This window comes from Aureimonas sp. OT7, assembly GCF_014844055.1.
Lineage (GTDB): Bacteria > Pseudomonadota > Alphaproteobacteria > Rhizobiales > Rhizobiaceae > Aureimonas > Aureimonas altamirensis_A.
Map to the genome: position 1 here is coordinate 2,800,376 of NZ_CP062167.1, position 57,036 is coordinate 2,857,411.

General features: G+C 65.0%; 52 protein-coding genes and 1 riboswitch (2 of these 53 only partly in view). Of the genes, 29 read left to right on the forward strand and 23 right to left on the reverse strand.

All coding sequences use genetic code 11. The features are described from left to right. Positions 1-289, forward strand: partial view of an Rrf2 family transcriptional regulator gene (locus IGS74_RS13385; RefSeq protein ID WP_192386765.1) — the 3' portion only. The gene continues 167 nt to the left of window position 1, outside the view; 289 of the gene's 456 nt are visible here — the last part of the coding sequence; its start codon lies beyond the left edge, outside the window; its stop codon occupies positions 287-289. Here the strand turns inward: IGS74_RS13385 and IGS74_RS13390 are convergent. Then, positions 286-1,092 (reverse strand): WecB/TagA/CpsF family glycosyltransferase, encoded by an 807-nt coding sequence (locus IGS74_RS13390; RefSeq protein WP_192386767.1) that lies wholly within the window; start codon positions 1,090-1,092, stop codon positions 286-288. The two genes, IGS74_RS13385 and IGS74_RS13390, sit on opposite strands and share 4 nt — an antisense overlap. A gap of 174 nt (positions 1,093-1,266) precedes the next feature. Between IGS74_RS13390 and IGS74_RS13395 the strand changes: the two genes are divergently transcribed. Both IGS74_RS13395 and IGS74_RS13400 read left to right on the forward strand, forming a co-directional pair. Next, positions 1,267-2,208 carry a DUF5996 family protein gene (locus tag IGS74_RS13395; protein WP_192386769.1) on the forward strand — a complete coding sequence of 314 codons (942 nt, stop codon included), beginning with the start codon at positions 1,267-1,269 and terminating at the stop codon, positions 2,206-2,208. Positions 2,209-2,214: 6 nt separating this feature from the next. Then, entirely contained in the window at positions 2,215-2,793 is a 579-nt protein-coding gene (locus IGS74_RS13400; RefSeq protein WP_192386771.1) for an NADPH-dependent FMN reductase, read from the forward strand. A 45-nt stretch (positions 2,794-2,838) separates the two neighbouring features. Here IGS74_RS13400 and IGS74_RS13405 read toward each other — a convergent pair whose 3' ends face one another. Next, positions 2,839-3,813, reverse strand: a complete 975-nt coding sequence (locus tag IGS74_RS13405) for a quinone oxidoreductase (protein WP_192386772.1) — start codon at positions 3,811-3,813, stop codon at positions 2,839-2,841. Further along, complete coding sequence (gene pcsA, locus IGS74_RS13410) at positions 3,810-4,541, reverse strand: phosphatidylcholine synthase (RefSeq protein ID WP_192391794.1); 732 nt, start codon at positions 4,539-4,541, stop codon at positions 3,810-3,812. Before pcsA ends, IGS74_RS13405 begins: the two co-directional genes overlap by 4 nt. 203 nt (positions 4,542-4,744) lie before the next feature. On the opposite strand from pcsA, the gene IGS74_RS13415 reads away from it, so the two are divergent. Together IGS74_RS13415 and hspQ are read left to right on the forward strand one after the other, a co-directional pair. Beyond that, positions 4,745-5,938 (forward strand): UbiH/UbiF family hydroxylase, encoded by a 1,194-nt coding sequence (locus IGS74_RS13415; RefSeq protein WP_192386774.1) that lies wholly within the window; start codon positions 4,745-4,747, stop codon positions 5,936-5,938. Between the two features lie 36 nt (positions 5,939-5,974). Then, positions 5,975-6,316 (forward strand): heat shock protein HspQ, encoded by a 342-nt coding sequence (hspQ, locus tag IGS74_RS13420; RefSeq protein ID WP_039193573.1) that lies wholly within the window; start codon positions 5,975-5,977, stop codon positions 6,314-6,316. Positions 6,317-6,387: 71 nt separating this feature from the next. Here hspQ and IGS74_RS13425 read toward each other — a convergent pair whose 3' ends face one another. Beyond that, positions 6,388-7,002, reverse strand: coding sequence for an invasion associated locus B family protein (locus tag IGS74_RS13425; RefSeq protein WP_192386776.1), 615 nt, complete (start codon positions 7,000-7,002; stop codon positions 6,388-6,390). A 217-nt stretch (positions 7,003-7,219) separates the two neighbouring features. Here IGS74_RS13425 and IGS74_RS13430 point away from each other — a divergent pair, with 217 nt between their 5' ends. Next, positions 7,220-9,058: an extracellular solute-binding protein gene (locus IGS74_RS13430; RefSeq protein ID WP_246722554.1), complete on the forward strand. Its 1,839-nt coding sequence runs from the start codon at positions 7,220-7,222 to the stop codon at positions 9,056-9,058. Here IGS74_RS13430 and IGS74_RS13435 read toward each other — a convergent pair. The 8 genes from IGS74_RS13435 to IGS74_RS13470 all read right to left on the reverse strand — a co-directional run bounded on the left by IGS74_RS13435 (position 9,009) and on the right by IGS74_RS13470 (position 16,474). After that, on the reverse strand, positions 9,009-9,371 hold the full coding sequence (locus tag IGS74_RS13435) for a TfoX/Sxy family protein (RefSeq protein WP_192386778.1): 363 nt from the start codon (positions 9,369-9,371) through the stop codon (positions 9,009-9,011). The two genes, IGS74_RS13430 and IGS74_RS13435, sit on opposite strands and share 50 nt — an antisense overlap. Before the next feature lie 6 nt (positions 9,372-9,377). Then, entirely contained in the window at positions 9,378-9,758 is a 381-nt protein-coding gene (gene sufA, locus IGS74_RS13440; RefSeq protein WP_192386780.1) for a Fe-S cluster assembly scaffold SufA, read from the reverse strand. Positions 9,759-9,829: 71 nt separating this feature from the next. Continuing rightward, positions 9,830-10,210 (reverse strand): SUF system Fe-S cluster assembly protein, encoded by a 381-nt coding sequence (locus IGS74_RS13445; RefSeq protein ID WP_246723151.1) that lies wholly within the window; start codon positions 10,208-10,210, stop codon positions 9,830-9,832. A 23-nt stretch (positions 10,211-10,233) separates the two neighbouring features. Then, positions 10,234-11,463, reverse strand: coding sequence for a cysteine desulfurase (locus tag IGS74_RS13450; protein WP_192391796.1), 1,230 nt, complete (start codon positions 11,461-11,463; stop codon positions 10,234-10,236). A 78-nt stretch (positions 11,464-11,541) separates the two neighbouring features. Next, positions 11,542-12,768, reverse strand: coding sequence for a Fe-S cluster assembly protein SufD (gene sufD, locus IGS74_RS13455; RefSeq protein WP_192386784.1), 1,227 nt, complete (start codon positions 12,766-12,768; stop codon positions 11,542-11,544). A gap of 2 nt (positions 12,769-12,770) precedes the next feature. Further along, positions 12,771-13,526 carry a Fe-S cluster assembly ATPase SufC gene (gene sufC, locus IGS74_RS13460; RefSeq protein WP_192386786.1) on the reverse strand — a complete coding sequence of 252 codons (756 nt, stop codon included), beginning with the start codon at positions 13,524-13,526 and terminating at the stop codon, positions 12,771-12,773. Positions 13,527-13,609: 83 nt separating this feature from the next. After that, on the reverse strand, positions 13,610-15,136 hold the full coding sequence (sufB, locus tag IGS74_RS13465) for a Fe-S cluster assembly protein SufB (protein WP_192386788.1): 1,527 nt from the start codon (positions 15,134-15,136) through the stop codon (positions 13,610-13,612). A gap of 147 nt (positions 15,137-15,283) precedes the next feature. Continuing rightward, positions 15,284-16,474 carry a cysteine desulfurase family protein gene (locus IGS74_RS13470; protein WP_192386790.1) on the reverse strand — a complete coding sequence of 397 codons (1,191 nt, stop codon included), beginning with the start codon at positions 16,472-16,474 and terminating at the stop codon, positions 15,284-15,286. 202 nt (positions 16,475-16,676) lie between these two features. Between IGS74_RS13470 and IGS74_RS13475 the strand changes: the two genes are divergently transcribed. Continuing rightward, positions 16,677-17,351 carry an alpha/beta hydrolase gene (locus IGS74_RS13475; protein ID WP_192386792.1) on the forward strand — a complete coding sequence of 225 codons (675 nt, stop codon included), beginning with the start codon at positions 16,677-16,679 and terminating at the stop codon, positions 17,349-17,351. Between the two features lie 50 nt (positions 17,352-17,401). After that, positions 17,402-18,649: a tyrosine--tRNA ligase gene (gene tyrS / locus IGS74_RS13480; RefSeq protein ID WP_192386794.1), complete on the forward strand. Its 1,248-nt coding sequence runs from the start codon at positions 17,402-17,404 to the stop codon at positions 18,647-18,649. Here the strand turns inward: tyrS and IGS74_RS13485 are convergent. Next, positions 18,640-21,996 carry an AsmA-like C-terminal region-containing protein gene (locus IGS74_RS13485; RefSeq protein WP_192386796.1) on the reverse strand — a complete coding sequence of 1,119 codons (3,357 nt, stop codon included), beginning with the start codon at positions 21,994-21,996 and terminating at the stop codon, positions 18,640-18,642. The two genes, tyrS and IGS74_RS13485, sit on opposite strands and share 10 nt — an antisense overlap. Positions 21,997-22,195: 199 nt before the next feature. On the opposite strand from IGS74_RS13485, the gene IGS74_RS13490 reads away from it, so the two are divergent. Continuing rightward, positions 22,196-22,672: a peroxiredoxin gene (locus tag IGS74_RS13490; protein WP_039193537.1), complete on the forward strand. Its 477-nt coding sequence runs from the start codon at positions 22,196-22,198 to the stop codon at positions 22,670-22,672. Between the two features lie 57 nt (positions 22,673-22,729). Here the strand turns inward: IGS74_RS13490 and prfB are convergent. The 3 genes from prfB to IGS74_RS13505 all read right to left on the reverse strand — a co-directional run bounded on the left by prfB (position 22,730) and on the right by IGS74_RS13505 (position 27,735). Beyond that, positions 22,730-23,858, reverse strand: a protein-coding gene (gene prfB / locus IGS74_RS13495; protein ID WP_192386798.1) for a peptide chain release factor 2 whose coding sequence is annotated in 2 segments (ribosomal slippage) — positions 22,730-23,788 and positions 23,790-23,858 — 1,128 coding nt in all. Because the reading frame shifts where the segments join, the coding sequence is not laid out codon by codon here. A gap of 93 nt (positions 23,859-23,951) precedes the next feature. Then, positions 23,952-26,363: a penicillin-binding protein 1A gene (locus IGS74_RS13500; protein ID WP_192386800.1), complete on the reverse strand. Its 2,412-nt coding sequence runs from the start codon at positions 26,361-26,363 to the stop codon at positions 23,952-23,954. A gap of 214 nt (positions 26,364-26,577) precedes the next feature. Beyond that, positions 26,578-27,735 (reverse strand): N-acetylmuramoyl-L-alanine amidase, encoded by a 1,158-nt coding sequence (locus IGS74_RS13505; RefSeq protein WP_192386802.1) that lies wholly within the window; start codon positions 27,733-27,735, stop codon positions 26,578-26,580. 495 nt (positions 27,736-28,230) lie between these two features. Between IGS74_RS13505 and IGS74_RS13510 the strand changes: the two genes are divergently transcribed. Beyond that, positions 28,231-30,936 carry a ribonuclease E/G gene (locus IGS74_RS13510; protein WP_192386804.1) on the forward strand — a complete coding sequence of 902 codons (2,706 nt, stop codon included), beginning with the start codon at positions 28,231-28,233 and terminating at the stop codon, positions 30,934-30,936. Positions 30,937-31,012: 76 nt separating this feature from the next. On the opposite strand, the gene IGS74_RS13515 is transcribed toward IGS74_RS13510, so the two are convergent. Then, complete coding sequence (locus IGS74_RS13515; RefSeq protein WP_192386806.1) at positions 31,013-32,185, reverse strand: aminotransferase class I/II-fold pyridoxal phosphate-dependent enzyme; 1,173 nt, start codon at positions 32,183-32,185, stop codon at positions 31,013-31,015. A 108-nt stretch (positions 32,186-32,293) separates the two neighbouring features. Between IGS74_RS13515 and IGS74_RS13520 the strand changes: the two genes are divergently transcribed. The 5 genes from IGS74_RS13520 to aat all read left to right on the forward strand — a co-directional run bounded on the left by IGS74_RS13520 (position 32,294) and on the right by aat (position 37,058). Then, a complete protein-coding gene (locus tag IGS74_RS13520; RefSeq protein WP_192386808.1) occupies positions 32,294-33,664 on the forward strand; it encodes a M48 family metalloprotease in 1,371 nt (456 codons plus the stop codon). 47 nt (positions 33,665-33,711) lie between these two features. Beyond that, positions 33,712-34,470 carry a DsbA family protein gene (locus tag IGS74_RS13525; protein WP_246722555.1) on the forward strand — a complete coding sequence of 253 codons (759 nt, stop codon included), beginning with the start codon at positions 33,712-33,714 and terminating at the stop codon, positions 34,468-34,470. 80 nt (positions 34,471-34,550) lie between these two features. Then, positions 34,551-35,039: an acetyl-CoA carboxylase biotin carboxyl carrier protein gene (gene accB, locus IGS74_RS13530; protein ID WP_192386812.1), complete on the forward strand. Its 489-nt coding sequence runs from the start codon at positions 34,551-34,553 to the stop codon at positions 35,037-35,039. Between the two features lie 7 nt (positions 35,040-35,046). Further along, positions 35,047-36,399, forward strand: a complete 1,353-nt coding sequence (gene accC / locus IGS74_RS13535; RefSeq protein WP_192386814.1) for an acetyl-CoA carboxylase biotin carboxylase subunit — start codon at positions 35,047-35,049, stop codon at positions 36,397-36,399. Positions 36,400-36,425: 26 nt separating this feature from the next. Then, the gene (aat, locus tag IGS74_RS13540; protein ID WP_192386816.1) at positions 36,426-37,058 is read left to right on the forward strand and encodes a leucyl/phenylalanyl-tRNA--protein transferase; all 633 of its coding nucleotides are present in this window, start codon (positions 36,426-36,428) and stop codon (positions 37,056-37,058) included. 20 nt (positions 37,059-37,078) lie between these two features. On the opposite strand, the gene IGS74_RS13545 is transcribed toward aat, so the two are convergent. Beyond that, entirely contained in the window at positions 37,079-37,366 is a 288-nt protein-coding gene (locus tag IGS74_RS13545; RefSeq protein ID WP_281413066.1) for an outer membrane beta-barrel protein, read from the reverse strand. A 97-nt stretch (positions 37,367-37,463) separates the two neighbouring features. Beyond that, positions 37,464-38,114 (reverse strand): outer membrane protein, encoded by a 651-nt coding sequence (locus tag IGS74_RS13550; RefSeq protein WP_192386820.1) that lies wholly within the window; start codon positions 38,112-38,114, stop codon positions 37,464-37,466. A 196-nt stretch (positions 38,115-38,310) separates the two neighbouring features. Between IGS74_RS13550 and uvrC the strand changes: the two genes are divergently transcribed. From uvrC to IGS74_RS13580, 7 genes are all read left to right on the forward strand, one after another. Beyond that, positions 38,311-40,332 (forward strand): excinuclease ABC subunit UvrC, encoded by a 2,022-nt coding sequence (gene uvrC / locus IGS74_RS13555; RefSeq protein WP_192386822.1) that lies wholly within the window; start codon positions 38,311-38,313, stop codon positions 40,330-40,332. Between the two features lie 72 nt (positions 40,333-40,404). Next, entirely contained in the window at positions 40,405-40,986 is a 582-nt protein-coding gene (pgsA, locus tag IGS74_RS13560) for a CDP-diacylglycerol--glycerol-3-phosphate 3-phosphatidyltransferase (RefSeq protein ID WP_039193508.1), read from the forward strand. 15 nt (positions 40,987-41,001) lie between these two features. Further along, positions 41,002-41,253: a molybdopterin converting factor subunit 1 gene (moaD, locus tag IGS74_RS13565; protein WP_192386824.1), complete on the forward strand. Its 252-nt coding sequence runs from the start codon at positions 41,002-41,004 to the stop codon at positions 41,251-41,253. Position 41,254: 1 nt separating this feature from the next. Further along, the gene (locus tag IGS74_RS13570; RefSeq protein WP_192386826.1) at positions 41,255-41,710 is read left to right on the forward strand and encodes a molybdenum cofactor biosynthesis protein MoaE; all 456 of its coding nucleotides are present in this window, start codon (positions 41,255-41,257) and stop codon (positions 41,708-41,710) included. 40 nt (positions 41,711-41,750) lie between these two features. Then, positions 41,751-41,946: riboswitch (cobalamin riboswitch) on the forward strand. Positions 41,947-41,978: 32 nt separating this feature from the next. Next, entirely contained in the window at positions 41,979-43,013 is a 1,035-nt protein-coding gene (locus IGS74_RS20295) for an ABC transporter substrate-binding protein (protein WP_246722556.1), read from the forward strand. A 38-nt stretch (positions 43,014-43,051) separates the two neighbouring features. Next, entirely contained in the window at positions 43,052-44,050 is a 999-nt protein-coding gene (locus tag IGS74_RS20300) for an iron ABC transporter permease (RefSeq protein WP_246723152.1), read from the forward strand. Next, a complete protein-coding gene (locus tag IGS74_RS13580; protein ID WP_192386828.1) occupies positions 44,047-44,811 on the forward strand; it encodes an ABC transporter ATP-binding protein in 765 nt (254 codons plus the stop codon). The genes IGS74_RS20300 and IGS74_RS13580 overlap by 4 nt, the downstream gene beginning before the upstream one ends. 58 nt (positions 44,812-44,869) lie before the next feature. On the opposite strand, the gene ndk is transcribed toward IGS74_RS13580, so the two are convergent. Together ndk and IGS74_RS13590 are read right to left on the reverse strand one after the other, a co-directional pair. Continuing rightward, entirely contained in the window at positions 44,870-45,292 is a 423-nt protein-coding gene (ndk, locus tag IGS74_RS13585) for a nucleoside-diphosphate kinase (RefSeq protein ID WP_039193500.1), read from the reverse strand. 101 nt (positions 45,293-45,393) lie between these two features. Next, positions 45,394-46,083, reverse strand: a complete 690-nt coding sequence (locus IGS74_RS13590; RefSeq protein ID WP_192386830.1) for a glutathione S-transferase family protein — start codon at positions 46,081-46,083, stop codon at positions 45,394-45,396. Between the two features lie 80 nt (positions 46,084-46,163). Between IGS74_RS13590 and IGS74_RS13595 the strand changes: the two genes are divergently transcribed. Both IGS74_RS13595 and IGS74_RS13600 read left to right on the forward strand, forming a co-directional pair. After that, entirely contained in the window at positions 46,164-48,062 is a 1,899-nt protein-coding gene (locus IGS74_RS13595) for an ABC-F family ATP-binding cassette domain-containing protein (protein ID WP_192386832.1), read from the forward strand. Further along, the gene (locus IGS74_RS13600; RefSeq protein ID WP_192386834.1) at positions 48,040-48,528 is read left to right on the forward strand and encodes a hypothetical protein; all 489 of its coding nucleotides are present in this window, start codon (positions 48,040-48,042) and stop codon (positions 48,526-48,528) included. Before IGS74_RS13595 ends, IGS74_RS13600 begins: the two co-directional genes overlap by 23 nt. Here the strand turns inward: IGS74_RS13600 and IGS74_RS13605 are convergent. Together IGS74_RS13605 and IGS74_RS13610 are read right to left on the reverse strand one after the other, a co-directional pair. Continuing rightward, complete coding sequence (locus IGS74_RS13605) at positions 48,515-48,967, reverse strand: DNA polymerase III subunit chi (protein WP_192386836.1); 453 nt, start codon at positions 48,965-48,967, stop codon at positions 48,515-48,517. The genes IGS74_RS13600 and IGS74_RS13605 overlap by 14 nt on opposite strands. 10 nt (positions 48,968-48,977) lie before the next feature. Beyond that, positions 48,978-50,474 (reverse strand): leucyl aminopeptidase, encoded by a 1,497-nt coding sequence (locus IGS74_RS13610; protein ID WP_192386838.1) that lies wholly within the window; start codon positions 50,472-50,474, stop codon positions 48,978-48,980. Between the two features lie 249 nt (positions 50,475-50,723). On the opposite strand from IGS74_RS13610, the gene IGS74_RS13615 reads away from it, so the two are divergent. The 5 genes from IGS74_RS13615 to pdxA form a co-directional block, all read left to right on the forward strand. Further along, positions 50,724-51,914 carry an LptF/LptG family permease gene (locus tag IGS74_RS13615; protein ID WP_192386840.1) on the forward strand — a complete coding sequence of 397 codons (1,191 nt, stop codon included), beginning with the start codon at positions 50,724-50,726 and terminating at the stop codon, positions 51,912-51,914. After that, a complete protein-coding gene (lptG, locus tag IGS74_RS13620; protein WP_039193464.1) occupies positions 51,911-52,993 on the forward strand; it encodes an LPS export ABC transporter permease LptG in 1,083 nt (360 codons plus the stop codon). The genes IGS74_RS13615 and lptG overlap by 4 nt, the downstream gene beginning before the upstream one ends. Before the next feature lie 52 nt (positions 52,994-53,045). Then, positions 53,046-55,445 (forward strand): LPS-assembly protein LptD, encoded by a 2,400-nt coding sequence (locus IGS74_RS13625; protein ID WP_246722558.1) that lies wholly within the window; start codon positions 53,046-53,048, stop codon positions 55,443-55,445. 122 nt (positions 55,446-55,567) lie between these two features. Beyond that, a complete protein-coding gene (locus tag IGS74_RS13630; protein WP_192386845.1) occupies positions 55,568-56,497 on the forward strand; it encodes a peptidylprolyl isomerase in 930 nt (309 codons plus the stop codon). Beyond that, positions 56,494-57,036, forward strand: partial view of a 4-hydroxythreonine-4-phosphate dehydrogenase PdxA gene (pdxA, locus tag IGS74_RS13635; RefSeq protein ID WP_192386847.1) — the 5' portion only. 498 nt of this gene lie beyond the right edge of the window; 543 of the gene's 1,041 nt are visible here — the first part of the coding sequence; the start codon lies at positions 56,494-56,496; its stop codon lies beyond the right edge, outside the window. Before IGS74_RS13630 ends, pdxA begins: the two co-directional genes overlap by 4 nt.

Consider the following 57,036-nt stretch of genomic DNA (forward strand, 5'->3'; position numbering starts at 1 on the left):
GCGCAAGGGGCGTGGGGGCGGCTACCGCCTGTCCCGCCCGGCAGGAGAAATTCGCGTCGGGCACGTGTTGCGCGTCCTGGATGGCCCGCTGGCTCCGCTACCATGCGCCAGCCGCACCGCCTATCGCCGATGCGACGACTGCAGCAGCGAAGAGACATGCCGCGTAAGGGCGCTGATGCTGGAAGTGCGGAACGCCATCTCCGCCGTTCTGGACAATCGCAGCCTGGCGGAAATGCAGCACGTCGCGCCGGCGCACGACATCGAGGAAGCGGTCGCCGCCCTCGGTTAGCTCCGGCCGCGCATCGCGCGCCGTGCGTCGGCCGCATATTGGCGGGCCGCCAGGCGGAAGATGCCGGGCCCCCGCACCAGATACCGCCGCCACATGCGGCTGGGGTCGGATGCCAGGCGATGCAGCCACTCCAGCCCGGCCCGCTGCATGGCACGGGGCGCCCGCTTCTGCTTTCCCGTCAGAAAGTCGATACTGGCCCCGACGCACAGGGCGAACCCGCCTTGGCGCCCGCTGCGCGCCAGATCGCGGGCGAACACCTCCTGCTTGGGGAACGACAGGCAGATGAACAGGATGTCCCATTCCGCCTCCGCCGCTTGCTGCACGGCCGACCGCCAACCCGGGGTGTCGCGCACCAGGCGGTCGGCGCACGGAACGTGAACGAGCCTTCGGTCGGGGAAGCGCGCCCGCAGACGCCGGAACGCCGCCTCGGAGGGTCCGATGACGGCCATTCGGATATCGGGGCTGATCGTGCGCTGCAGAAGATCGAATGTCAGGTCTGATCCCGGGGTCGGGATCAGGCGTCGTCCGCTGGGCCGCGCGAGCGCCGACAGGATGCGGCTGTCGCATATCTGCAGGCGCGCGCCGTCATAGGCTTCACGCAGGCATCGATCCCCCCCGTCGTGATAGCTGACGACATGGTCGACATTGGGGGTGACCGCATAGGCGAAATCGCCGATCGCGAGGCTACGCCCGATCGCGGTGCGTATGCCCTCGATGTCGCCGTCCACGAAACGCATGCCGAGGAAAGGCACCACGGAAGCCATCGACAAGATCAGGCACGCGTCCAGCAACAGATAGTTCACGCTCGCATATCCCTATAAGCCGGCACGATTTACGGCGTTTGCAATGCAGCGCAAAACGCTCCGCAAGCAAACTCACATTTGAGTTGGGCGCGGTCCGCCTTTCGGATGATGCTTCATCCTCTCGCGTCCTGCCCTAGTTCCAATCCGGAAGCGAAAGTCGTTCCTGGAGGCGAGATGACCGAACTTTGGCCGGAAATTCCGTTTGGGCCGTGGCAGGACAGTTGCCGCCACCTGCACCTGGTCAGCCAGATCGTCGGCAAGTATCGTCTGTCGCATACGCCCTGGCTCAACCATTCCTGGCACGCGACGCTGTATGTGACGGCACGTGGATTGACCACCTCGATCGTGCCCGACGGTCCGGGCGGCATCGAGGTGGAAATCGACCTGATCGAGCATCGGGTCATCGCGCGCTCGACGGCCGGCGGCATCGCGGCAACGCCACTCAGGCCCGGTTCGATCGCGGGGTTCAGAAGCCGTTTCGTCGAGATCATCGAGCAGGTTGGCGGTACGCCGAGGTTCAGCGATACGCCGAACGAAATCCCGGACGCCGTACCGTTCTCGGCCGATACGCAGGAGCGCCCCTACGATGCGGAAGCGGTCAACGCTTTTTTCCGGGCCTGCGTGCAGGTCGACCGCGTGTTCAAGCAGTTCCGTACCGGCTTCATCGGAAAGGTGAGCCCCGTGCATCTTTTCTGGGGCAGCTTCGACATGGCCGTCACGCGGTTCTCGGGCGACAGGGCTCCACGTCATCCCGGCGGAGTTCCGGCTTTGCCCGATGACGTCACGGCTGAGGCCTACAGCCATCAGGTGTCGTCCGCCGGTTTCTGGCCGGGCGGCGGCGGGATCGACTATCCTGCCTTCTATTCCTACGCCTACCCCGGGCCCGACGGCTTCGCCGAGGCCATCGTCGAGCCTGCGGAAGCGCGTTTCGACCAAAGCCTCGGCGAGTTCATCCTGCCTTATGATGCCGTGCGCACCGCCCCCGATCCGGACAAGGCCCTGCTGGCATTCCTGCAGACAAGCTACGATGCCGCCGCTATTCTGGGGCAATGGGACAGGGCAAGCCTGGAATGCGCGCCCGGCCGTCCGCTGGAAGCGCGCACGGTGGAGACTTGAGACGTCATGACCAGAATTCTCGCCATATCCGGCAGCCTGCGGAAGGGTTCCTTCAACACGGCGCTGATGCATGCAGCGGTGGACCAGGCGCCGCAGGGCGTACGCGTAGAGGCGGCGACGCTGCACGGCATCCCGCTTTACGACGGCGATCTGGAATCGGCTGACGGCATTCCGCAGGCGGTTGCCGCCCTGAAGGGCAGAATCCGGCATGCCGATGGCGTGCTCCTGATAACGCCCGAGTACAACAACTCGCTACCGGGCGTCTTCAAGAACGCGATCGACTGGACGACGCGCCCCTCATCCGACATTCCGCTTCTGTATCGCGGGCGGCCAATGGCTGTCATCGGTGCGTCGATGGGCGGGTTCGGCACCATCCTCAGCCAGAACGCCTGGTTGCCGGTGTTGCGCACCTTGGGTGCGAGGCCCTTCTTCGAAGGGCGTCTGCTGGTGTCGCGGGCGCAAGGCGTTTTCGACGCAGATGGAAAGCTTGTCGACGACAAGGTCCGCGCGCAACTGGCCGATTTTATCGGCGCCTTCGCAGAGTTCGCCCGCACCTCCGCCAGGAAGGACGTTCGCGTTGCCTGAGGGCCGGGCGGCATGGCGGCGAGCCGTTCCCGCCGCCATGCATAATCAGATGCGGATCACCGAAAGCCCGCTCGTGCGGCGGTTCTCCAGGTCATCATGGGCGCGCGCCGCCTCGGCGACCGGATAGACCTGATTGATCGTTATCTTGACCGCGCCGGAACCGATGACCTTGAACAAAGCGCGGGCGCTGGCCTCCAGTTCTTCGCGGGTGGACGTATAGCCGAACAGGCTGGGGCGGGTGGCGAAGAGCGAACCCTTCTGGTTCAGCAGCGCCAGATCGAAGTTCTCGATAACGCCGGACGACTGCCCGAACGATACGAAAAGGCCCTGCCGCTTCAGGCAATCGAGGCTTGCGGGAAACGTGTCCCTGCCGACGGAATCGTACACGACGTCGCATTTGCGACCGCGCGTGATGTCCTTAACTGCGTCCACGAAATTCTCTTCGCGGTAATTGATGACATAATCGCAGCCATTCGCCCGGGCGATGGCGCATTTTTCTTCGGAGCCCGCCGTTCCGATGACGGTGGCGCCGAGCTGCTTGGCCCATTGCGTGGCAATGACGCCGACACCGCCGGCCGCCGCGTGGAACAGCAGCACCGTATCGGGCCCCACCTTGAACGTGCGGCGCAGCAGATACTCCGCCGTCATGCCCTTCAGCATCACCGCGGCTGCGGTTTCCTCGTCTATGCCGTCCGGCAGGTGCACCGCCTGGGCGGCCGGCACCAGCGCCTCTTCCGCATAGGTGCCCTCGCCACCGGCATAGGCGACGCGATCGCCCTCCTTGAACGAGGTGACGCCCTCGCCCACGGCAACCACCGTGCCCGCTCCTTCCTTGCCGGGAACGAACGGAAAGCGCGGCGCCTTGTAGGTGCCGTTGCGGAAATAGACATCGATGAAGTTCAGGCCCGCCGCCTTCTGGCGGATACGCAATTGTCCGGGGCCGGGGGCGCCTACGGAATGCTCTTTCCAGACGAGCTTTTCCGGGCCCCCGATTTCGTCAACGACAATGGCTTTCGTCAAACCAACTGTTCCTTCTGGTCTGGGTCTGCGCCGCTCCCGTCCATGAACTGGACGATCGCGCCGATGGAAACAAGGTATAAGCTGGTCAGAACGATCCCGCCCTTCACGAAAGCGGGCGCATCGAAATCGGTGAACAACGCCCACAGGCCCAGCACGGACCACACGGCGAAGACGCCCAGATTGACGATGCGATATCGCTTTACACGTACGGGATGCAGGAACTTGACCGGCGCGAAGGTCGTGACGGCGCAGAACAGCACGACGATGAATGCGACGATGGCCGGCGGCTGCACGGCGAACAGGGTGAAGACCACCATGTTCCAGGTGACGGGAAAGCCGCGGAAGAAGTTGTCCCTCGTCTTCATGCGCGTATCGGCATAGTAGATGGCGCTGGTGATGACGATCAGCGCCGCCGCGACGAACGACCAGGCATGGCCGATCAGGCCCGACTGATACAGGGCAAAGGCCGGAATCAGCACGTAGGTGGCATAGTCGATGATCGAGTCCAGCATGTCGCCCGACCAGTCGGGCAGCACGCGCTTGATATCGATGCTGCGCGCCAGCGGACCGTCGATTCCGTCCACCAGCAAAGCCAGCCCCAGCCAGGCAAACATCGCCACCCAGCGCTCCTCCGCGGCGGCGATGATGGACAGGAATGCCCAGAAGGCCCCGCTGGCTGTCAGCAGGTGCACGGAGAATGCGCGCCATTTTTCGTATGTCGTCACCACGTTGCCGGACCGAGCCTCGCTGTTGTCTGTGCCGCCATCGGGGCAGCCTCTGGCGTGAACGTTCACGGGTCGCACCTTGTAGTGCAAGGCGCAAGCGTTTGAAAACGCCTGCGCGCATATTTCCCGTGGCGCTTTGGCTCTATCGCAACAGGGGTCGGTATGCGCTACATCGCCATTGCATGGAAGAAGCGATCGGAGTCGGCATGAGACGAGACGTCGCAGTGATCGGGGGTGGCCTTGCCGGCCTGTCGGTTGCGTTGGCCTTTGCGGACGAGGGATTCGACGTCGCGCTGGCGGCCCCATTGCCTGCGTCCGACGGGCGCAGCACCGCCCTATTCGGCCGATCCATCGCCTTTCTGGAACGGCATGGGCTTGCACAGGCCGTGCGTGAACGCGGCGCCCCCCTGGCCGTGCTTCGAATCATCGACGACACGGGCCGTCTGCTGCGATCCCCACCGGTGGAGTTTCGCGCTGCCGAAATCGGGCTCGACGCCTTCGGCATCAATGTGCTGAATGCCGACCTGAACGCGCTTCTGACGGAGCGCCTGCGTCAGCACCCCCGCGTCACATGGCAGGAAAGCCTGCTCCAGTCGATGGAAAGCGGCACGGACACCGTCAGCGTCACCCTTGAAAATGGGGTACGGGTGCAAGCCGGCCTTGTCGTCGGGGCCGACGGCCGCAACTCGCCCGTGCGCACCTATGCCGGCATCGGCATACGACGCTGGTCCTATCCGCAGACGGCGATCGTCCTCAATTTCGGCCATGCGCGCCCACATGGCGACATCTCGACCGAGTTTCACAGGCGGTCGGGGCCCTTCACCCAGGTTCCCCTGCCCGGCCGGCGGTCTTCCCTCGTCTGGGTGGAGCGGCCCGAGACCGCGCAGGCGCTGCGCTCGATGTCCATCGAAACACTCTCGACCATGGTGGAAGAGCGCCTGCACTCCACGCTCGGCGCGGTATCGGTGGAAAGCGGCCTTCAGGCCTTCCCGCTTTCGGGTGCGCAAGCTTTGCGTTTTGCCGCACCGCGCATCGCGCTCGTCGGCGAGGCGGCGCACGTCTTTCCGCCCATCGGGGCCCAGGGACTCAACCTTGGCATGCGCGATGCGGAAGATATCGTGAAGGCCGCGACGCGGCATCGCGACGATGTCGGCGGCGCGGCCATGCTGGCCAGCTACGAGGCAAGCCGCAAGGCAGACGTAACGCTGCGCACGATGGGGGTGGACCTGCTCAATCGTTCCCTCCTGGCCGACATGCTGCCTGCCCAGGTCGCACGGTCGGCCGGGCTCGGAATGCTCTCGGCGCTCAGCCCGCTGCGCCGTTTCGCCATGCGGGAGGGCGTCGTTCCCGGTGCCGGCATCTCGGGCCTGCCGCGTTCGTTGCTTGGTGCGCGCGAGTAGCTTGTACCCGCTGCCGGGCCGCGCTATCGGTCGCACATGGCACCAGCACAGCCGATACAGAAAGCGCGATTCCATCTCGGACAGATCGTCCGCCACCGGATGTTCCCGTTTCGTGGCGTGATCTTCGACGTGGATCCGGTCTTCGACAATACCGAGGAATGGTATCTGTCCATCCCGGAAGAGGCCCGCCCGCGCAAGGACCAGCCCTTCTACCACCTCTTCGCCGAGAACTCGGAAAGCGATTACATCGCCTATGTCTCGGAGCAGAACCTGGAGTTGGACGAGAGCGGGACGCCCGTCAACCATCCGCAACTGGCGGAGATGTTCGACGGCCCCATCGATGGCGAGTATCGATTGAAATCCGCCCATCGCAACTGAGCATCATACAGCCATTAAAAAGGGCGCTCCGCGTTGCCGCGAAGCGCCCCGATCATTCAGGCGTCGGCGCGTTACTGCGCGTTACCGCCTTCGATGGCCTGGTTCTGCGCATCCTCGAACCGCTTGCGGCGAGCTTCCGCCTGGCTCTGGAGGGCTTCGTTCAGCTGCTGCTGGCGCTGCTCCAGCTCGGGCTGCTCGCGCGCGGGGCCATCATAGGCCTGCGTGAAGCCCTGCAACGTCACATTGATCGGGTTGGGCTGGCGCTGGAAGTTGGTCGACGTGACCTTGAGCGTTCCGCCGCGCTTCATGGAATTGACCATGGCGTCGGACAGCTCGACCTCGGCGATGCATCGATCGGGGAAGCAGACCGAATAGTTCAGCGTCTGCGCCGCGTTGGTGTCGATCTGAAGCTGCACGCCGGCAGGAATGACCCTGCCCGTTGGCACGACGGCCTGGAGCACTTTCTGGTTCACCTGGCCCGATACGTTGATCAGGTTGACGGCGGTGATCAGCTGGCGCGTATCGGCGATCATCGTGTACTGCGTGTTGCAGATCTGGTTTTCGCCCTGCGGCGTGCAGACCTTGAACCACTCGGCCGGAACGGACTGCGCCATGGCGCCGGTCGACGGCAGGGCCGCGCCCAGCACAGCGAAGCCGGTGGCAAGGGCAAGGCGGTGAAAGTTCATGAAGCGGGTTTTCAAAGCCAGTCTTCCTCTCGGCAATTCTGTCGTCCCGGCACCTGGACGTTCCCTTAACGGGTAAGCCCGTGTTTCGCAAATGAGGCCGTTTAAAGACCCATGATGCGTTGAAACGCTGCGATAGCTCCAACCGTCGCGGTAGGCAAGCGGCTGATATTCCGATAATTTCACGAGCATCGATTTCCAGGGGACTGCTTATATGCCAATGGCCTCGAAAGCCTTGCACGCCGCTGCCCTGGCGGCCTGCCTTCTTCTTTCGCTCGTCGGCACCGCCACCGCCGGGACGGCCTCGTCGCATGCCATTGCAATGCATGGCGAACCCGCCCTCGCCGACGGCTTCTCCGCCTTTCCGTTCGTGCGGCAGGATGCCCCGAAAGGTGGGCGCATGGTGTATGGCGTGGTGGGCGACTTCGACAATCTGAACCCCGTCACGGTGCGCGGTGCGCTGACCACGGCGCGCGGCATTTTCGCCGATACCGAGTTCGGCAACCTGGTGATCGAGCCGCTGATGCTTCGTTCGCCGGACGAGCCGTTCACGCTCTATGGCCTGATCGCCGAATCGGTCGAGACGGATGCCGAGCGCAGCTTCGTCGAATTCACCCTCAACCCGCAGGCAAAATTCAGCGATGGCCGGCCGGTGCGCGTCGCGGATGTGCTCTTTACCGTCGATATGCTCAAGCAGCAGGGCGTGGTACGCCCGCAATATACCAGCTGGTTGTCGCGCGTTTCGCGCATCGACACGGTGGGCGAGCGGGGTATCCGCTTCACTTTCAACGAAAAGGCCGAACGCGAGCTTCCGTTGCTTCTGGCGGGGTTGCCGGTGCTGCCCGAACACGGCTTTGCGCGCGACGGCTTCGGCAGCACGACCCTGAAGCCCATCATCGGCTCCGGCCCCTATACGATCGCGTCGGTGCAGCCGGGCCAGCGCATCGTCTACAAGCGCAATCCGGATTATTGGGCGGCGGACCTGCCGGCAAAACGCGGCATGGATAATTACGACGAGATCGTCGTCGAGTATTTTCGCGATTCGAACTCCCAGTTCGAAGCCTTCAAGAAGGGGCTCTTCTACCTTTATCCCGACGCGAACCCGCGCCACTGGCGCACCGCCTACAATTTCCCGGCGGTGCACGACGGATCGGTGGTGCGCGAAGTCTTCGAAACGGGCCGGCCCGCCGTACTGAACGCCATGTTCTTCAATACCCGCCGACAGGCCTTCGAAAATCCGCGTGTGCGGCAGGCCCTGTCCATGCTGTTCGATTTCGAATGGGCGAACGCCAACCTGTATTACGGCGCCTATGAGCGAACATCCGGCTTCTTCGACAATACGACCCTTTCGAGCCTGGGGCGCCCCGCAAGCGAGGGCGAACGCGCCTTCCTGGCGCATTACCCGGGCCGTGTCGCCGACGCGATCCTTGCGGGAGAATGGCGACAGCCCGTTACCGATGGATCGGGCAGCGACCGGCGCATCCTCCGCGAGGCGCTGAGCCTTCTGGAGGCGGAAGGCTACCGCTTCGACGGCGGCCGCCTCGTGGATGCCACGGGCAGGCGCCTTACCTTCGAGATCCTGGTGCAGACACTCGAGCAGCAACGCGCGGCGCTTGGCTACCAGCGCACGCTGGCGCGCATCGGGGTCGACGTCGGTGTGCGGCAGGCCGACGACGCGCAGTACCAGTTGCGCAAGCAAAGCTTCGACTACGATGTCCTGTTCTCGGCCTTCAACGGGACACTGTCACCCGGCGCGGAGCAGGTGGGCCGGTGGGGCAGCGCCGCCCGCGACGCACAGGGCTCCTTCAACTATTCCGGCGTCGCCGACCCGGCGGTCGACGCGGCCATCGATGCCATCGTCCAGGCCCGGACCCGTCAGGAGTACACCGACGCCGTCCGTGCTTACGACCGTATCCTCATTTCAGGGTTCTATGTGGTGCCGCTCTATTATCTGACGGATCAGTGGTTGGCCCGCTGGAGCTTCATCCACCACCCGGACAGGACGCCGCTTACCGGTTACTACCTGCCGTCCTTCTGGCGCGAGAGCGACGGGAGCTGACGGTGCGGTGCCCCGCCGCGCGGGCCACTTCAACCCATTGGGCTGCGATCTCCGGGTCGTCGAAGGCCTCGGGAGGGCAGGAGTAATAGGGCATGCGCACGGGCTTGCGCCCGGCCGCCTCATAGACGAAGGGTGTCGACCCCGCCGCGACATAGGCCGCCTCCGCCACCTTGTCGGATTTCAGGAACAGTATGTCGAAGGCGACGAGGGCGATGATGACCTCCCCGTCATAAATACCCTGTCCACCGAACAGCTTGCGGATGCGAAGATCGGCGATGGAGCAGAACAGCTCCTCGATATCGCCGCGGTCCAACCTGGATCAGGCTCCGGCCTGCTCCAGCAGGGAGCGGTCCGCCGGCCGCAGTTCCACGGATTCGCCGCAGCCGCAGGCCGAAGTCTGGTTGGGATTGTTGAAGACGAAACCGGTGCGCAGCACCGACACTTCGAAATCCATCACCGTGCCGAGCAGAAACAGCACGGCCTCGGGCGAAACGAAAACGCGCGCGCCGTCCTTTTCAACGATATCCTCGCCGGCGGCCGGGCCATCGGCGAACTCGATCGTATATTCCATGCCTGCACAGCCGCCGCGCTTGACGCCGATCCGCAGCCCGGCGCCATCCACGCCGCCGCGCGTCTCGACGATTTCGCGGACGCGGCCGGCGGCCGCCTCCGTCAGGTTCATGATGGCGAAGCGGCTCATGAGCGAACCCTCTTTCCTGTGCATTTGCGATCAAGATGGCGATGGCCGGGCCTCAAGGCAAGCATCCCGCGTCAAAACCAGCCGACGGCGACCTGCGCTTCCTCGCTCATCCGCTCGGGCGTCCACGGGGGGTCGAAGACGATTTCGACACGCACCAGTTGGATGCCCTCAACGGAGCTTACCGCATTCTCCACCCATACCGGCATCTCGCCGGCGACCGGGCATCCCGGCGCGGTCAGCGTCATCTGGATGTCGACGGTACGGTCGTCCTCGATATCGATCCTGTAGATCAGCCCGAGCTCGTAGATGTCGGCCGGAATCTCCGGATCGTACACCGTCTTCAGGGCCGCCACGATATCTTCCGTCAGCCGGGCGAGTTCGTCCGGCGGTATGGCGGAAGCCGGGGGCGCGTCAGCCACGTCCCCCGCCGCCGTATCGGCCTTCTGTTCCATCGCGTCCGTCATTCGATCGTCCTTCAAGCGAAGAAGCGTCTGGCTTTTTCCAGCGCTTCGGCGAGTGCGTCGACTTCGCCCATGGTGTTGTACATAGCAAAGGAGGCCCGGCATGTGGAGGTTACGCCGAAGCGCCGCAAGAGCGGCTGTGCGCAATGCGTGCCCGCGCGCACCGCGACACCCTCCCGGTCGATCACCATCGACACGTCATGCGCGTGGATGCCCTCCAGGTCGAAGGACAGGATGGCGCCCTTCCCCGGTGCGGTCCCGTAGATGCGCAGGCTGTTGACGGCGGACAGACGCTCCTGGGCATAGGCACCCAGTTCCGCCTCGTGCGCGGCGATACGCTCGCGCCCCACGCCCTCCACGTAATCCAGCGCCGCGCCGAGGCCGATGGCCTGCACGATCGGCGGCGTACCGGCTTCGAAGCGGTGTGGCGGCGCATTGTAGGTGACAAACTCTTCCGTTACTTCGGAGATCATCTCGCCGCCACCGTTGAAGGGGCGCAACCGGTCCAGGGCCTCGGCCCGGCCGTACAGGATGCCGATCCCGGTGGGCCCGTACATCTTGTGCCCGGTGAACACGTAGTAGTCGCAACCGAGCGCCTGCACGTCGACAGGCATATGCACGGCGGCCTGGCTGCCGTCCACCAGCACCGGTACGCCCTGCGCATGGGCCAGTTCCACCACGGCGCGCACCGGCGTCACCGTGCCCAGCACATTGGACATGTGCGTCATGGCCACCAGGCGCGTGCGCGGGCCGATGGCCTTCGCGAAATCCTCGACCGCGATGGAACCGTCTTCGGCGACGGGCACGAAGACGAGCTTCGCCCCCTTGCGCTCGCGCAGAAAATGCCATGGCACGATGTTGGAGTGATGCTCCATCACCGTCAGCACGATCTCGTCGCCCTCGCCGATGTCGTCGGCAAGACCATAGGACACGAGGTTGATCGATTCCGTCGCCGAGCGGGTGAAGACGATCTCGTCCGCGTGCCCGGCGTTCAGGAAGCGGCGAACCTTTTCGCGGGACAGTTCGAACGCGTCCGTCGCCTTGTTCGACAGAAAGTGCAGACCGCGGTGAACATTCGCATAGGAATGGGCATAGGTGTCCTGGATCACGTCCAGCACCTGCTGCGGCTTCTGAGCCGATGCGCCATTGTCGAGATAGACGAGCGGCTTGCCGTGCACCACCGTCTCGAGGATCGGGAAATCCCGGCGTATCGCCTCGACGTCGTACCGGGCGCGTTTATCCAGTTCGATGACCATCGGCCAATACGTCCTTCTGTTTCGAGCAAGGACGGCGCGGCGGTCATGCGCCGCCGCGCCGCCGGCTCAATGGGTGGCCAGCCAATGGTCGATGCGCGCTTCCAGCGCCACGACCGCGTCCTCGTGCTCGATCTCTTCCACGACCTCGTCGACGAAAGCCTTGACCAGGAGGGCCCGCGCCTCGCGCTCGGGAATGCCGCGCGACATGAGGTAGAAGAGATGGTTGGCGTCGATTTCGCCGGCCGTTGCGCCATGTCCGCACTGGACGTCGTCGGCGAAGATCTCCAGCTCGGGCTTGGCGAAGAAATCGCCATCGTCGGACAGGAGCAGCGAGTTGCAGGCCAGCCGCGCGTCGGTCTTCTGCGCGCCCTTGGCAACCTTGATCATGCCCTGGAAAACGCCCTGCCCGCCCATGACCACGTTACGGAAGATTTCGGTCGCAGTCGTATGGGCGACGCTGTGCGTCAGCGTCGTGGTGACATCCACATGCTGCCCCTCGGCAAGCAGGTTGACGCCGCGGATCTGGATATCGGCACCCTCGCCGACCGTCTCGCAGTGCACTTCCTGACGCACCAGCGCACCGCCTGCATTGAGAACGAACATCCGCAGCCTGGAGTTGGCGCCCAGCCTGACCGTTAGCTGCCCCAGATGCGTTTCGCTGCTGCCCTTCTCCTGATCGACGATCCAGAGAATATCGGCATCGTCGCCCAGGTCGACTTCACCGACCAGCGTGGACAGCGAACCCGGCCCGGATGGCGACACACGCTCGACGAAGGTGGCGCGCGCGCCCTTGCCCACCGTTACCCGGGCGAAGGCCTGCGCACCCGCGGCGCCGGGCGCCGCACGAAGCTCGATCGCGTCGGTCAGGTTGGCGCCGGCCGCGATGTCGACCTGCGTCCCGGTTGCGCCGAGAGCCGCGTTGAGAACGCGGATCGTGTCGTGGGGACGGTCGAGATGGTTGAGCGCGCGGTTCCATTCGGGGATACGAGCCGACGGCGCTACGGACAGCCCCTCGCGCGAGATCGTTTCAGCCGAGCCGGCCTCCACCACCACGCTGTGCGGAAGCAGAGGTGCCAGGATGCTTTCGATGTCGCTGCCCGCCGGCGCGCCGGCCTGCATGGCCCGGTCCAGCAGAACCCGGAGGTCGGTATAGTGCCATGCCTCCACGCGGCGGCTCGGCAGGCCCGCCTCGCGCAGCGCCGCCAGGGCCTCGCGCTGGCCCGTGCCTGCCTCCGCGCGCTCGATCAGCCGCAGTTCCGCGGGTGTCTTCTTCGTGGCTATCGGTGCCGACATGCTCAAGCAGCCTCTTCGATGATCTGGGAATATCCTTCTTCTTCAAGGTGCAAGGCCAGATCCTTGCCACCCGACTTGATGATGCGCCCCTTGTAGAGCACATGCACGCTATCGGGCACGATATGCTCGAGCAGGCGCTGGTAGTGGGTGATCACCAGGAAGGCGCGGTCGGCCTGCCGCAAGGCGTTGACGCCGTCGGAAACGATCTTCAGCGCGTCGATGTCCAGGCCGGAATCCGTCTCGTCCAGAACACAGAGCCTGGGCTCCAGCAGGGCCATCTGCAGGATTTCCGCGCGCTTCTTTTCGCCGCCCGAGAAGCCGACGTTCAAGGGCCGCTTCAGCATGTCGGAATCGATCCGCAGGGCCGCAGCGGCCTCTTTCACGCGACGCATGAAGTCAGGTGTCGTCAGTTCGGCCTCGCCGCGCGCCTTGCGCTGTGCGTTCAGCGCCGTCTTCAGGAACGTCATGGTGGCGACGCCCGGGATTTCCAGTGGGTACTGGAACGCCAGGAAGACGCCGGAAGCGGCGCGCTCGGCCGGATCCATCTCCAGGATGGACTCGCCATTATACAGGATGTCGCCTTCCGTGACCTCGTAGTCCTCGCGGCCGGCGAGAATGTAGGAGAGCGTCGACTTGCCCGAGCCGTTCGGCCCCATGATGGCGGCGACTTCGCCGGCCTTTACGCTCAGGTCCAGGCCGCGCAGGATCTCGGTGTCGGTATCGGCAACGCGCGCGTGAAGGTTCTTGATTTCCAGCATGATCGTCTTCTTCGTTCGATGTCTAAGGGCCGCGCGGCGCAGGGCGCTGCGGCCGGGTGCGATAGGGTTGCGAGCGCGCCGGCCTAGCCGACGCTGCCTTCGAGGCTGATGCCGATGAGCTTCTGCGCCTCGACGGCGAACTCCATCGGCAATTGCTGGATCACGTCCTTGACGAAGCCATTGACGATCAGCGCCACGGCCTCCTCCTCCGGGATGCCGCGCTGCATGCAGTAGAAGAGCTGGTCCTCGGAGATCTTCGACGTCGTCGCCTCGTGCTCGAACTGGGCGGTCGAGTTGCGCGCCTCGATGTAGGGCACCGTGTGCGCGCCGCAGTCCTCGCCGATCAGCAAGGAGTCGCACTGCGTGAAGTTGCGGGCATTGGACGCCTTGCGCAGGGCCGACACCTGCCCGCGATAGGTGTTGTTCGAGTTGCCGGCCGAGATACCCTTGGAGATGATCCGGCTGGAAGTGTTCTTGCCGATATGGATCATCTTGGTGCCGGAATCGATCTGCTGATAACCGTTCGAGACGGCGATCGAGTAGAACTCCCCGCGCGAATTGTCGCCACGCAGAATGCAGGAGGGATACTTCCAGGTGATGGCGGAGCCGGTCTCGACCTGCGTCCAGGAAATGCGCGAGTTGGCGCCACGGCAATCGCCCCGCTTGGTGACGAAGTTGTAGATGCCGCCCTTGCCTTCCTTGTCGCCCGGATACCAGTTCTGCACCGTCGAGTACTTGATCTCGGCATCGTCCAGCGCAATCAGCTCCACCACGGCGGCGTGCAACTGGTTTTCGTCGCGCTGCGGCGCCGTGCAGCCCTCCAGATAGGAGACGTAGGAACCCCTGTCGGCAATGATGAGGGTACGTTCGAACTGGCCGGTATTGCGCTCGTTGATGCGGAAATAGGTGGAAAGCTCCATCGGGCAGCGAACGCCCGGCGGCACGTAGACGAACGAACCGTCCGTGAAGACGGCCGAGTTCAGGGCCGCGAAGAAGTTGTCGCCGACGGGCACGACCGAGCCCAGATATTTCTGGACCAGGTCCGGGTGCTCGCGCACGGCCTCGGAGATGGGCATGAAGATCACGCCGGCCTTCTCCAGTTCCTTGCGGAAGGTGGTCGCCACCGAGACCGAATCGAACACCGCGTCGACCGCCACCTTGCGGTAGCCGCCCTCGACCGGCTCACCGGTCTCCTCGTCCAGGCGCGAAGGCTCGTCCGCCCTGCGGACACCGGCCAGGATCTCCTGCTCTTTCAAGGGGATGCCAAGCTTCTCGTATGTGCGCAGGATCTCCGGATCGACCTCATCCAGGGACGCCGGGCCCGACATCGACTTCGGCGCCGCATAGTAGTGGATGTCCTGAAAGTCGATTTCCGGATAGTCGAGGCGCGCCCAGCCCGGATTTTCCATCGTCTTCCAACGCTCGAACGCCTTCAGGCGCCAATCGAGCATCCACTGGGGCTCGTCCTTCTTCGCAGAGATGAACGCGATGATATCTTCGTTCAGGCCCTTGGGGGCAAGATCCATCTCGATCTTCGTCTCGAAGCCGTATTTGTACTGGTCCACGTCGATCCGGCGAACCTGATCGATGGTTTCCTGAACTGCTGGCATTCTCGTTTCTCCATTCTCGCCGGGGTCAAGGCCCGGTGGACGGCGTCTTGGCGTGCCATGCCTATAGCGGTAGTTTATAACCGTTCAAATAGTCATCGTCGCAAAAAAGTTGAATACCAGATTCCTCTTTTCTGGACAGCATGGCAATCACGCGGCGTCGGAACGGCCCTCCGCCGCGCCAAGACGCGCCAGGACACGCCTGGCTACATTGATGAATTGGTCGATATCCGCCTGTGTCGCGTCCGGGCCGAGACTGACGCGCAGGGCGCCCAAGGCCGGATCGGCGGGATAGCCGGCCTGCGCCATCGCCCTCAGCACATGGCTGGCCCCGACCTTGCCGGACGAGCAGGCAGAGCCTGCGGACACGGCGATTCCCTGCAGGTCGAAGGCGATCTGGGCGGTTTCGGCCCGCATCGCGGGATGGGTGAAGCTGATCGTATTGGGCAGGCGGTCGGCGCCCGCCCCCATGATGGATATCCCCGGCGCCATATCCTTGAGGACCGTCTCCAGCGCATCGCGCAGGGCGCGCACATGCGGCCATCCGTCGCCGGCCGTGGAGCCGGCATTCAGCGCCGCCGCCCCGAAGCCCGCGATCAGGGGCAGGCTTTCGGTTCCCCCGCGCCGCCCACGCTCCTGCCCGCCGCCGGTGAACAGCGCGTAAGGCCGGGTGTTCTCGTCCGCGAGCACCAGAGCACCGATCCCCTTGGGCCCGCCGAACTTGTGCGCCGACAGGACGGCCGCGTCGATGCCGGCCTCGCGCAGCGCCAGGGGGCGTCGACCGGCCAGTTGCACCGCGTCGGCGACCAGAAGCACATCGTGACCGGCCAGCGCAGCGCGCATCTCGGCAAGCGGCTGGATAACGCCGCTTTCGCCATTGGCCCAGGACACTGCCAGGATCGCCGGACGACCATCCAGGGCGTCGAGCCATTCCGAAAGCGCATCCAGCCGCACGACACCCGCGGCGTCGACGGGAAGCCGCGTCACTTCGTCGGCGCCGAAGCGGCCGCCGCCGCGCAGGCAGGGGTGGTCGGTTTCCAGGATGGCGAGTGCCTGTGCCCGCCACTCGTGACCGTCCTTCAGCCACAGAGGAGACAGCGCGGTGGTTGCCGCCTCCGTGGCTCCACTGGTGAAGACGACACCGTCCGGCGCCACGCCGCACAGGGCGGCGACCGCGTCTCGCGCCTTCTCGAGCACCGCCTTGGCGGCGCGCCCTTCCGCATGGATGGACGACGGGTTGCCGGGCATGTCCATGGCATCCAGCACAGCCTGCCGCGCCGCGGGCAAAACCACCGACGTTGCATTATGGTCGAAATAGATGCGCCCTGTCGCAGCAGGCATGGTCAATCGGCCCTCTGGAAGTCAAACTGCCAATGATCGAGCAAATTTCTTGAATTTGCGGCCCCGGAAGGACTACATAGCGCATTCCGTGGGGTCAGACAGTTTTGAATCTTTCTAACCTGCTGGACCCTAAGAGGCTGCGTTTCCTCCGTCAAGGCGCTGCCGAACCCGCGACGCCCGCTCGATAGGATTGCCAGACACTATGCCAGAAGTCATCTTCAACGGTCCCGCCGGTCGCCTTGAAGGCCGTTACCAGGCCGCCAAGGAGAAGAACGCCCCGATCGCCATCGTGCTGCATCCGCACCCGCGTTTCGGCGGCACGATGAACAACCAGATCGTCTATAATCTCTTCTACATGTTCCAGCAACGCGGCTTCACCGTGCTGCGTTTCAACTTCCGCGGCATCGGCCGCAGCCAGGGCGAGTTCGACCACGGCATGGGCGAGCTTTCGGACGCCGCCGCCGCGCTGGACTGGGTGCAGACGCTGCATCCCGATTCCAAGAATTGCTGGGTTGCCGGCTACTCGTTCGGTGCCTGGATCGGCATGCAGCTCCTGATGCGCCGCCCGGAAATCGAAGGCTTCATCTCGGTTGCGCCGCAGCCGAACAGCTACGATTTCTCCTTCCTTGCGCCCTGCCCGTCGTCCGGGCTCATCATCCATGGCGACAAGGACCGCGTCGCCCCCGGCAAGGATGTGCAGGGCCTGGTCGACAAGTTGAAGGCGCAGAAGGGCATCGTCATCACCCAGAAGACGTTGCCGGGCGCCAATCACTTCTTCAGCGAGCATGCGGACGAGTTGATGGCCGAGTGCTCCGAGTATCTCGACAGGCGTCTTGCCGGCGAGTTCGCCGATACGCGGCCCAAGCGCCTCAAATAGGCCTGGCCGGGCCCAAGCATCGTTGTCCCACACTCTGGAATGATCTCATTATGACCGGTTTCAAGTCCGACTTCCTGAACACGCTTTCGGAACGCGGCTTTATCTATCAGGGCTCCGACATGGAGGGGCTCGACAAGGTTGCGCTTGCGGGCGGGCTGACCGGCTATATCGGCTACGATGCAACGGCGGCCTCGCTGCATGTCGGCCATCTGCTGCAGATCATGATGCTGCGCTGGTTGCAGAAGACGGGCGGCCGCCCGATCGCGCTCATGGGCGGCGGCACCACCCGCATCGGCGACCCGAGCTTCCGGGACGACCAGCGCCCGCTGCTGGACGAGGCGGGCATTGCCCGCAACCTCGAGGGCATCAAGGGCGTCTTCGCCAAATATCTCGATTTCGATGGCCCTGCCCGCATGGTCAACAATGCGGAATGGCTCGACAAGCTGCAGTACATCGACTTCCTGCGCGATTACGGACGCCACTTCTCGGTCAACCGCATGCTGTCGTTCGAGAGCGTCAAGCAGCGGTTGGACAGGGACCAATCCCTTTCTTTCCTCGAATTCAACTACATGATCCTGCAGGCCTACGATTTCGTGGAACTGTACCGTCGCTTCGGATGCCGCGTGCAGATGGGCGGCTCGGACCAGTGGGGCAATATCGTCAACGGCATAGAGCTGACGCGCCGCACCGCCGAGGGCGAGGTCTTCGCCCTCACCTCGCCGCTCTTGACGACCTCGTCCGGCGCCAAGATGGGCAAGACCGCCGGCGGCGCGGTGTGGTTGAACGCCGACATGAAGAGCCCTTACGAGTTCTGGCAGTACTGGCGCAATACCGAGGATAGCGACGTGGAGCGCTTCCTGAAGCTGTTCACCGAACTGCCGATGGACGAGATCGCGCGTCTGGCCGCGCTGGGCGGATCGGAGATCAACGAGGCCAAGAAGGTCCTGGCGACGGAGGTGACGGCGCTCTGCCATGGCCGTACGCTGGCTGAAGAGGCGCAGGAGACGGCGCGCGCCACCTTCGAGGAAGGCGCGCTTGCCGAAAACCTGCCGACCATCTCCGTATCCGGCAACGAGCTGTCCGAAGGGGTCGGCATCCTGACGGCACTGGTGCGGGCCGGGCTTGCGACCTCCAACGGAGAGGCCCGCCGCCATATCCAGGGCGGGGCCGTGCGCGTCAACGACCAGCCCGTTGCCGACGACAAGGCCCGCATCGGCGATGGTGACCTTGCCGGCGGCGTCATCAAGCTGTCCCTCGGCCGCAAGAAGCACGTTCTGGTGCGGCCGGATCACTCGTAGGAGAAGATCTGCCGGAAGATGCCGGGCGCGATCAACGAGATCGGGTTGACCGTCAGTGTCGGAGAGCCGAACGGCCCGGACAGCCGGTAGGTTATGCCGATGAGGCCGCCCTCGTTGCCATTGCCCAGGATCTGCCCCACCAGCGGCAGGGCTCCGAAGACGCGGTTGATGCCGTAGGCCGGCATGAAGGAACCGGTTATGTCGATCCTGCTCTGCCGGTCGTAGAGCTGCCCCTCGAAGCTGGAGCCGAACACAGGCCCCCGCACGATGCCGTTGGACACGCGCAACGCGCCACCGGCATAGGACAGTTGCGCCGACGCCTGGTCGAAATAGGCCTGGCTCGTCCGCAGGTCCTGCCCCAATGCCTGCGACAGGCTCGACTGGCCTTGCACGGGCGTAGACCCGACGATGCGCTCCAGCCGTGGCTCGTCGACAAGGGTAAAGTCGCGCAGTTGCAGCCGGCCGGCATAGCCGCTGTCCGTCGTGCCCGACAGTTCCAGCAGCGCGCCGCCGCTTTTCATGTTCGCGTAGAGCCCCGAGAACGCCAGGAGCGCGCCGACATTGGCGCTGCTGAGGCTGATCGCGTCCTGGCCGTTGCGCTTGGAAAGGTCGCCGGCGATCTGCCCGTCACCGGCAATGGCCGATAGGGACAGGCCGGTCAGCCGCCCGTTGCGGCTGGCATAGTTCATCGCAAAGTTCTGCAGCGCGACACCATTGAAACCGCCCAACCTGTCGACATTGGCGACGATATCGAGCGATCCGCGCGCGCGCTTGCCCGTCCTGTCCTGCCCCGCCGTGGACTTCAGGTCCTGCAGGATCGCGCGGGCGTCGAATTTCTCGCCTGAAACGTCGATGGCGTAGCCGGCATCCGTCCGTCGCGCCTTCAGGCGCGCCTTGTCGCCCGAATTGAGCGCCAGTTGCGACAGGTCGGCCGAGCGCAACCCCGCCTTATCCGTCACAGCCGAGCCCACCGCCGAAAAGCCTTCCCCTTCCAGGCGGATATCGTCGAGGCGTGTCGCGTCACCGGTTTCGACCATCGACAGCTTCAGGCTGGCGGCAACGCCTTTGCCCTTGCTCCACGCCACGGTCGGGATCTGCAGCGCGCTGTTGGTCAGGTCCGCGCTGAGCCGCGTCGGCCCGTCCGACAGCTCGGCGTTCAGGGTGAAATCACCATTGATGATGCCTGCCAGCGCCGGCACGACCTGCGACACGCGCTCGTCGTTCATCTGCATTGCCACGGCAATGCGGCGGCTGCCTGTCCGCTCTTCACCGAAGGGGATGGAAAGATCGACGGTACTGGGGATCGAATCCATCCGGGCGTCGAAGCGTCCGGTGACCAGCCCCGGCTTGATCGAAAAGCTGCCGGTCATGCCTTCGAAGCGGCGCCCCTCTATGGGCGACCCCGGGCTGGCACCGTCGATCCTGGCTTCGACGGCCCAGTTCAGAAGCTGGTTCGACGGTTCGACATATCGCCCCACGCGCAACCTGGCATTGGCGGCGACGGAACCGGTCCCACTGGCCTCCCGTGGCTCGATATCCAGTGCGCGCAGGGCATTCAACGGTGGCCGCGCCGCGATATCCAGAAGCTGCGGCACACTGCCTGCGGCCTTGATCGACAGGTCGACCAGAAGATCGCGGCGATATCCCGTGCGGGGCTTGGACAGCTCGACAGTGGAATCCGATAGGGTGATTTCCGGCAGTCCGTCCACCATCGCATCGGCCACCATTACCCTGGTGGTGCTGCCGCGTGTCTCAAGACGACCATTGGCGTTGTAGAGCCCCGGCAACGAGCCGACGGTCGAAAGGTCGGCATTGTCGATATCGAGGTCGATGGTGAATTCGTCGGGCCGCGCGGCGCCGAGCTTGCCGAAGGCGCTGCCCAGCCGGTCGAGCCGCGCGTCGATGCGGATGCGCGCATTGGTGGCCAGCGCCGCGTCGCCCATATGGGAGATCACCCAATGACGCGCCCTGCCGGCGATGTTGAAGGGCCAGAAAGCCTTGACGGAGGCGACGCCCATGCGCTCGGACGATACGTCGAGACGCGTCATCGCTTCCGGCGCGCCATAGCCGAACTCGGCTGAGGCGCTCAACACCCCCTCGTCCGTCTCCAGCCGCCCCTCGCTGAGTTCCAGGTGCCGGGCGCCGGGGTCGAAAATGCCGCTGACGGCAAGCTTGCCGTGATGCTCGCCGCCCGATCCGACCGTGGATGTCAGATCCTGCGTACGCAGCCGGAAGGCAAGCCGATCCAGCGATAGGCCCTGCCCGGCCGGGGCTGCCTCGATCGTGCCGAGTGCGGTAAACGACACGTCGCGAAACGCCATCGGGCTCGCCAGCAGCTCGATCTCTTCGGTATCGCTGCGATAACGCAAATTCAGCTCGACCGCCTCAACTTCGGTACGGTTGAGGCCGAGTTGCAGGGCTCCCTTTCCCAGCCTGACCGAGGCATCGGCCTGCAACGGCGCGCCGGCCGAAGCGCGGCTCATCCCGATCGACAACTCCAGCGGGAAATCGGCGCCGAATGGCCGCTCGTCGAACGCATCCTCCTCGGGCGCCGGCGGAAAGACATCCGCCACCTGGATACGGCCAGAGCCAAGGTTCAGGCGGCTGAGCAGACCCGTCTCTTCCGAGAATTCGGCGTCGCCGGCCATGGAGACGGGCAGGCCATCAAGGTCGAAGCGGGTCACCAGTTGCAGGGCACCCACGTCACTGCGGCGCAGTTCCGCGAAGTCGACATGCAACTCGTCGCCGGAGCCGTCGAGCCTCGGTATTCCGGTGATGGAGATATCGTTGAAGGCCACGGTATCGAAATGAAACGAGCGCAGAACCCCCAGATGACGTTCGACATTCTGCAGGATGCCGCCGGCCGTACGGGCCAGGAGCGTGCGCGGCGGATCGGCCTCGACGGCTTCGGCATTCGGCGCCGCGACTTCGGGCGGCGCCGGCTCGCGCGCATCTTCCGTCGGCGGCAGGATCAACGCATTGAGATCGATCCGGGCGCCGGACACCTCGAAGCGGCCGAACTCGAGCCCGCCGCCTGAGATCAGCGGCACCAGCCGCACCGCCACCCCGAAATGATCGATCTCGCTTCGGGCGGAGGGATCCTCCTTCAGCGCCATGCTGACGTCGCTCCAGGTGACGGCAAGCGATCCGTCCCGGCGTAGCTGATATGTCTGCTCGCCGAGCCTTGTGACGAAGCGGGGCCCCATCAAGTTGGCCAGTGCCATCTCCGCCCGCGAGCGGACAAGATCCTGGCCCGGCGTCGTCCCGAGCAGGAATATGACGATCCCGCCGACAGCGACGACCAGAAGCAGGAAAAGGCTTGCGATGGCGCCGGCCAGGCGACGCATCGGCGTCATCCGCATGCGCAGCGGCGCCGCTTCGCGCAGGCAGCGTCGAGATGGCGGAACATGGCGTCGGCGGTCGAGTTCATTCCTACCCTGTCAGTGGCGTCGGCGCGGATCTCTCCACTCCTTTTCAGAACATGACCGGCATGCTCCAAGGTCAATCCGTTTTCCACGCCTTTAAGCCGAAAGGAAGGCTCATCCGATGTTCAACATTGCCGCAGGCACGCCCTGCCCCCAGTTTTCGCTGCCGGACGAAGATGGCACCATCGTTACGCTCGACACGGTGAAGGGGCGGCCCTTCGTGCTGTATGTCTATCCGAAGGACGATACGCCGGGTTGTACGACCGAGGCGCTGGATTTCACCGCCCTCCTTCCGGAGTTCGAGGCGGCGGGCGTTGCCGTGTTCGGCGTTTCGCCGGACACGGTGCAGAAGCACTGCCGCTTCCGCGACAAGCACAGGCTTTCGGTGCGCCTCCTGTCGGACGAAGACCGGAGCCTGATCGGCGCGCTGGGACTATGGGTGGAAAAGCTCAACTATGGACGCCGCAGCATGGGCGTACAGCGCGCCAGCTACCTGTTCGATGCCGATGCGAAGCTGGTCCGCGCCTGGCCCAAAGTATCGGTCAAGGGCCACGCGGCCGAGGTGCTGGAAGCCGCGCGGGCGCTGGGGCACCGATAAAAAAAGAGCGGCCCCCTGCGGGGCCGCTCGCCTGGCTATCCACTGAGGCGGCCTGCGTTATTCGACGTCTTCCACCTTGGCGTCGCCGCCGAAGACCCGATGGGCCAGGGCCGCCTCGATGAACTCGTCGAGGTCGCCGTCCAGCACCTCCTGCGGGGTCGTATGCTCTACCCCGGTGCGCAGATCCTTGACGAGCTGGTAGGGTTGCAGCACGTAGGAGCGGATCTGGTGCCCCCAGCCGATCTCCGTCTTGGAAGCGGCAGCTGCATTGGCCTTTTCTTCCCGCTTCTTCAGCTCGTCCTCATACAGGCGGGCGCGCAGCATGTTCCACGCCGTCGCGCGGTTCTTGTGCTGCGAGCGTTCGCTCTGGCACTGCACCACGATGCCGGTGGCCAGATGCGTGATGCGCACCGCGGAATCCGTGGTGTTGACGTGCTGGCCGCCCGCGCCGGAGGCGCGATAGGTATCGATGCGGACATCGGCTTCCGTAACGTCGATCTCGATCGAGTCGTCGACCACGGGGTACACCCAGACAGAGGCGAAGGATGTGTGCCGCCGTGCCTGGCTGTCATAGGGAGAGATACGGACAAGCCTGTGCACGCCCGACTCCACCTTCATGCGGCCATAGGCGTTATGGCCCTTCAAAAGGATGGTCGCGCCCTTGATGCCCGCTTCTTCGCCGGCATTCTCTTCCAGCACCTCGACCTTCATGCCGGACCGCTCGCCCCAGCGCATATACATGCGCAGCAGCATCGAGGCCCAATCCTGGCTTTCCGTTCCGCCGGCGCCGGAGTGCACTTCCAGATAGGTGTCGTTGCCATCGGCCTCGCCGGACAGCAGCGTCTCGATCTGCCGCTGGGCAACGTCGCGCTGCATACCGCGAATCGCGGTCTCGGCCTCCTCGACGATGGAAGGGTCTCCCTCCTCCTCGCCCATGGAGATCAGCTCGATGTTGTCGGTCAACGCCTGCTCGAGCCGGCGGATGCCTCCGATGGCGTCATCCAGGCGCTGGCGCTCCTTCATCAGGCGCTGCGCCTCCTGGGGATTGTCCCAGATCGACGGATCCTCCGCCCTGGCGTTCAGCTTCTCGAGTTCCTTGACGGACTTGTCCCAGTCAAAGATGCCTCCTCAGCAGGCTTATGGCCTGCTTGATTTCGTCGACGATCGTCTCGATCTCGGCTCTCACGCCTCAACCCTCGTTATTCGTTGCATGGGTGGGAAAACGCGGCGGACCATAGGCATGCCGCGCGGTGCTGTAAACCCGGCTGGACCTGCGATCTCAGAACAGGCCGCCCTGCCCGGTCACGATGGCCTCCTCGGCGCGCTGCGATACGCCGGGCGCGACCGCCCCGACGGCACCTTCGCCGATGACGCTGTAGACGTCCGAGGGACCGGTTCCGGGCTTGAACGCCTCCAGCACGGTGCCGGCGCCACCGGCCGCCGCCGCCATGCCCGTGCGCCGGTCGACGGAAATCTGCGTCATGCCGTCGGGAATACGGAAATCGGCGACCGGCATATCCTTCACCGCCTCGGTCATGAACTCGGTGAAGATGGGCGCGGCGAGGCTGCCGCCTGTCGCGTTGTCGCCAAGCGAGGTCGGATTGTCGTAGCCGATGTAGACGCCGGTCACGAGGTCGGGCGTATAGCCGACGAACCAGGCATCCTTGACGTCGTTGGTCGTACCCGTCTTGCCGGCCACCGGACGGCCGATGGCCTTTACCGAGGTTGCGGTGCCGTGCTGCACGACACCTTCCATCATCGAAGTGATCTGGTAGGCCGTCATCGGGTCCAGCACCTGCTCGCGGGTATCGACGAGCTCGGGCTCCGGCTGGTTGTCCCAGGCGCGGTCGTTGCAATTGTCGCAACGGCGGTTGTCGTGGCGGTACACGTTTCGGCCATACCGGTCCTGGATGCGGTCGATCAGCGACGGCTCGATGGAGCGGCCGCCATTGGCCATCACCGCATAGGCGGACACCATGCGCATCACGGTGGTTTCACCGGACCCGAGCGCCATGGGCAGGTACTGGCCCATCTTGTCGTAGACACCGAAGCGCTTGGCGTATTCCGCCACGAGGTCCATGCCCATGTCCTGCGCCAGGCGCACCGTCATCAGGTTGCGGCTGCGCTCGATGCCGAGCCGCAGGGTGGACGGGCCCGCATAGCTGCCGCCGTAGTTCTTCGGCTCCCAGATATTGCCGTTGCCGTCCGGGATGGAGATGGGCGCATCCAGCACCACCGAGGCGGGCGTATAACCATTGTCGAGCGCCGCGGCGTAGACGATGGGCTTGAATGAGGAGCCCGGCTGCCGCAAAGCCTGCGTGGCCCGGTTGAACTCCGATTCGGCATAGGAGAAGCCGCCCACCAGCGCCTTCACGCGGCCGGTATGCGGGTCCATCGCGACCAGGGCGCCTTCGACCTTCGGGGGCTGGCGCAGGACGTAGCCGGAGCCATCGGCCTTGGCCTCCACATAGACCACGTCGCCAGTCGTGAAGACGTCCGCGACAGCGCGACGGCCAAGCGCCCAGCGCATGTCGCCGGCGGAAAGCTCCACGACTTCCCGTTCGTCGCCGAGCCGGCCGGACACCGCGCGCCTGGGCTGCAACCCGACGGTGACGCTATCGGCGCTGGTGGCCAGCACCACCGACAGGCGCCATTCCGGCACGTCGGAGAAGGCCTGGACCTTGCCGAGTGCGACCGCCCAGTCCGATGTCAGCGATATCTGCTCCACCGGTCCGCGCCAGCCCTTGCGCTGGTCGTAGGCCACCAGCGCATGCTGCAGCGCCCGCCGCGCGAAAAGCTGCATTTCCGGGTCCAGCGTGGTGCGTACCGACAGGCCGCCCTCGTAGAGCGCGTCGACCCCGTAGCCGGTGATGATCTGTCGGCGCACTTCCTCGGTGAAATACTCGGCCGAGGCGAGATAGGTGCCCGTGGGGCGCGGATTGATGCCGAGCGGCTTGGCGGAAGCCTCGTCCGCCTCGGCCTTGGTGATCTCGCCGTTTTCCAGCATGCGCGAGATGACCCAGTTGCGCCGGCCCAGCGCTTCGTCGGGGTTGCGGAACGGGTTGTAATTCTCGGGCGCCTTGGGCAGCGCCGCCAGATAGGCTGCCTCCTGGATTTCCAGCTCGGTCACGCTCTTGTCGAAATAGGCGAGCGAAGCGGCGGCGACGCCGTATGCGCCCATGCCGAGATAGATTTCGTTGAGATACAGCTCCAGGATCTTGTCCTTGGAGAATGCCTGCTCGATGCGCAGGGCCAGGATCGCTTCCTTGACCTTGCGCTCCATCGACCGCTCGTTGGTCAGCAGGAAATTCTTGGCCACCTGCTGCGTAATCGTGGAGCCGCCCTGCATGGGGCCGCCGCGCATGAAGATGAGGGCCGCCCGCGCGACGCCCTCGATGTCGATGCCGGGATGCTCGTAGAAGCTCTTGTCCTCGGCCGACAGGAACGCATCCTTCAAGCGCTTGGGAATGGCCTGGATGGGCAGGAACAGCCGGCGCTGACGGGCATACTCGGCCATCAGGCTGCCATCGTCAGCATGGATGCGCGTGGTGACCGGCGGCTCGTACTGGGCCAGCACCTGATAATCGGGCAGGTCAGAGCCGATGCGACCGATATAGATGGCGACCGCCCCCGCGGCGATGAGCGCCAGAACGGCTCCGATGCCGAAGAAATAGCCCAACAGCCTGATCATGCGCTCAGCCCCGAAAACAAATCTGGCCGGGCGATCGAACGCTGTCCGGCTTATTTCCGCTCCGCCGGCCGCCCGGAACCGGGTCGGCATGCCGCAGGGAGCGCCTTAAGTGGATGATTTATAAATGAGGCGGGGCGATGTTGCGATGCCCTCTTTCGACTGCACCGGTTTATTTGCATCAGAGCAACCCTTGGTTGTGACGCGAAGGCCACATTCAATCGCGGCCGGCAAAACGCGAGACCGCCCCGGCAAGGATATCGGCCACCCGTGCCTGCCATTGCGGCGACTGGACATCTTCCGCATCCGTCGCATTCGACAGATAGCCGAGTTCGAACAGGACAGACGGCACGTCGGGGGCCCGCAGCACCCTGAAACCTGCGGAGCGCCTGGGATTGTTGATGGTGCGGACCTGCCCTTTCTTGAGGTCGGCGATGAGGGCGTCGGCAAAGCCGACCGACAGGACTTCGTTCTCGCGGCGCATCAGATCCATCAGGATATCGTGGATCTCCGGCGTATCCTGCTGCCATTCCGGACCGGCGAAGCGATCGGCGGCGTTTTCCGAGCGCGCAACGTCCCGCGCCAGGGAATCGGACGCCCGCTCCGACAGCGTATAGACGGTTGCACCCCGCACCGAGGGATAGCCGATCGAATCGGCATGGATCGAGACGAACAGATCGGCGGAGGCCCGGCGGGCGATGTCCGACCGTTCCGACAGCGGCACGAAGCGGTCGTCGTCGCGCGTCAGCACCACGGCTATGTCGTCGCGGCCTGCCAGAACGTCACGCAGCCGGCGGGCGAAGGCCAGGTTGATATCCTTCTCGTGCACCCCGTCGACGCCCGTCGCCCCATTGTCGATGCCGCCATGGCCCGGGTCGACGACCAGGGTGAAGGGTTTCTGCCCGGGCGCCGGGCGGGCGGCGGCATCCCGGCCGCGGACGGGAACCGACGTCGATGCCAGTGCCTCGCGGAAGGCGTCCTCGCTTGCCGTGCGCAACCTGAGCCGCAGCACGGTTCCGGCGGCGCCACCCGCCACGTCGAGCCGCGGCAGGGCAGGCTGCGACAGCTCCAGCACGATGCGATAGCGTCCGTCGCCCGCGAGCCCATCCCGGGCGGCGCCGATGAGCGACCCTTCCGGCACGGGGGGCATGGGAGACGCCAGGACGGTGTCGTCGAGATCGAGGACGATCCTTCGTGGTGCATCGAGAATCGTCACGGCGTTGCTCGGGTTCTCCGTCATTTCGATGGACAGCATCGCCTCGTCGGCCGTGCCCGACCATGTCATGCCCGTGACCACCGACGTTGCATTGGCAGGAGCGGGCAACCACATCAGGCACGCGAAGATGAGGAACAGGCATGACCAGATTTTCGTCATCGGGGCGGCTTGGCACTTTCATGGGCTGGTCTCTTGTTTCTGGCGCAAGCGCGCCGTAAAAGCAAAAGTTGAGACTTTAGGACAGGCGTGCAGGCCGTGCCGCGAACCGACCGAAGCCCCAGAACAGCTTCGTCGCGTATGCAGGCTAAAGGAGCCGCCACAACGACCGCGGGTCTCGTAACAAATCCATTCCACCCGGCTTGCGGGGTGGAGCATCCATACGGCGCGGACAAGCGGACATGACCGCCGATGCGCCGACATTCGTCGGTCGCCGCCAGGCGACCAGTTGCTGAAAATATTCAGGTCGCCAACGCGTGCAGGCAGCAGAACTCGGACATCTGACGGAGAAAAAGGGATCGCCACAGCGGTCGCCGTCGTCCGCCGCCTGTCTGCGCCCCCGAGCCGCGACCCTTACGGGCCGCCGCCCTGCCCCCTCCCTGCCGGCTCAACCGCCGGCACCGGACAGCGCGGCCATCGCCCGGGAAAGCACATTCCATGGCCAACAAAATGCTGATCGATGCGTCTCACCCGGAAGAGACGCGCGTTGTCGTCGTTCGCGGTAACCGCATCGAGGAATTCGACTTCGAATCCGAACATAAGAAGCAGCTCAAGGGCAACATCTACCTTGCCAAGGTGACGCGCGTCGAGCCGTCGTTGCAGGCCGCCTTCGTCGAGTATGGTGGCAATCGCCACGGCTTCCTCGCCTTCAGCGAGATCCACCCCGATTACTACCAGATCCCCGTGGCGGACCGTCAGGCGCTGATCGAAGAGGAACTGGCCCGCGTCTCCGAAGACGACGACGCGGACGAGCCGCGGCCCGAGCCGAAGTCGGGCGCAAAGCGCCCCCGCCGCAGCCGGAAGTCCGCCCAGGCAGCCGACGTCGAGGGAGAGGACAGCATCTCCGAGCCGGTCGCTTCCGACACGCCGGAGGCTGCCGCCGAAGACGCGGAGCCTGCCAAGAAGGCGCCGGCGCGCCGCCGCCGCACGACCCGCAAGAAGGCCGAGCCGGAAGCCGAGAGCGCCAATGACGCGGAAGCCGTGGCCTCCGCCGAGGAAGCAAAGCCGGCGGAAGCCGAGCCGGCCGAGCGTGAAACCGAAGAAGCCCCGGTCGAGGCCGAAAGCCACGACGAAGCTCCGCTGCCCGAGCAGATCGGCTCGGAAGACGCGATGGAGGAAGTCCCGGAGCGCCATCGCACGCAGCGCAAGCAATACAAGATCCAGGAAGTCATCAAGCGCCGACAGATCCTACTGGTGCAGGTCGTCAAGGAAGAGCGCGGCAACAAGGGCGCCGCGCTGACGACCTATCTGTCGCTGGCCGGCCGCTATTCCGTCCTGATGCCGAACACGGCGCGCGGCGGCGGCATTTCCCGCAAGATCACCAACGTGACCGATCGCAAGCGCCTCAAGGAGGTCGTCCGTGACCTGGAGGTGCCGCGCGGCATGGGCATCATCCTGCGGACGGCCGGAGCCAACCGTACCAAGGCCGAGGTCAAGCGCGACTACGAATATCTGATGCGCCTGTGGGAGAATGTCCGCACGCTCACCCTCGCCTCCACCGCACCGGCGCTGGTGTATGAGGAAGGCAACCTCATCAAGCGTTCGATCCGCGATCTCTATAACAAGGATATCGACCAGATCCTCGTTGCCGGCGACGCCGGCTACCGCGAGGCGAAGGACTTCATGCGCATGCTGATGCCGAGCCAGGCGAAGGTCGTGCAGCGCTACCAGGACCCGACGCCCATCTTTGCGCGGCAGGGCATCGAAGCGCAGCTCGACAAGATGCTGCAGCCCAATGTCACCCTGCGCTCCGGCGGTTACATCATCATCAACCAGACCGAGGCGCTGGTTGCCATCGACGTCAATTCAGGGCGCTCGACGCGGGAACATTCGGTCGAGGATACCGCGCTGCAGACCAACCTCGAAGCGGCCGAGGAAGTGGCGCGCCAGTTGCGCCTGCGCGATCTGGCCGGCCTGATCGTGATCGACTTCATCGACATGGAAGAGAAGCGCAACAACCGCGCTGTCGAGAAGCGTCTCAAGGATTGCCTGAAGGACGACCGGGCCCGCATCCAGATCGGCACCATCTCGCATTTCGGGCTGATGGAAATGAGCCGCCAGCGCATCCGCGCCAGCGTGCTTGAATCCACGATGCAGGTCTGCCCCACATGCGGCGGCAACGGCTTCATCCGCTCGGCATCGTCGATGGCGCTGCATGTCCTGCGCAGCATCGAGGAGCATATCCTCAAGCACGGCACGCACAACGTGATCGTGAAGGTGCCGACCGCCACCGCACTCTACATCCTGAACGAAAAGCGCAACACGCTGGACGAGCTCGAGCGCAACCACGGCCTGCATATCAGCATCCAGGCCGAGGAAGGCCACGGTCACGCCCACGTCGCCATCGAGAACGGCACGGAAGTGCCGCGCAAGATCGGCATCGAGGTCGTGCAGCCCCAGACCGTCGAGCCTGTCGACGAGGATATGGTCGACGAGGAGACCCCGGACGTTCAGGACGCCCCGGAGCCGACCGAGGCCCGTGACACCAGTGAAGAGCCGCGTCGCCGCAAGCGCCGGCGTCGGCGTCGGCGCGGTGAAGGCGACCTGGCGGAAGGCAATGGCCGCGCCGGCGACGCCGGCGAAGACGACGCTACCGATGACGGCGATGAAGACGAGGTCGCGTCCGAGGCAAGCGCCGAAGCGCCGTCCGAAGACGAAAACGGTGGTGACCGCAAGCGGCGCCGCCGTGGTCGCCGGGGCGGTCGTCGTGGCCGGGACTCCGCAACGGAAGACACCGCAACGGAAGAGGCCGCAGCGGAAGACGCCGATTCCGAAGACCGGTCGCAGGAGCGGATCGAGGACACGGCCACGTTGGCCGCTGAGGTGGAAAGCGGCGTGATCGTGGCCGAGAACGCCGACGAGCCGTTTGCCAGGGCATCCGACGACGATGCCGCGCCCGACGCCGTCGACGAGGAGACCGTGGCCGCCGCCGAAGAAGCCGCCCTGGACGGCGTCAACGGCGCGGTTTCCGCGGAGGATGTCGCGGCGGCGCCGGTAGACGCCATCGAGACGGCGGAAGAAGACGCTGAGCCTGCGGCCCCTGCCGAGTTGGCCAAGCCGGTCGTCACCAATAATGGCGAGACGGCCGAATCGGCCGAGAAGCCGAAGCGGACAGGCTGGTGGGCACGCCGCAGCTTCTTCTGATCTCCGAAAGGTATCAGCGCGATACAGAAACGCCGGCCACTTGCGTGGCCGGCGTTTTCGATTCCGGCGGTAGGGCTTATCGCCCTTCGATAAAGGCCTGCAGCCTGTTCAGCGCCTCTTCCATCGCGGCCGTGTTGCCCGCATAGGACAGGCGCACGGTGCCCTCTCCCTTGGCCAGGTCGAAGTCGAGGCCGGGCGCCACGGCCACATGGGCTTGCTGCAGGAGCTCTCGCGCAAAGGTTGAGGCGCTGTTCCAGCCCTCGGGCAATGCGGCATAAGCGTAGAATGCGCCGTCGATCGGCGCGATGCCCGAGAAGCCCATGTGCGGCAGGCGCTCGATCATCAGCCGGCGATTGATCTCGTAGATGCGTCGAACCCCTTCCAGCTCGTCGCGCGCATCGAAGGCCGCTTCGGCCGCCACCTGGGAAACCTCCGGCGCGGATATATAGAGGCTCTGACCGATCCGCTCGGCCGCGCGGCGCAGGCTCTCCGGCAGCACGAGCCAGCCGATGCGCCATCCGGTCATGCAATAGTATTTGGAGAACGAGTTGATGACGATCGCCCGGTCGGTAAACTCGAGAGCCGAGCTGGCAGCCTCGCCATAGACCAATCCGTGGTAGATCTCGTCGGAGAGGAACGTGATGCCTTCGCTGTCCGCGAACTCGATCAGCGCCTGCAATTGCGCACGGGGCGTCACCGTGCCCGTGGGATTGGCCGGACTGGCGACGAGGACGCCCTGAACCGGGCTCTTGCGGTGCTCCGCCGCCAGCCTTGCCGCCGTCAGCACGTAACCGTCCTGTGGACCGGTCTCGATCTCGACGGGCTCGATGCCCAATGCGCGCATGATGTTGCGATAGGCCGGATAGCCCGGGGCAGCGATCGCGATGCGCGCACCGGGATCGAAGGCGGCCAGGAAGGCGAGGTTGAAGCCGGCGGATGAGCCCGTCGTCACCATGACGCGCGCGGCGGGCACCTCCACTCCATAGGCGTCACGATAGTGTGAGGCGATACGGGCGCGCAGCGAAGAGTGCCCCATCGCATCCGTGTAGGAAACGACGCCATGGTGCAGCATGTCGCGTGCCGCGGACAGCGCCACGGCCGGCGCCGGCGCCGAGGGCTGGCCGACCGCCAGCGAAATGACGGGCGCTCCGCCCGCTTTCAGCCGGTTTGCCTCGGCCAGCACGTCCATGGCCCGGAAGGGCGCCACGTCGGAGCGGGCGGACGGGAAAGGATTGGGGTTCGCATGCATCAAGAGCCTCACAATCGCCGGATTGGCATGGCCGACACTTTGCATTTACGAGGATCAGGGGCGAACCTGACCGCAAATGCGAATCGTCTCCGGGAGGCAGGATTTATCATGAAACCGGGCCTGGGCCGCTTTACCCGCACCATCGTCGCGTTTGCGGCCGCCTTGGCGACGGTTGCCTTGCCGCCGGTCGCGGAGGCACAGCAGCGCAGTCGCCTGCCCGTCGTGCGCGATGCCCAGATCGAAGGGTTGATCCGCGATTATGCCGAACCGCTCCTGGCGGCGGCCGGCCTGCAATCGAACCGGGTGGAGATCGTTCTCGTCAACGACCTGTCCTTCAACGCCTTCGTGGCAGGGCGGCGCATCTTCATCAATACCGGTACGATCCTGAATTCCGAAACCCCCAACGAGACCATCGGCGTCATCGCGCACGAGATCGGCCATCTGGCCGGCGGCCACCAGGAGCGCCTGCGGGACCAGTTGGCGCGGGCCCAGGTGATCGCCGTCGTGGCCGGGCTCCTGGGTGCGGGCGTCGCCGTGGCCGGGGCAGCCGGCGGCTCGTCCGCCGCGGCCGGGGCCGGCAGCGGCATCATGATGGGCGGCGGGGGCCTCGCACGGCGCGGCCTGATGTCGTACCAGCGGACGGAGGAGATCACCGCCGACCGATCGGCCCTCACCTATCTGCGCAAGACGGGACAGTCGCCGAAGGGCCTTCTCGACAGCTTCGACGGGCTCCTGCGCAACAACATGCTGTCGGGGCGCGGCACCGACCGCTATCTCAGCTCCCATCCGGCGCCGCAGGACCGGATCGGATTTCTTCAGACGGCCGCGCGCGAAAGCCCTTACTTCGACCGCAAGGACCCGCCCGAGCTGCAGTTGCGGCACGATCTGGCCCGCGCCAAGATCGCAGCCTACAACGGCGGCGCGACGCTGGTGCGGCAGACGTTCGGCCGCGACCTGCACAGCCAGCCGGCGCTATACGGCGACGCCATCGCGACCCAGTTGTCGGGCGTGCCGTCGGGTGCGCTTGCCAAGATCGACCGGTTGATCCAGCAGAGTCCGCGCAATCCATGGTTTTATGAGGTGAAGGGCGAAATCCTGATGGAAGCCGGGCGCGGCAAGGAAGCGGCAGCGCAGTTCCGCCGGGCGGTCGAACTGGCGCCGGGCCGATCCGGCCTTTTGCAGGCATCCATCGGACAGGCGCTCGTGACCTCGGGAGACCCGTCCCAGATGAAGCAGGCGATCACCGAGATCCGCCGGGGCCTCGACCTGGAGCCGAACAATTACAACGCCTATCGCTTCCTCGCCATGGCCTATGGCCAGACCGGAGATGTCGGAGCGGCGGAGCTGGCGACGGCCGAAGGCTATTGGCAGGCGGGTAATTTCCGCGAATCCAAGGTCTTCGCGGCACGCGCGCAACAAAAGTTCCGTCCCGGCACGCCGCAATGGCAGCAGGCGCAGGATATCATCCAGACACGTTGACCGCGCCGGCGGCCTGGCCGCCGCGACGCCTGACAAGGACGAACGCTTTGAAGCTCCATCACCTCCTGGCCGTTACCGCGCTCGGCCTTGCCCTTCCGCCGTCCGCCCTGGCGCAAGGCTTCGATGCGGCGCAGAAGCAGGAGATCGGCGAGACGGTGCGCGAATACCTGATGGCCAACCCGGAAGTCCTGGTCGAGGTGATGGGCGCACTCGAGCAGAAGCGGAATGCGCAGTCCCGCGAAACCCGGAAGCAGGCCATCGCCGAGGTGGGCGACGCGCTGTTCGCCACGCCCGAAGGCGCGACGCTCGGCAATCCGCAGGGCGACGTCACGCTTGTCGAGTTCTTCGACTACAATTGCGGCTATTGCAAAAGGGCTCATGCCGACATGCAGGCCCTGGTGGAGTCCGACCCTGAATTGCGCGTGGTGCTGCACGAGATACCCGTCCTGGGGCCCGAATCCGTGGCTGCAAGCCGCGTCAGCCTGGCTTTCCGCAACCTGCATCCCGACAAGTACGGTGAGTTCCAGTCGCAGCTCCTGATGTCCCGCAGCACCGCCGACGAGGCGCGTGCCATCGAGGTGGCGGTGGGCCTCGGTGCAGGCGAGGCCGATATAAGGGCGGCGATGGCCACGCCCGCCATCGAGGCGGAGCTCGATGCGGCAGCCCGAATGGCCGTCTCGCTCCAGATCAGCGGCACGCCCTCCTACGTCATCGGTGACGAAATGGTGCCCGGCGCCGTGGGCGCCGATGCGCTGGCCGACAAGATCGCCAATGTACGCGCCTGCGGCAGCGCGACCTGCTCCTGACGCAATCGCTCTTCCCATAACGCCCTGAAACGCTTTATACGGCGCACATCACAATTGCATGGGCTTCTCAAGGATAAGAAATGTCGAAAGAAGACAACGCCGTGGACCGCTCCCTCATCCGTGAACTGGCCGATATCCTCAACGATACCGACCTGACCGAGATCGAGGTCGAGCAGGGCGAGCTTCGCATCCGCGTTTCGCGCCAGAAGGAATATGTCGCGGCAGGCGGTTACATGGCCGCCGTGCCGCAACAGTATGCGCCGCAGCAGATGGCCCCGGCACCCCAGGGCGCCGCGCCCGCGGCGGCGCCGGCGCCAGCGGCTTCCGGGCCGGAGGTCGGCACGGTGCCCTCGCCCATGGTCGGCACGGTGTATATGGCTTCCGCGCCTGGGGCCAAGGCCTTCATCGAGGTCGGACAGCAGGTCAAGGAAGGCGATACGCTGCTGATCATCGAGGCGATGAAGACGATGAACCAGATTCCGTCACCCCGTGCCGGCGTGGTCAAGCGCATCTGCGTCGAGAACGGCCAGCCGGTCGAGTATGGCGAAGCCCTCGTCGTCGTGGCCTGAGGTGTCCATGTTCAACAAGGTTCTAATCGCCAATCGCGGTGAGATCGCCTTGCGGGTGCTGCGCGCCTGCAAGGAACTCGGGATACCCACCGTGGCCGTCCATTCCACCGCGGACAACGGCGCGATGCACGTGCGTCTTGCCGACGAAAGCGTCTGCATCGGCCCGCCGCCGGCACGCGACAGCTACCTCAACATCCCCCAGATCCTGGCTGCCTGCGAAATCTCGGGGGCCGATGCCGTGCATCCCGGCTATGGCTTTCTGTCGGAGAACGCACGTTTCGCCGATATTCTGGAAGCGCATAACATCACCTTCATCGGTCCGCGCGCCAGCGACATCCGCACCATGGGCGACAAGATCGAGGCCAAGAAGACGGCGCAAGCCCTGGGTATCCCGGTCGTGCCCGGCTCTCCCGGCGCGGTTACCGACGATGGCGAAGCCATGCGTATTGCGGCCGATATCGGCTTCCCAGTCCTGATCAAGGCTTCGGCCGGCGGCGGTGGCCGTGGCATGAAGGTGGCCCGCACGCCGGAAGACTTGTCCATGGCGCTTGCGACGGCCCGGGCGGAAGCCGGCGCGGCCTTCGGCGACGACGCCGTCTACATCGAAAAGTACCTCGGCAAGCCGCGGCACATCGAAATACAGGTCTTCGGCGACGGCGAAGGCAATGCGATTCACCTTGGCGAGCGCGATTGTTCGCTCCAGCGCCGGCACCAGAAAGTGTGGGAAGAGGCGCAATCGCCGGCCCTCACCGATTCGCAGCGCAAGGAGATCGGCGAAATCTGCGCCAACGCCATGCGCAAGATGAAGTACCGGGGCGCCGGCACGATCGAGTTCCTGTACGAGAATAACGAGTTTTATTTCATCGAGATGAACACCCGCCTCCAGGTGGAGCATCCGGTGACCGAGGCGATCACCGGGCTGGACCTCGTCCACGAACAACTGCGCGTCGCCGCCGGCCAGGGATTGTCCCTCACTCAGGATCAGGTGACGTTTTCCGGCCACGCGATCGAGTGCCGCATCAACGCGGAAGACCCGGTCACTTTCGCTCCCTCGCCCGGCCAGATCACCTACTACCACGCACCCGGCGGCATCGGCACGCGGATCGATTCGGGCGTTTATCAGGGCTATACGATCCCGCCCTTCTACGACAGTCTCATCGGCAAGTTGATCGTGCATGGCCGCAACCGGCAGGAATGCCTGATGCGTCTGCGCCGCGCCCTGGACGAGATCATCGTGGATGGGGTGAAGACGACGCTGCCGCTGTTCCAGCGGCTCGTGGACAACCCCGACATCCAGGCCGGAAACTACGATATCCACTGGCTGGAACACTATTTGTCGGGTGGCGCGAAAGCGGGCTGATCGGCCTATCCCGGAGCCCAAGCGACATGGTTTCGATCACGCCTGAGCTTCTCCTTCGGGCCTATGCCAGCGGCATATTTCCCATGGCCGAATCCGCGACGGACCGGTCGATTCACTGGATCGACCCGTCCGAGCGGGGCATCATTCCCCTCGATGGCCTGCACATCGCGCGCCGGCTGGCCCGCACCATCCGCAGTCAACCCTTCGATATCCGCTTCGACACGGCCTTCCCGGCCGTGGTGGACCGTTGCGCGGAACCGCAGCCCGGCCGCACCGAAACATGGATCAACCGGACGATCCGCGATCTCTACCTTCAACTGTTCCGCATGGGGCACGCCCACAGCGTCGAAGCCTGGGAGGGCGACGACCTTGTCGGCGGCCTCTACGGCGTCAGCCTGGGCGGCGCATTCTTCGGCGAAAGCATGTTCTCCCGCCGCAGTGACGCATCCAAGATCGCGCTTGCCTATCTGTGCGCCCGGCTTCGCAAGGACGGCTTCGTGCTGCTGGATACGCAGTTCTTGACGGCGCATCTGGCCAGCCTCGGCGCAATCGAGGTTTCGCGGCGGCGATACCACGCCCTCCTCGCCGCGGCGCTGGAGGTCGATGCCGCCTTCGATGCAGGCGACGCCCTTACGCACGAAGACGTTATGTCCCGTTGAATGGGTCGGAACTGGAGAGGTCAGAACTTCAGGGCAAGGCCCGCACGGATCGAATGCTCGTCATAGCCGGACGAGATCGTGACGTTGCCGATGTCGTAATCGCGGCTCTGGAAGTCCGTGTAGCGATACTCGATCCGCGATGTGACATTGTCGCGCAAGGCAGCCTCGACGCCCGCGCCGACCGTCCAGCCGAGATGCGTTGCGCTGTCGCTGGAGCCGTCGAGGGTCAGTTCGTTGTTGGCGACCGCAAGCCCGGCCGTCGCGAACATCAGGATCGGATCGCAGGCGATGCCGACACGGGCGCGCAGCGAGCCGGGCGCTGGAGGTCATTGCCGCCTTCGATGCAGGCGACGCCCTTACGCACGAAGACGTTATGTCCCGTTGAATGGGTCGGAACTGGAGAGGTCAGAACTTCAGGGCAAGGCCCGCACGGATCGAATGCTCGTCATAGCCGGACGAGATCGTGACGTTGCCGATGTCGTAATCGCGGCTCTGGAAGTCCGTGTAGCGATACTCGATCCGCGATGTGACATTGTCGCGCAGGGCAGCCTCGACGCCCGCGCCGACCGTCCAGCCGAGATGCGTTGCGCTGTCGCTGGAGCCGTCGAGGGTCAGTTCGTTGTTGGCGACCGCAAGCCCGGCCGTCGCGAACATCAGGATCGGATCGTAGGCGATGCCGACACGGGCGCGCAGCGAGCCGAAAGCCGTGGAGCTTTCGTCGATGGGAACGCCGGTCGAATAGGCAAGCCCGCTGCCGTCGACATCGCTGGCGCCGACATCGGCTTCCAGGCCATAGACCAGCCGTTCACTCTGCAGATTGTAGCCGGCATAGACGCCGCCGATGAAGCCGTCCGCGCGGAACGTGCCGCCTGCCGGATTGTCGAAATCGGCGCGGCTGTAGCCCACGAAACCACCGGCATAGGGGCCCGCCCAGGTATAGACCTGCGGCCCGTCATCGACCAGCACGGCGGCAGGGTCGCCGACATCGGCCGCCAGCACCGGTCGGCTCAGGCCGGCCAGTGCGATCATGCAGAACAAGACAGGCAGGCGGTTCATCGCCAGGCACTCCACGCAAGCTTCACGCAAGCTCGACGAAAGGAATATTTAAGAACTCGGTCATCCGGCGCAATTGCAGACGGGAGACACATGGGCAAAATCCGCGCTTGGTCACGAATGCCGCCGCTGTCGGCTGCAATCGCGCCGCAGGCGGCTTATATGAAGGGTTCCAGACGCGCCCGATATAAGATGCGACATGAAGCCTGACGACGAACTCCTTGAAGACGATACCGAAAGCGAAGATGAGATCGCCGAGGAGCTCGCGGATTCGGAGGTCAGGGCGCGTCCGGCCATCCAATGGGACGATGGTGGATCGGCGGTCGATCATGGCCTTCGCGGCGCCGAACTGATCGCCGCCTTCGCGCGGCGGCTGCCCAACTCGCCCGGCGTGTACCGCATGTTCGACCATGCGCACGAGGTCCTCTATGTCGGCAAGGCGCGCTCGCTGCGCAAGCGGGTGGCCAATTACACGCGTCTCGGCGGGCATACCAACCGCATAGCCCGCATGATCCGGGCAACGACCCATATGGAATTCGTCACGACCCGGACGGAGACGGAGGCGCTGCTGCTGGAGGCGAACCTCATCAAGAGGTTGCGCCCGCGCTTCAACGTGCTTCTGCGCGACGACAAATCCTTTCCGTACATACTCGTACCGGCCGATCACGAGGCACCCGCCATCCTGAAGCACCGGGGAGCGCGCGCGCGCAAGGGCCAGTATTTCGGGCCCTTCGCGTCGGCGGGGGCGGTTGGGCGCACGGTCAACGCGCTGCAGCGCGCCTTTCTTTTGCGGACATGCACCGACAGCGTCTACCAGACGCGCACCCGCCCGTGCCTGCTGTTCCAGATCAAGCGTTGCTCAGGCCCCTGCACGGGGGAAATCTCGCTTAGCGACTACGCGCGCCTCGTCGACGAGACGAAGGACTTTCTATCCGGGCGTTCGACCCAGGTTCGCCAATCCCTTGCCTCGGCGATGCAGGATGCGTCCGCCGACCTGGATTTCGAGCGCGCGGCCATCTACCGCGACCGCCTGTCGGCCCTGTCCCACATCCAGAGCCACCAGGGGATCAACCCGCAAGGCGTCGACGAGGCCGACGTGTTCGCCATGCACCAGGAAGGCGGCCTGACCTGTATCCAGGTCTTCTTCTTCCGCACGGGACAGAACTGGGGAAACCGCGCCTATTTCCCGAAGGCCGATCCGAGTATCGAACCGGCGGAGGTGCTGTCCGCGTTCGTGGCGCAGTTTTACGACGACAAGCCTCCGGCGGCGCAGGTGATGCTGCCCATCGAGGTGGAAGAGCAGGATCTGCTGGCCGACGCCCTGTCGGCGCGCGCCGGCCGGCGCGTGCGCATAAGAGTACCGGCGCGCGGCTCCAAACGCGACCTCGTCGACCATGCCGCCGCCAACGCCCGGGAAGCGCTGGGCCGTCGCCTTGCCGAGACGTCGACGCAGGGGCGCCTTCTGGAAGGCCTGCGCGAGACGTTCAAGCTCGCCTACACGCCGCGCCGCATCGAAGTGTTCGACAATTCCCACATCATGGGCAACCAGGCTGTCGGCGCGATGGTCGTGGCAGGGCCGGACGGCTTTGCCAAGAACCAGTATCGCAAGTTCAACATCCGCTCGACCGAGATTACGCCGGGAGACGATTTCGGCATGATGCGCGAGGTGATGTCGCGGCGTTTCGCAAGGCTCATCAAGGATCACGGCGAAGCGGGCCCGGTCGCCCCGCCCGAAGACCCCGAAAGCGCCGCGGAGGCGGACATGCCCGCCTGGCCGGACCTTGTCCTCATCGATGGCGGCAAGGGCCAGGTTGCGGCGGTCCGCGAAATCCTGGAGGGGCTCGGCATCGCCGACAAGGTCACCACCATCGGCGTCGCCAAGGGCGTGGACCGTGACGCCGGGCGTGAACGCTTCGTCATACCGGGTCGGGAAAGCTTCACCCTGCCCCCGCGCGATCCAGTCCTGTATTTCGTTCAGCGCCTGCGGGACGAAGCGCACCGCTTCGCCATAGGCACCCACCGCGCGCGCCGCTCCAAGGAATTGACGCGCAACCCGCTCGACGAGATCGCCGGGATCGGGCCGGCGCGCAAACGCGCCCTGCTGCAGCATTTCGGAACGGCCAAGGCCGTCTCCCGCGCGGCCCTGAGCGACCTGCGCAAGGTGGACGGCATTTCAGAGGCCATGGCGCGGCTGGTCTACGATCATTTCAACGGCGGCTGAAGATCGACTTCCATGCCTTGACGTATGGCCCCACGAGCGGTTCAAAGGGCCAACGAACTGCGGACGGTAACCATGGCATCCAAGGCACTCAACCTGCCGAACATCCTGACGTATGCGCGCATCATCGCGGTGCCGCTGGTCGTCCTGTGCTTCTTCGTGGAGGGGCGGCTGCACGGGTCCGACACGGCGCGCTGGTGGGCTGTCTTCCTGTTCGCCACGGCCAGCCTCACCGACTGGCTCGACGGCTATCTGGCGCGCGCATGGCAACAGACCTCGACCATCGGCCGCATGCTGGACCCCATCGCCGACAAGCTTCTCGTGGCGGCCGCGCTTCTGGTTCTGGCGGCCGACGGCACCATTGCCGGCTGGAGCATCTGGGCCGCCATCGTGATCCTGTGCCGGGAAATCCTCGTATCCGGCCTGCGCGAATACCTGGCCGAGCTGAAGGTGAGCGTTCCGGTGACGCGGCTGGCCAAGTGGAAGACGGCGGCGCAGATGGTGGCCATCGCCTTCCTGCTGGCGGGCCCGGCCGGAGACCAGATTTTCCCCTATGTCACGGAACTCGGCATATTCTTCCTCTGGATCGCGGCGCTGATCACCCTTTATACCGGCTATGATTATTTCCGAGCGGGCCTGCGCCATATCGACGTCTGACCGGGAGGTCGCGCCATGAAACTCGCCTATTTCGCATCCATCCGGGAGCGCATCGGCCTTGCCGGCGAGGATGTTTCCCTGCCGGCCGACATCGGCACCGTGGCCGACCTGATACGCTGGCTGGAAGGCCGCGGCGAAAATTATGCGCAGGCCCTGAAGACGCCCCAGCTCGTGCGTGTCGCGCTAGATCATGAGCATGCACGGCACGATGCGCCGCTGGCCCGCGTTCGGGAAGTCGCGTTCTTCCCGCCGATGACGGGGGGATGACATGGCACTCGTCCGCGTCCAGGCCGAGCGCATCGATTTCGCGCAAGCGGCGTCCACGCTGCCCTCCGACGGCTCGTTCGGCGCGCTGGTCAGCTTTACCGGATACTGCCGCGACGAAGCCGGGCGCCTCGCCGCGCTCGAGATAGAGCACTACCCGGGCATGGCAGAAGGGCAGATCGGCAAGATCGCCGAATCCGTCGCCGCACGCTGGCCGCTGGCCGGCTGGGCCATCATCCATCGCTTCGGCATGATTCTGCCCGGCGAGGAGATCGTCTTCGTTGCCTGCGCTTCGCAGCATCGGCAAGCCGCCTTCGAGGCCGCGTCCTGCATCATGGATTTCATGAAGACCGAGGCGCCGTTCTGGAAACGCGAGCATCTCGTGGATGGCAGCGTAGGCGCATGGGTAGAGGCCCGCGATACCGACGCCGCCGCAACGGACCGATGGCACAGGCTTTGAGCCGCAGCCAGCATTGCGGTTGTGAAGGCCCGCGCCGTCTGGTAGCGACATCGGTGCCGGTTTCCGCAAGGAATTGAAAGGGAATCCGTAGCTGGCCTCAAGGCCGGCCAAACGGAACTGCCCCCGCAACTGTAGGCGGTGAGCGCCGCGCGATTTCGTCACTGGGGATCCCCCGGGAAGGCCGCGCAAGCTTCGACCCGCCAGTCAGGAGACCTGCCGGCACGAACAGCAACGCGAACTGGGCGGGGTTGCCCAGGAAGGTGTCGACATGGCGAATTTCAATCGGGCCCGCGCCCGGACTTTCATCTCCTCGCTCGCATTGGCGGCGTGCCTGGGCTTCTCTGCCCAGGCTACGGCGCAAACGACCTATCCGCTGACGCTGCAAAACTGCGGTGTCGATATCCGGTTCGAGGCCGTGCCGGACAGCGTCGTCGCCGTCGGCCAGGCCGTCACCGAGATTCTTTATTCGCTCGACTTGCAGGAGAAGGTTGCCGGCACGGCAGTCTGGTTCACCGACGTCCTTCCGCAATTCGAGGAGGCAAACGCCGGAATCGAGCGCCTTGCCGACAACGATCCGAGCTTCGAAAGCGTCGTCGCCAAACGTCCGGGGCTGGTTGCCGCGCAATATGAATGGCATGTCGGCCCTCAGGGCATCGTAGCGACTCGCGAGCAATTCTCCGATCTTGGCATTCCCACCTATATCCTGCCGTCCGACTGCGTCGGCAAGGACAACACCGCGGGCTCCGATGGAACGCGGACCGCCATGTATTCCATGGACACTCTCTACCAGGGCATTACGGAGCTCGCCGACATTCTTGCCGTACCCGAGCGCGGCCGGGCCCTGGTGGCCGACCTGCGCAACCGGGAAAGCACGGCCATCGAGACGGCACAGGCGCTGGGGATGGACGATGTCAGCGCCATGTTCTGGTTCTCCTCTCCCGAGCTTTCGGGGGATCCGTTCGTTGCCGGAAGCAAGGGGCCTCCCGCAACGATGATGGATGCGCTTGGGCTGCGCAATATCATCGAAAGCGACGAGGAGTGGCCCCTCGTAAGCTGGGAAACCATCGCCCGCGCCGACCCATCCATCATCGTGGTGGCCAGCATGGACCGGCGCCGCTTCGAGGCCGACGACTACGAGAAGAAGCTGGAGTTCCTGCGCACCGACCCGGTTGCCAGCCAGATGGACGCGGTCCGCAACGATCGTATCGTCGTGCTGGACGCGCATGCGATGGACCCTTCCATCCGCAACATCGCGGCACTGGAAACCCTTGCCGACGCCTTGTCCAAGCTCGACGCACGGTGACGGCAGCCGGTATCGCAAGGGCGCGGCCCGCGACGCCCATTGCCTGGGCGGGCGCGGGCGTCGCGATCCTGACGGCGGCGATCCTTGCCGGTATAATCATCGGTGAAACGCCCTTGCCGCCGTCGCTTGTCGGCTCCGTCCTCGCCAACAAGCTTTTCGGCGCCGCCCATGCGGTGGACGCCATCGATTCCGGTATAGTCTGGAACTACCGCATGCCACGCACGCTGGTTGCCGCGGCATGCGGTGCCGGGTTGGCGCTGGCCGGCGTGGTCCTGCAATCTTTGGTGCGCAACGCCTTGGCAGACCCCTATCTTCTGGGTGTTTCGGCGGGCGCTTCCACCGGCGCCGTCGCGGTGACGATCATGGGAGTCGGGGCTGGCGCCATCGGCCTTTCGGCCGGGGCTTTCGCGGGGGCGGCGCTGGCGTTCCTTATGGTCGCCGCCCTTGCCCGTGCGGCGGGCGGCGGGCCGGCGCAGATGGTTCTTGCGGGCATTGCCGGCTCGCAATTGTTCAACGCTCTCACCTCTTTCTTCATCGCCCGCTCGGCCAATGCGGAACAGGCGCGCGGTATCATGTTCTGGCTGCTGGGCAACCTGTCCGGCGTGCGCTGGCCCGACGTTTCGCTTGCAGCACCGGCTGCGGCGCTGGCGCTGGTGGTCTGCCTGTGGTGCGCGCGCGGTCTCGATGCCTTTTCCTTCGGCTCGGAAGCGGCATCCTCGCTCGGTATCGATGTCCGGCGCATTCGAATCGCCCTCATCGGCGTCGTCACGCTGACAACCGCCATCATGGTCAGCCTGGTCGGCTCGATCGGCTTCGTCGGACTGGTCGTCCCTCATGCCGCACGCTTCATCGCCGGTGTGCGGCACCGCCGGCTCATCCCCGCTTCGGCGCTGCTGGGAGCGGTTTTCCTGATCGCCGCCGATATCGTGTCGCGCATGCTGATCCCCGGCCAGGTCGTTCCGATCGGCGTCGTGACCGCCCTTGTCGGGGCACCGGGCTTTGCGCTGATCCTCGTGCGCAGGCGCATGCGCCCATGAGGGTAGAAGCCAGGGATCTCCACTGGGCCGTCGGTGGCAAGCCGATCGTCTCCGGCGTCAGCCTCGACATCGCGCCCGGCGAGACGCTTGGCGTCGTCGGGCCGAATGGGTCCGGCAAGTCGACGCTTCTGCGCCTTTTGGCTGGCCTGCTGCCTTCGAATGGCGTTGTTCTGGACGGCAGGCCGGCGTCAGGCTTCACGCGGCGGGATCTGGCGCGAAACCTTGCCTTCGTGGCCCAATCCTCCGATACGGAGGAAGCGCTGACGGTCCGCGATTGCGTGGAACTGGGCCGCACACCCTGGCTTGCGCCCTTTGCGGCGCCGAGCGCGGCCGACCTTGAGATTATCGCGCAATCCATAAGCGCCGCGGGCCTCGACGGGTTCGACACCCGTTTCTGGAGCACGCTGTCGGGCGGCGAGCGCCAACGCGTGCACATTGCGCGCGCCCTGGCGCAGCGCCCGCGCCTGCTGCTCCTGGACGAGCCGACCAACCATCTCGACATTCACCATCAGATGGAAGTGCTGCGGCTCGTCTGCGCGCTGCCGGTCACGGTGGTCGTGGCCTTGCACGATCTTAACCAGGCACTGGGATGCGACCGGCTGGCGATCATGGAAAAAGGGCGGCTCGCCGCATTGGGCAGGCCGGCCGACGTTTTGACCGAAGCGCGCCTTGCATCGATCTTCCGGGTCGGCAGCCGTACCCTGACCGACCCGAGCGACGGGCACCGCGTCTACCGCTTCATTCCGCTGGATCGCAGATAGCAGAACGCCCGCCCGGCAAGGCCGGACGGGCGTACATCATGCCGGAAGGACGAAGCCTTCAGCCGACGATTTCGGTCTCGGCGAACCAGTAGGCGATCTCCTGGCTGGCCGTCTCGGGCGCGTCGGAGCCATGAACCGAGTTTTCACCGATGGAGACGGCGAAAGACTTGCGGATCGTGCCCTCTGCGGCGTCGGCCGGATTGGTTGCGCCCATGACTTCACGGTTTTTCAGGATGGCGTTCTCGCCCTCCAGAACCTGCACGATCGTGGGGCCGGAGGTCATCGTCTCGACCAGTTCGCCGAAGAAGGGCCGCGCCTTGTGGACTGCGTAGAAGCCTTCGGCCTCGCGCTTGCTCATCCAGACGCGCTTGGAGGCGACGACGCGCAGGCCGGCTTCTTCCAGCTTCTGCGTGATGGCGCCCGTCAGATTGCGCCGCGTCGCGTCCGGCTTGATCATGGAGAACGTGCGTTCGATAGCCATATGGCTTTCCTTCCGATGGAATATGAGGGAAAAGATGCCGCTCCATACAGTGCGGGCCGGCCATCGGCAAGGGCTGGCCCGGCGATCCCGAAGACCGGCAGTCAGGCTGCCGCGACGCGCCGCCCCTCGCCGTCATAGAGGTCCAGACACCTCTCGAACCACTCCATCACGCGGTCATCCGGCTTCAGCGGGCGGAACGGCGATACGACGCGCAGCCACTGAAACGCCCCGAAGACGATATGATCGGCAAAGCCCGGTTCCCGCCCGCTCAGGAAGGGCTGGACCTTCAACGTGGCGCGCAGCGGGTTCAGGGCTTGCGAGAACGCCGCGACATGGGCTGGATCCCGGTGCACGACCTCTTCCAGCTTCATGCCGAAGAAGGCTTCCCGCGTACGACGGAAGTGCTCCTTGTCGGCATCGTCGAGCAGCGAATAGATGTCCATCAGCGCCACGGAGGTGACGAAGGGGTGCAGCGTACGCTGCGACCAGCTTTCCACCAGCCGTGCCAGCCCACGCCCGATTTCGCTGCCGAACAGGGGCCGGCCGTCCGGGTAATTGGCTTCCAGATATTCGGCTATGGCGAAGGAATCCTGCACGACGTCCTTGCCGTCGCGCAGCACGGGCACCGTCCGGTCGAACCCGTTTTCGACATGCCGGACACTGGTGAAGGGCACGGGAACCGTCTCGAAATCCAGCCCCTTGTGCCGCAGGGCCAGCCGGATCTTCCAGCAGTGGGGTGAAAATGGCCGGGTCTCGTCCTGGCCCACCAGTTCGTACAACAAGATGCTCATGCCGCCCCCAACCTGCTCCATAATGTCGAAGCGGCTTAACATAGATTGCCGTCCGAAGTTTAGCGTGGCAAAAGCGGCCCATGCTTCAGATCACAGACCTTTCCGCCCGCGTTGCCGGTCGCCTGCTCATCGACCACGCCAGCCTGACGATTCCGGCAGGCACCAAAGCCGGCCTCGTCGGCCGCAATGGCGCGGGCAAGTCCACCCTGTTCCGGATCGTGACCGGCGATCTCGCCGCCGAAACCGGCTCCATCAGCGTGCCGCGCAACACGCGCATCGGCCAGGTGGCGCAGGAGGCGCCGGGCACGGAAGATTCCCTGATCGACATCGTGCTGGCCGCCGACGAGGAGCGGGTTTCCCTTCTGGCCGAAGCCGAAACCGCGACCGATCCGCACCGCATCGCCGAAATTCACACCCGCCTTGCCGATATCGAGAGCCATTCGGCCGAGGCGCGCGCCGCCGCCATCCTCGACGGCCTCGGGTTCGACAGCGTCGCGCAGGCGCGGCCCGTATCGTCGTTTTCGGGCGGATGGCGCATGCGCGTGGCGCTCGCCGCCGTGCTGTTTTCGCGTCCCGACCTGCTGCTTCTGGACGAGCCGACCAACTATCTCGACCTCGAAGGTACGCTCTGGCTGGAAAACTTCGTTTCCCGCTACCCCTACACCGTGCTCATCATCAGCCACGACCGCGATGTGCTGAACAACGCCGTCAACGCCATCATCCATCTCGACCAGCGCAAGCTGAACTTCTACCGCGGCTCCTACGACCAGTTCGAGCGGCAGCGCGCCGAGAAGCTGGAGCTCCTGCAAAAGCAGATCACCAAGCAGCAGGCCGAGCGCAAGCATATGGAAGCGTTCGTCGAGCGCTTCCGCGCCAAGGCCAGCAAGGCCCGCCAGGCGCAAAGCCGCCTGAAGGCGCTGGAACGCATGCAGCCGCTTGCCGCCATCGTGGAAGAGCATGTCGTGCCCTTTTCCTTCCATGCGCCGCAGAAGACGCTGGCGTCCCCCATCATCCGCATGGAGGACGTTGCCGTCGGCTATCAGGCCGGCAAATCCATCCTCAAGCGGTTGGACCTGCGGATCGACCATGATGACCGGATCGCTCTTCTGGGCGCCAACGGCAACGGCAAGTCCACCTTCGCCAAGCTGCTCGCGGACCGGCTCCAGGCGCAGCATGGCACGATCACCCGGGCCCCGGGGCTGAAAGTCGCCTTCTTCGCCCAGCATCAGATCGACGACCTGCGGCCCGAGGAGACCGCCGTCCAGCATGTCCGGCGCGCCATGCCCGACGCGCCGGAGGCGAAGGTGCGCGCCAAGGTGGCCCGCATGGGCCTTGCCACGGAAAAGATGGATACGGTGGCCGACAAGCTGTCGGGCGGCGAAAAGGCCCGCCTTCTGATGGGGCTCGCCACGCTGGACGCCCCGAACCTCCTGATCCTCGACGAGCCGACCAACCATCTGGACATCGAGGCGCGCGAAAGCCTTGTCCGCGCGCTCAACGAATATCCGGGAGCGGTCATCCTGATCAGCCACGACCGCCACATGGTGGAGGCCACGGTGGACCGTCTCTGGATCGTCGGCGACGGTACGGTCTCGCGCTATGATGGCGATCTGGACGACTACAAGAAGCTGATCCTGTCCGGCAGGCGCAGCGGCAGCGGCCAGACCGCGTCGGAAGAGGACGGCCCGGCAGCGCCGCCGGTGTCGAGGGCCGAACAGCGCAAGAACGCCGCCGAGCGGCGCGAGGCGCTGAAGCCGCTTCGCAAGCAGATCTCCGCGCTGGAAATCCAGATGACGCGCCTGCAGAAGACGATCGGCGATCTCGATGCGCAGCTTGCCGACCCGGCTCTCTACGCGAAGGAGCCGGCCAAGGCCACCGAACTGGCGAAGCAGAAGGCGCTGGCGGAAAGGACGCTGACCAAGGCCGAGGGCGAATGGCTGGCCCTGTCGGAAGAGCATGACGCGGCCATGGCCGATTGACGCGTCTGCCGCCGAAGCGGGAGCGCCTCCTCATGCAGCGTGGACGCGCCCTTCGGCAGGTGACGGGCCCGACCGCCTCGATCGCGATCACGCACAGGCGGTGCGTTTCGTCACCGGCCATTCGCAAAAGGGCGCGCTGCCCGAGCTGGATTGCTCGTGCCTCGCCGACGCGGCCACGACGACAATCTTCTATATGGCCGTCCGGACGGCAGGAGACCTCGCCGAAAGGCTGATTGCCAGCGGCGCTCCCCCCGACATGCCCGCCGTCGTCGCAAGCGCCCTGACACGGCCCTGCGAGAAGATATGGATGGGATCATTGCTCAGCCTGCCGGACGCCGCGGCCGACATCAGGCTGGATCAGCCCGTTCTCATAAATATCGGATCCGTCTTCGGCGCCAGGGTCAAGCAGCTCTCCACGGGACACGACCCGATAATGGAGCCAAGGGCCCGCATCAGGCTTTCTTGACCCAGCGCCGCTCCGGCGTCTGCTGCCAATAGGTCACGACATGGTCGGCGGCCTTCTCGACCTTCCATCGCTCCCGCGCGGTGGCAAGCTGGTCCGGGTCGTAACCGTCGAAAAGATAGACGCCGCGAACATAGGGTTCCAGGCTGGTGGGCACGGCGCCCTCCACCAGGAAGCGCACATGCGGATCGTTCGCCCGCTGCTCTGCATCGCAGGTCAGAAGGATCGGCTGCAAGCCGGCCGCCCCCTCCGCATCGGAGCCGTGGGGCAGGAAGCTGTCGTCCCGATAGACCCAGAGATGCTGGTCCAGCGCGTCGCGCCGTTCTTCGGTGGCGGTCTGCACCACGACGCGCCAGCCACGGGCGAGGCACTTTTCAAGCAGGTCGGGCAAAGCCTCCTCAAGGCGGCTTTCCGTCATATGGTAGAAAAGAACCTCGGCCATGGCAGCGCGCCTATGCCTGCTCGTAATTGTCGGAAACGAGCCGGTCCAGAAGGCGCACGCCGAAGCCCGATGCCCAGGACTGGCTGTACTCGTTCGACGGCGAGCCCATCGCCGTGCCTGCCACATCCAGATGCGCCCACGGCACGTCGTTGACGAAACGCTGGAGAAACTGCGCCGCCGTGATGGAGCCGGCCGCGCGGCCGCCGCCGATATTGCGGATATCGGCGAACTTGCCCTCGATCATCTTGTCGTATTCCTTGCCCAGCGGCATGCGCCAGACCTTTTCCCCGGTGACCTCGCCGGCGCTGGACAGTTGGGCCGACAGGGCGTCGTCGTTGGAGAAAAGGCCGGCATAATGATTGCCGAGGGCCACGATGATGGCGCCGGTCAACGTTGCTAGATTCACCATGAAGCGGGGCTTGAACCGATCCTGCGTGTACCAGAGTGCGTCGGCGAGAACGAGCCGCCCTTCCGCGTCGGTGTTCAGCACTTCGATCGTCGTGCCCGACATGGCGCGCACGATGTCGCCTGGCCGCTGGGCCTTGCCGTCGATGGCATTCTCGACCAGACCGACGACGCCTACCGCGTTGACCTTCGCCTTGCGGCCCGCCAGCGCGCGCATCAGCCCCACCACGGCGGCCGAGCCGCCCATGTCGCCCTTCATATCCTCCATGCCGGCCGCCGGCTTGATCGAGATGCCGCCGGTATCGAAGACGACACCCTTGCCCACGAAGGCAACCGGGGTCTCGCCCTCGTCTCCGCCGTTCCATCGGATCACGGCAAGGCGTGCCGGCGAGGGAGACCCCTGCGCGACACCCAGAAGGGCGAACATCTTGAGTTCCGCAAACTGCTCCTCTTCGAGAATCTCGACCTCGAGGCCGAAGTCACGCAGCGCTTCTATGCGGCGCGCATATTCCACGGTGGTCAGGATGTTGGCTGGCTCGTTGACAAGGTTGCGCGCCAGGATGACCCCCTCGCCTACCGGCTCGCGCCGTTCATAGGCGGCCCTGGATGCGTCCTCGTCGCCGACATGAAAGGTGATCGTGCCGGGCGCGTCCTGCCTGGGGACCTCGCTCTCGGCATCGTCCTTCGGCTTCTTGCTCTTGTAGAGATCGAAATCATAGGCGCGCAGCACTGCGCCCTCGGCCATGCCCGCCACCTCGGCCGGGCTGGCCCCCGTCGCCACCACGGATACACCCGAAGCACCCTTGGTGCGGGCAAGGATCGTTCCGCCGATCTTCAGCCAATCCTCTTCCGAACGGCCCTTTTCGGCCTTGATGCCGACCACGACGAGCTTGTCGAGGCCGCTGCCCGACGGCGCAAGAACCTCGACGCTCGACAGAAGCTTGGCCTTGAACTTGGCCGCCTCGGCGGCGCGCCGGACCTGCTCGGCCAAAGCCTCGCCGACAAGGCCCGGAAGCGCGGAAACGTCGTCGGCCAGGACGACGCGAACGCCGTCTTCCGGCGGCCGGGTCGTGGAAAAGGCGATGGTTGGCGTGAGGGCCATGGGATGCTCCCGATTTTTTTGGGGGAATTCTCGTTCCGGGGAATCGATGTTTGTTCGTCCGACTGCTATGCGGCCTATCTTGGAAATGGTGCGCGCCATTGCAAGAGAAACGCACGAACATCAATTCTTCACGATGTTCGTTCGCCCTTCTTTAGCCAAGCTCGCACAATCTATGGTCAGCAACACGCGCAAGGCGGGCTGCGGCCAGCCTCGCGCGGTGCGGGCGGACACGGGTATCTGACGGCATCCATGAAGCTTCTGGAACGCTACATTCTCCGACGTGCCGCCGTCTTCAGCACGGCTTCGCTGGCGGCGCTGGTCCTGGTCGTGTGGGTCGTGCAGGTGCTTCAGCGGGTGGACCTCGTGCGCAGCACGCTGGGGGCCGTCGGCGACATATTATGGATCGCGCTGATGCTCCTGCCGGACCTGACGGCCGGCGTCCTGCCCTTTGCCGTCCTGATCGGCTCGATCCAGGCCCTGAACGGCCTGAACACCGATTCCGAGCGATCCGTTATTTCCGCGGCCGGCGCATCGCAATTCCTGGTCGCAAAGCCGATCATCCTTCTCGGGCTGCTTGCCGCCGCCCTGGTGCTGTTCAATTCCAACGTTCTCGGGCCGGCATCGTCCAAGGCCTTCCAGAACGGCGTACGCTCGATCAACGCCAACGCGATTTCGCTTTTCCTGACGCCGGGCCGCTTCGAGCGTGTGCAGGACGGCGTCGTCATCAGCGTGGCGGACATGCGCGGCCCGGTCATCCAGGGCCTGTTCCTTGCCGACAGCCGCGACCCGGCGACCGACGTCAACTATTTCGCCCAGGAGGCGTCCATCGTCGATCTCGACGGCGAATCCTTCCTGGTGCTGAAGAACGGACAGTTGCATCGCAAACCCGTCAATGACGATGCCATCTCGGTGATCGAGTTCCAGACCTACGCGTTCGACCTCGCGGATCTCCGGCCCGTTTCCACCCGCGACTGGATCCGCATGTCGGAGCGCAGCACCGGCGAGTTGACGAACCCCGACCCGAGCGATCCGCTGTATCAGGCCAATCCCAACCGGTTCATCGAGGAACTGGCCCTGCGCTGGAGCGACTGGTTGTACCCCATCGCCTTCGCCCTGTGGGCGGCGGCCGTCGCCGGGCCACCGCGCACCAACCGGCAGGGGACGGGCCCGACGATGGTGATCGGCCTCGGCGGCGCGCTGGTGCTGAAGGCGCTCGGCTTCGTATCGCTGTCGCTGGTGGAGGCCAACACGGCGATGGTGCCGCTGGTCTTCGCCCTGCCGCTCGTATCGGCGATCTCCAGCACCATCCTTCTGACGCGCAACGTCAACGTGGTCGAATCCCGCTTCGTCAGAAGTGTCTCGGAGGCGATATCGGGGTTTGCCGCCGCCTTGCGTCGACGCTCCTTCGGCGGGGCGCGCCATACGGGACGCGCGGCATGAAGCGACTGACGCTCAACCTGTATTTCATGCGACTGTTCATGAAGAGCGTGTTCGGCACGCTCGCCATCGTGTTCGCGCTCGCCTACCTCGTCGACCTGATCGAACTCAGCCGCCGCGGGCGCTTCGACGATATCGGCTTCGGAACCCTTGCGGCCATCTCCGCCTTCCGCGTTCCTTCCTTCATCGAGCAGGCGTTTCCCTTCGTCATCCTGTTCGGCTCGATCTTCACCCTGGTCACCCTGAACCGGCGGATGGAGCTCGTCGTCGCACGCGCTGCCGGCGTGTCGATCTGGCAGATCCTGCTTCCGCTTCTGGCCGGTTCGTTCCTGCTGGGCGCCGCGGCCACCGGCCTCTACAACCCCTTGGCCAGCATGGCGCAGACCCGATCGGCCCAGATCGAGACGATGGTGGCGGGCGACAGGGCCGACGAGAATGCCGACCGTACGCCCTGGTTGCGCCAGCATGGCAGCGGCGTTTCGTCCATCATCGGAGCCAAGGCCGTAACGGATGGTGGCCGCGAGCTGGGCGGCGTGACCGCCTTCGTGCTCAACGATAACGGAATCGTGCGCGAGCGCATCGATGCCGACCGGGCGACGCTCGGAGACGGCGCCTGGATGATCGACCGTCCGGTCGTCACCGTCGTCGGTTTCCCGCCGGAAAGCCGACCGTCCTATACGCTTCCGACGACACTCCTGCCCGAATATATCGAGCAGCGGCTTGCCGATCCCAGCACCATTTCCGTCTGGGAATTGCCGTCGAAAATCGATGTTGCGCGGCAATTGGGATACAATGCGGACGCTTTTTCCATGCGTCTTTACACACTGTTGGCAAAACCTGCACTATTCATGGCTATGACCCTTGTGGCAGCCACGGTAGCGGTGCGTTATTCGCGGCTGGGGCAATCCGGGCCTGCGATCATCGGTGGCGTGGCAGCAGGCTTCGTGCTTTATGTCGCGACGTTTCTGGCGCAGGCGCTGGGCAGTAATTCCGTGGTACCGCCCGTTGCTGCGGCGTGGTTCCCGGTCGTGGCGGCAGGACTGTTCGGGATAACGGTTCTGCTCCATCAGGAGGACGGTTAGTATGACAGCGAGGGGGTCCTCGCGCCGCACTGGGACTGGGGGACAGTCGTTTGTGAAAGGCGTGCTACTGGCGGGCGCTGCCCTGTGTGCCATGACGGCGCATGGCGGCCTTGCGCATGCGCAGGAATCGCTGGGCGGTCTCGGCGTCAACGTGAACGTCAACGAGGGCGACCAGCTCTTCCTCGAAGCCGATACCGTTTCCTATGACAGCGACACCGCGACCGTCACCGCCTCCGGCGGCGTCCAGATCGACTACGGGCAGTACAAGCTCGTCGCGCGGCAGATCGTCTACGACCAGAATTTGAAACGATTGGTTGCGGCAGGCGATGTCGAGCTGGTGGAACCGGGCGGCAACCGCATCTATGCCGACGCGCTCGACGTAACAGACGATTTTGCCGACGGGTTCATCAAGGCCCTGCGCATCGAGACACCCGACAATACCCGTCTTGCCGCGGCCGAGGCCGTGCGCGAGAACAGCTCGGTCACGACGTTCGAACGTGGCGTCTACACTGCCTGCGAAGCCTGCCGCGAAAATCCGGACAGGCCGCCTCTGTGGCAGGTAAAGGCGCGCCGCATCGTCTGGGACCAGCAGGAGCAGGTCATCCGCTATTACGGCGCGCGCTTCGAGCTGTTCGGCGCGCCCCTCGCCTACCTGCCGTACTTCGCGACGCCCGATCCGACGGTCAAAAGGCGCAGCGGCTTTCTGGCGCCCTCCTTCGTCCAGTCCGACAAGACGGGTTTCGGAGTGCGCGTCCCTTATTTCCTGGCGCTGTCCGACAGCTACGACGCAACGGTGGCCGGCACCTATTATTCCAAGCAGGGGTTCCTTGGCGAGGTCGAGTATCGCCAGGCCTTCGAGAACGGCTACTTCACCCTGCAGGCAGCCGGCATCTCGCAGAACAAGCCCGAAGAGTTCGACGACTTCTGGTCCGACGGCATCAACTTCCGCGAGGATGTTCCGCCCGAAAACCGGGGCATGATCGGCACCACGGGCCGGTTCGCCATCAACGAGCGCTGGACCTTCGGTTGGGACGCCCTGCTGCAGACCGATCCCAATTTCTCCGAAGCCTACAGCATCGACAATTTCAACGAGGTCTACCGGTCGTCGGAAGTCTACCTGACGGGCCTCGGCACGCAGAGCTTCTTCGACCTGCGTGCCCAGAAGTTCGATGTGCAGACGCAGAATACCTTCAACGAGGAGGTGCAGCCCTACGTCCTGCCCTCGCTCGACTACGAGTATGTCGCGGAAAACCCGATCTACGGCGGGCAGCTCCAGCTCAACGCCAACATCACCAACATCCGCCGCGACGACAGCTTTCCCGCGTCGCTGCTGGTCTGCCGACCGGGCTTCTACACCGAGGGGTTCTGCGACGGATCGACGGGCTTCCCCTACTGGACGGATACGTTCAGGCGGAACGCATTGGAAGGCGATTACTCGCGCGGGACGGTGGAGGCCAACTGGAAGCGCGATTTCATCACCGATGCCGGGCTGGTGCTGACACCGTCGGCCAATCTGCGCGGCGACGTCTATCGGGCGGATATGCGTTCGGACGGCTTCGACTACGGTACGCTCTATTCCGATCTCGGCGCCTTCTCGATCGACGAGACGGGCGTGCGCGGCATGGCGACGGCTGCGATCGAGGCGCGTTATCCGTATCTCATCGAGACGGAGCGCACCTCGCACCTGATCGAGCCGATCGCCCAGCTCCTCATCCGCCCGGACGCCTCCAAGGCGGGCATGCTGCCCAACGAAGACGCGCAGACGCTTGTCTTCAATACGGCGAACCTGTTCTCGCACGACAAGTTTTCCGGCTACGACCGGATCGAAGGCGGAACCCGCGCCAATGTGGGCGTCCAGTATTCCGGCGTCTTCGGCACCGGCTATTTCCTCAATGCCGTGGCCGGCCAATCCTTCCATCTGGCGGGCGAGAACCCCTATGCCCAGGACAATCTGGCGCTGGTGGGCTACGATTCGGGCCTGGAAACCGACCGTTCGGACTATGTCGCGGGTGTTGCCCTGACCGTGCCGCTCGGCATTACGCTCGGAGCGCAGGGCCGCTTCGACGAAAGCGATCTCGAATTGCGGCGCACCGACCTGTCGTCCAGCTTCAGCTACGGCAAGGTGAATGCATCGATCATCTATTCGCAGATCGCAGCCCAGCCGGTCTACGGCCTGCCGGTGGACCGCCAGCAGGTCACCGCGGCCGCCGGCGTCCGGCTAACGGATTCGATCCGGGCGTTCGGCTCCATCGGCTACGACATCGAGAACGAGTCCATCATTTCGCGCAGCTTCGGCGTCGGCTATGCCGATGAATGCTTCAGCCTCATCGCGCAGTATCAAAGCACCGACGATCGCTATCAGCTGACCTCCTCCGAATCGAAGCTGATGGTCACGCTGAGCCTGCGGACCCTGGTCGAAACCGACTTCAATTATGGTCTCGGCGAGGACTGAGGGCACGCGAGCGTGTTCTCCAGGGCGGCTTGACGATCATTCTTTTGCCAAAGCTGTTTCGTATCGGCCATAATGCGCTTAGAAAAGCGGCCGAACCGGATGAACGGGAGCCTTAGACATCGATGATCAAGAAGCGTTTTCTCGCGGGCGCCGCCGTAGCGGCTCTGGCCGCCCTCGGCGCCGTCGGACCGCTTCCGCTTTCCGCAAAGCCGGCGATCGCCGCGACCGAAGTCAAGGTCGTCGTCAACAGGCAGGCGATCACCTCCTATCAGATCCAGCTTCGGCAGGCTTTCCTGCGGCTGCGGCGGGCTCCTGCCAGCGCCGAGGCGGCCACCAAGGAGCTGATCGACGAGGCCGTGAAGAAGCAGGAGATACGCCGTCGCGGCATCTCCATTCCGGATAGCGCAGTGGACGAGGCCTATGCCAACTTCGCGCGTCAGAACAATCTGTCGATCGCGCAGCTCGGGCAGCTGTTCGGGCAGGCCGGATTCTCGGGCGACGCCTTCAAGGAATATATCCGCGTCCAGATGGGCTGGGGCCAGGCCGTCCGCCTGAACGTCCAGCAGACGGAGCGCCTGAGCGAGCAGGATGTCGTGCAGCGCATGCTGCAGCAGGGCGGCGAAAAGCCGACCACGACCGAATACACGCTGCAGCAGATCGTCTTTGTGCTGCCGCAGGGCGCCTCCCGGGACCGGCGCACCGCCGAGGCCAATGCGATGCGCCAGCGCTTCCAGAACTGTGACAGCGCCTTCCAGCTTGCACGCGGCCTTCGGGACGTCACCGTGCGCGATCTTGGCCGCGTCGCGCAGCCGGAGCTACCCCCGCGCTGGAAGGATGAAATCTCGCGGCTTTCGGCCGGCGGCACCACGCGCCCGCAGGTCACGGAGCGCGGCGTCGAATTCATTGCCGTCTGCAACACGCGCCGGATTTCCGACGACCATGCGGCACAGCTCGTCTACCAGGCCAAGGATCTGGAATCGCTCAGCGCCGCCGAACCCGATGCGGCCCTTCTCAAGAAGTTGCGCGATCAGGCGACGATCGTCCGTCGATGACGTCGCCATCCGTGGCGGGGCTGCCCCTGGCGGTCTCGGTGGGAGAGCCTTCCGGCATCGGGCCCGACCTCGTCCTGACATGCCATCGTGACAGGGCGCTGTTCAAGCTGGCGCCCTTTTTCACGGTGGCCGACGTCGACATGCTCGAAAGCCGCGCCGCCCGCCTGGGGATCGATGTATCCATCGCCGCCATCGACCGGCCGGAAGATGCCGTCGATGTGTTTCCTTCGGCCCTGCCGGTGTTGCGTCTCGACAACCGCCATGAGGACGAGCCCGGCACGACCGACCCGGCCAACGCCGCCGGCACGATCGAATCCATCGAGCGGGCAACGCGTTATGCGCTCGAGGGCCGCGCCGCGGCGCTGGTGACCGCGCCCATCGAGAAGAAAGCCCTTTACGACGCCGGGTTCGACCACCCGGGGCATACCGAGTTTCTGGCCGCGCTGTGCCAGCGTCATAGCGGCCATAGTGTCCAGCCTGTCATGCTGTTGACCGGGCCCGAATTGTCGAGCGTACCGGTCACCATCCATATTCCGCTG

Coding starts and splice junctions, on each gene's coding strand:
- lptG (WP_039193464.1), top strand. CDS start 51,911: ATGAAGCGACTGACGCTCAACCTGTATTTCATGCGACTGTTCATGAAG.
- ndk (WP_039193500.1), bottom strand. CDS start 45,292: ATGGCTATCGAACGCACGTTCTCCATGATCAAGCCGGACGCGACGCGG.
- IGS74_RS13475 (WP_192386792.1), top strand. CDS start 16,677: ATGCCAGAAGTCATCTTCAACGGTCCCGCCGGTCGCCTTGAAGGCCGT.
- aat (WP_192386816.1), top strand. CDS start 36,426: ATGGTTTCGATCACGCCTGAGCTTCTCCTTCGGGCCTATGCCAGCGGC.
- IGS74_RS20295 (WP_246722556.1), top strand. CDS start 41,979: ATGGCGAATTTCAATCGGGCCCGCGCCCGGACTTTCATCTCCTCGCTC.
- IGS74_RS13510 (WP_192386804.1), top strand. CDS start 28,231: ATGGCCAACAAAATGCTGATCGATGCGTCTCACCCGGAAGAGACGCGC.
- IGS74_RS13580 (WP_192386828.1), top strand. CDS start 44,047: ATGAGGGTAGAAGCCAGGGATCTCCACTGGGCCGTCGGTGGCAAGCCG.
- IGS74_RS13610 (WP_192386838.1), bottom strand. CDS start 50,474: ATGGCCCTCACGCCAACCATCGCCTTTTCCACGACCCGGCCGCCGGAA.
- hspQ (WP_039193573.1), top strand. CDS start 5,975: ATGGCACCAGCACAGCCGATACAGAAAGCGCGATTCCATCTCGGACAG.
- IGS74_RS13570 (WP_192386826.1), top strand. CDS start 41,255: ATGGCACTCGTCCGCGTCCAGGCCGAGCGCATCGATTTCGCGCAAGCG.
- IGS74_RS13500 (WP_192386800.1), bottom strand. CDS start 26,363: ATGATCAGGCTGTTGGGCTATTTCTTCGGCATCGGAGCCGTTCTGGCG.
- IGS74_RS13395 (WP_192386769.1), top strand. CDS start 1,267: ATGACCGAACTTTGGCCGGAAATTCCGTTTGGGCCGTGGCAGGACAGT.
- pgsA (WP_039193508.1), top strand. CDS start 40,405: ATGGCATCCAAGGCACTCAACCTGCCGAACATCCTGACGTATGCGCGC.
- IGS74_RS13430 (WP_246722554.1), top strand. CDS start 7,220: ATGGCCTCGAAAGCCTTGCACGCCGCTGCCCTGGCGGCCTGCCTTCTT.
- IGS74_RS13590 (WP_192386830.1), bottom strand. CDS start 46,083: ATGAGCATCTTGTTGTACGAACTGGTGGGCCAGGACGAGACCCGGCCA.
- accC (WP_192386814.1), top strand. CDS start 35,047: ATGTTCAACAAGGTTCTAATCGCCAATCGCGGTGAGATCGCCTTGCGG.
- accB (WP_192386812.1), top strand. CDS start 34,551: ATGTCGAAAGAAGACAACGCCGTGGACCGCTCCCTCATCCGTGAACTG.
- IGS74_RS13400 (WP_192386771.1), top strand. CDS start 2,215: ATGACCAGAATTCTCGCCATATCCGGCAGCCTGCGGAAGGGTTCCTTC.
- sufC (WP_192386786.1), bottom strand. CDS start 13,526: ATGCTGGAAATCAAGAACCTTCACGCGCGCGTTGCCGATACCGACACC.
- sufD (WP_192386784.1), bottom strand. CDS start 12,768: ATGTCGGCACCGATAGCCACGAAGAAGACACCCGCGGAACTGCGGCTG.
- IGS74_RS13615 (WP_192386840.1), top strand. CDS start 50,724: ATGAAGCTTCTGGAACGCTACATTCTCCGACGTGCCGCCGTCTTCAGC.
- IGS74_RS13630 (WP_192386845.1), top strand. CDS start 55,568: ATGATCAAGAAGCGTTTTCTCGCGGGCGCCGCCGTAGCGGCTCTGGCC.
- tyrS (WP_192386794.1), top strand. CDS start 17,402: ATGACCGGTTTCAAGTCCGACTTCCTGAACACGCTTTCGGAACGCGGC.
- IGS74_RS13470 (WP_192386790.1), bottom strand. CDS start 16,474: ATGCCTGCTGCGACAGGGCGCATCTATTTCGACCATAATGCAACGTCG.
- sufB (WP_192386788.1), bottom strand. CDS start 15,136: ATGCCAGCAGTTCAGGAAACCATCGATCAGGTTCGCCGGATCGACGTG.
- IGS74_RS13595 (WP_192386832.1), top strand. CDS start 46,164: ATGCTTCAGATCACAGACCTTTCCGCCCGCGTTGCCGGTCGCCTGCTC.
- sufA (WP_192386780.1), bottom strand. CDS start 9,758: ATGAGCCGCTTCGCCATCATGAACCTGACGGAGGCGGCCGCCGGCCGC.
- IGS74_RS13605 (WP_192386836.1), bottom strand. CDS start 48,967: ATGGCCGAGGTTCTTTTCTACCATATGACGGAAAGCCGCCTTGAGGAG.
- IGS74_RS13425 (WP_192386776.1), bottom strand. CDS start 7,002: ATGAACTTTCACCGCCTTGCCCTTGCCACCGGCTTCGCTGTGCTGGGC.
- IGS74_RS13505 (WP_192386802.1), bottom strand. CDS start 27,735: ATGACGAAAATCTGGTCATGCCTGTTCCTCATCTTCGCGTGCCTGATG.
- IGS74_RS13515 (WP_192386806.1), bottom strand. CDS start 32,185: ATGCATGCGAACCCCAATCCTTTCCCGTCCGCCCGCTCCGACGTGGCG.
- IGS74_RS13485 (WP_192386796.1), bottom strand. CDS start 21,996: ATGCGTCGCCTGGCCGGCGCCATCGCAAGCCTTTTCCTGCTTCTGGTC.
- IGS74_RS13600 (WP_192386834.1), top strand. CDS start 48,040: ATGACGCGGCCATGGCCGATTGACGCGTCTGCCGCCGAAGCGGGAGCG.
- IGS74_RS13490 (WP_039193537.1), top strand. CDS start 22,196: ATGTTCAACATTGCCGCAGGCACGCCCTGCCCCCAGTTTTCGCTGCCG.
- moaD (WP_192386824.1), top strand. CDS start 41,002: ATGAAACTCGCCTATTTCGCATCCATCCGGGAGCGCATCGGCCTTGCC.
- uvrC (WP_192386822.1), top strand. CDS start 38,311: ATGAAGCCTGACGACGAACTCCTTGAAGACGATACCGAAAGCGAAGAT.
- IGS74_RS13445 (WP_246723151.1), bottom strand. CDS start 10,210: ATGGAACAGAAGGCCGATACGGCGGCGGGGGACGTGGCTGACGCGCCC.
- IGS74_RS13415 (WP_192386774.1), top strand. CDS start 4,745: ATGAGACGAGACGTCGCAGTGATCGGGGGTGGCCTTGCCGGCCTGTCG.
- IGS74_RS13550 (WP_192386820.1), bottom strand. CDS start 38,114: ATGAACCGCCTGCCTGTCTTGTTCTGCATGATCGCACTGGCCGGCCTG.
- IGS74_RS13520 (WP_192386808.1), top strand. CDS start 32,294: ATGAAACCGGGCCTGGGCCGCTTTACCCGCACCATCGTCGCGTTTGCG.